Genomic DNA, 57,671 nt, shown 5'->3' with positions numbered 1-57,671 from the left:
GGTTAAGAAATGAACAGTGACACGGTTTGGGTAAATTTTTTTTACCCACTTTGGGTAGTGATTTGGCGAGATTTGACACGGTTTGGGTATAAACGCTACCTAAACCATGTCAACTTTTACCTAACTTGGGTTTTTTTAAAAAAGCGATTGACACGGTTTAGGTAGAAAATTCTACCCACTTTGGGTAGGGTTCCTGCCTTAGGCAGGATGTATCTTTGCCCGCTTGGGTTTTTGACATGGTTTGGGTAAAATTTTTTTACCCACTTTGGGACGAACTTTTTACCCACTTTGGGTATAATTCCTGCCTTGGGCAGGTATAAAATTAGACATGGTTTAGGTAAATTCACATCACCACGCTTAAATGCGCATTTTAAGTAGTGCATTTATTGACCGTTTTTACCTAGCTTGGGTAAAAATTGACACGGTTTAGGTATGAAATTTAAGGTATTTGACACGGTTTAGGTAGAATCCTGCCTTGGGCAGGTAAAAACCTTGTGCCTACCTTGGGTATAAAATTCTACCTAGTTTGGGCAAAAGTTGACATGGTTTAGGTATAAAATTCTACCTAGTTTGGGTGTAAAGTTCCCAATCTAGGTAAAAAGTTGACACGGTTTAGGTATAAAAAAAGCAAGAATTTAGGGCGTGAATTACCCCAAATATCTTGCTTAGACGGTGGTTTTTGTGAAGTTTAACTAGCTATTCTTTTGAGTTAAGTGCTCTCAATGTGCTCGGAAAGAACGTTTAGTTTGTCGTGAATATCGTTCACAGTATTGTAAGGTCGAGATGCAATGCGAGGTGCGTATTCGCTGCGAATTTTCATCATTAATACTTCATCTGGTCGTAGCGTGTTTGACGAGTTGGCATTTTCCAATTCAACCATCGTTCGGATACCCGTTTGCGTTCTCATAGCGATATCAGTACGAGTCACTACAGAGTGATTGTAGCGTTCAGGCATGTGCAAAATAGAACGGAAAGCTTTTGCAGCTTGGTGCTTGTAAAGGCTATTCGTTTTGTAGTTAATGATTGCATTTGATTGAGCAAGATTACCTAATAGCCAAAGGTGATCGGTTTCTTTCACTAGCCACAATAAACTCATTATAATGCTGTGCCGAAATTGAGGTTCTAACGTCACCACGTAATCATTTTTTACGTACTGAACAGCAGCGTTATGGAACTTAAACGTTGCTTCCATTTGCATCTCTAGGTTTCTTGATTGAGGTCGAATTTCTTCGGCTAAAGACTTGGTTCTTTCTTGGATATCAAGTCGCACAGAATCAGCAAAAGGTTGTCGTTTTTGATCGCATTAAACAAGCGATCAATAGTGCGGTCAAAGCCCTCTAAAACCTTCTGATAATTCATTGCATCTTTGTTGTTTTTGTTCTTACTTTCACGTCGAATATCGGGCAGTAATTTTGCCGCTTCAACGGTGTAAAAATCAACTAACAATTGAGACCGTTTTGGACGAACTTTTTGGTCATATTTCGGATAACATCAAGCAATAAATATCCATGTCTTCATTGATGCCTGCTTGTGTTTCACCAATGACTTTTTCTTCACCTTTGGTTTCAACTTTTGCCTCTGCAGCTTTAGTGATTGGCTCTGTAATGAATGTAATTTTCACACAGAAAAAAAGAGGTGTATTGATCTATTACTTTCTTGTCGTTCACTGTATCTATATCAGAAAATTCAGCTCGCATAGTTTCATCTTAGGGAGCATAAATTGGAAGGTCGCTATAATCAAAACGTTTAAATGGAGTACGAATATTCTGTTAATTGTACCTTCATTAATAGTTGTCTCATAGTTACCAAGATGGATGCAAATCGATGTGTAGTGAATTAGAAAATTTGGCCACATAAATGTCTACTATGTACTCTTCTGATAGTGATAGAATCCCCGCATCAGAATAACCGAGACACTCTTATGTTTATCCATCATGTTAACGGCATCGACTGGCTGGTGATTACAGCTTTTGAAGAACTGAAACCTATGTTTATCGAAGAAGCCGGTGCGATCCCCTCTTGCTTCTCTATCGTCAGCGAATTGAGCCTGATAGATCAAGCCAAGTGCACTTATGGATATTTGCCTCCACTTAGCGGCGTAATCACTGATACCGGTACATTTCAACGTCAGGGTAACGAAGAATATTTGAACCCACAGCTTGCCTGCCTAGTCGAAGGGGGTGGTCGGGTGTTTATCTATCACGGCGGTTTTGTGGCTTTTGTTGATGACGAGCAAACTTTTATTACCCAAGTAGGCTGAAAAATTTTAGTAAGTTGAAATCGGCTATTTGGCATTACGAGCAAGAGATGGGGCAAAGGTATATTACCAATGCCCAGTCAAAAAGCCCTTCATATTATAGAGATACCATTAATTCAAATCAGTTAGCTCAAACGCGCTAAATTTAGCAAAGTTGGGCGCTGTGATTCTACCGCTAAAGGTGTAAAGCATGACACCTTGTTCGCCTCCAGATAGTACTGCAGTGCTTATAATCGGTAGCCATGCGGCATTCGCTCGCGTTCGGTAATAAGCGCGAACTTCCATGTCGCTTCTCTCCAGCTTGAACGATACTGTCGACTCATCAAATAGAATACGATGTTTAATATCAGGTTGACCATTTTGCTCTACAACAAACACCAGCGATCGCTCACCCATAAACATCTCTTTACTGATTTTAATATAGTTATTATTGTTCCAGTAAATACCTAGTCCAGCCTGCTCGAAACTGAGGTTCGGATCTAGATTAATCGTCACCTCCGCGCTGTATTGTGGCTTGTCTACCGGATAAATAAAGATGTTATCTACATCCGTGGCCCCAGCTCCAAAAATATTCCCCTCTTGAACTTGCATCGTAAGTACTTCATTTTTTAACGACCAGTGCTCTGGGTTTTCATTTTGAATCGTCCAATTATCTAGATTGTTCATCATTGCGCTGTTCCTTACTATTAGATCATACGTTGGCGAAGTTGATAGAAAATATCGTCGAGATTGCCAAGATTTTGCTGCTTAATTCGGTCTAGTTCTTTTTGTACGCTGTCATACATAAGCTGATTACGCATATCACCCAGTGTGGCGTAATAGTGCGTGCGGCGACCTAAAATAAAGTTATTCTGATCGTTTTCATTCATCATCATAAACTGGTCAATCGTGCGCAAAAATGTCGCTTTATCTTGGGGGAATTGCCCATTGAGTTCCGTCAACACATTGATGCCATGGAAGTTGCCATAATTAGCCGTTATGCCGTCTAGCTTGCTGATAAGCTGATATTGTTCTTCGATCATCTCTCGTTCTGTTAGAGGTGTAAATTGGCCGTTTTGTACTAACTCATCCAACTCAGTTTCCGGTTTAACTGCCAATGAGAGTATACGAATTTCATCGGGGTTGATTTGATTCAGTAGCTCAGCCGTTCCTGCAATATGCTGCTCTGACAGCTCTTTTCCGCCTAATCCAAGGATAATGAAAGTCATCATTTTCATGCCCGCTTGCTTGGCATATTCGGCTGACTTCAAGATTGATTTAGGGGTAATTCCTTTTTTCATCAGTTTGAGCACATCAATCGATCCCGACTCCATACCGCAATAGAGCATATTTAGCCCAGCATCGCAGATTGCTTTTATCTCCGCGGGTGTTTTTTTGGTCATGGTTTGCGCTCGTCCATAAGAGCTGATCTGTTTAAGATCCGGAAAAGCCTCTTTCAGTGTATTGAGCACCTCAAGTAAGTCTTGAGTTTCCATAGCGAATGAGTCGCCATCTTGCAAAAAACAACTATCAAATGTTCTGTGTTTATAAAATGCCTTCGCAGCCCAGATGTCACGCTTAATATCTTCAACTGGGCGAATAGAGAACTCCATCCCTTCAAATAGGGTACAAAACTTACATTTATTCCACGGGCAACCCTGCGTTGTTCTGATAAGCAGGCTGTCTGCCTCTGAAGGTGGGCGTATTGGCCCCTGTTGAAAACGTATCTGTGACATAGCTATTTATCCAATGAAATTGAAATTGAGCTGGCATAGTACTGCAAATATTACACAGTAAAAACGCCGTTCCTTTTGAATTATTATCAAAAATAAATAGATAATTGTGAATATGTCACCACGTATCGTAATTTGATTTTCTCTCAATATTGAAACTTAAAAATTATCAAATTTGATTTGATAATAAATCAATTTATAGGCTGTTTTTAGTTTTAAATATTCGCCTTATTCTAGTTCCATATCTATAGCGCGGCACACCATCAGCTGCTTTAACATCCGACTTATTTGGTTTACACATCATGATCACAGATTTTTGGTTTTATGTTGCAGCAATACCCGCTGTTTTTTTCTATGGCATGGGCAAGGGAGGTATTGGCGGTATTTTAGGGATGCTATCGGTCCCCTTGATGGCGATGAGCGTATCGCCAGTTCAAGCCGCAGCAATTTTATTACCATTATTATGTGGTATGGATTTAATGGCGCTGTTTTACCACCGTAAAAATTGCAATTACACAGAGCTAAAAAGCATGATGCCTTTTGCTATTTTGGGGGTAATGACTGCGGCCTATTTTATGGGTAGTTTGCCGACACAGGTTGTTGAATTGATCATTGGAGGGTTGGCGTTGGTCTTTTTAGCACAAAAGTTTTTGTTAAAGCAGGTTCAATTTAGCCACCCGATAAAAGGCTATGTCTTGAGCATGCTGTCTGGGTTTTCCAGTACGATTGCCCATGCCGGAGGACCGCCTGCAAGTATGCATCTACTGCCAAAAAACCTGCCGAAAGAACAATTAATCGGCACCAGCGTGGTATTTTTCACTGTGCTTAATTTTATTAAGCTTATCCCTTACAGCTATATGGGGCAGTTAGATATGCAAAACCTGAAGACCTCATTGGTTTTAGTACCAATTGCGTATTTAGGGGTTAGAGCGGGTGTGTGGATGGTTAATATCATCTCTCAAGAGTTGATTTACAAGATAAGCTATAGCGTTCTGTTTTTTACCGGAACAAAAATGCTTTATTCCGGCCTCACTGCATTTTAAATGCGATTTTAAAACCTACTTTACTTTTATTATAAGGCGACATTATGTCTAACATTATCAATCTCGGTGTTACCGATTTATCTTTTCATCGCGTTACAGCATCCATAATCAGTCATGTCTTAACTGACATGGGTTTTCAGGTGGAGCGCTTTTACGCACCACATCAAGAAAATTTCCAAAATCTAAAATCGGGTCGAATCGATATGCTCTCTTCGGCCTGGCTACCGTCAAGCCATGGTATCTATAAATCCGATGTTGAAACGGTAGAGCCTTTGTTAGAGTTAGGTCTGCACTATAAGCCTTACGCTCTATGGGGGGTACCCGATTATGTCCCTGAAGAGGCTGTTTCACAAATCAGTGACCTATTAAAACCAGAGGTCGTTGAGCGCACCAACAAACACATTCAAGGTATTAATCCAGGTGCTGGCATTACCCGATTCTCAATTGAGATGATGGATCAGTATGGATTAAATGATGTGGGTTATCATTTTCACTCTGGTACAGAAGAGGATTGCTTTAGTGCCTATGAACGTGCGGTGGAAAATAATGAATGGGTTATCGTACCATTGTGGAAACCACAGTTCTTACACCATCAATTCACTATCCGTGAATTAAAAGATCCGAAAGGATTATTGGGTATTGTTGATCGCGCTGTATTATTACTTCGACAAGACAGATCAATTGCATTTACCCAAGCACAATTGGCACAACTTGATCAATTGCGGTTTTCAAATGAAATCATCGCAGAGTTGGATTATAAGGTTTGCCGAGCAGGATTAGCGGTTGATGATGTGACCCGTGAGTGGTTGAACAACCATCAGTAATTAGGGCCAGCATCGCTTGCATGAGGGCAAGGCATCTGCCACGCCCTCACAAGCTCAATAACTAAGCTAATAAAATCCCTTGCTGCTTCATTTGGATAAGAACCTGTTCGGTCTTTTGTCTGAACATATCCCTTAATAAGCGGACAGTCGGTGTAATAGATTGTCGGCTTGGGCAGATTAACCAAAGCTCTGTGGATGTTGGCTGATAGCCTGGCATTAGGTTGACCACTTTCCCTGTTAGCAAGTCATCGGCCATATCAAGACAAGATTTAATCGCTATTCCTTTTCCTGCGACACACCAGCGCCGAACAAGATCGCCATCATTAGATGCTCTGTTACCTTTCAGTTTTACCTTAATGTCTTCTTTTCCATCATTAAACAACCACTCATTTTGCAAAATATCATGTAACTGGTAAAACAGTGCATTATGTTCAAGCAGATCATTTGGCTCGGATGGCGTGCCGTACTTTGCTAAATACTCAGGACTGGCACATAGCAGCCTTGGTACATCACAAATCTTAAAACCGTACATACTCGCATCGGTTGGTGAGCCATAGCGCAGCGCCACATCAACAGAATCGCGATAAAAATCGATGTTGCTGTCACTGATACTAGAGCGAAGTGAAACGTCTGGGTAGTCTAACAAAAACTCATCAAGCCAAGATGTGACCACATTTCGACCCAAATCAGACGAAAGGGCGATGCGGATCTCTCCATCAATAATCCCTAGCTCTTCACGCATGTTCATCTTGGCTTTTTCAAGCATCTGCAATGCCTCTTCACACTGGGGCAAATAACGCTCTCCTGCAGAAGATAAGCGTAAATGACGAGTCGTACGTACAAACAACTCAGCCCCTAATGATGCCTCAACACGTTTCACTGCCGCACTTGCCGTTGCCGTGCGCATATCAAGGTTTGTCGCGGCCGCAGTAATACTGCGAAACTCTGCGACTTTCAAAATGACCTGCAAATCTTCTAAGAGCATAACGGTTACCTTTAAATGTGTGTGTTGCCGATACCGATGATAGCGGCTCTATTTTATATCAGAGCATATCGCAGCAAGTGGAGTATCGAAAGTTAATTGTCAATTAAAATTTGATAATTATTCAAATAATGGCCTGTTTTTCGTTAGCAATATAAACACTATTATACATCCATACCAACAACGCAGCTTACAACGCACTGCACTGACTCAACACAAAGGATACTCTAATGACTACATTAACTATCGTTGCAAACATCATGGCCAATGACGACAAAATTGAACTGGTGAAAGCCGAGCTACTCAAGCTTATCGACATTACTCGCGCTGAAGACGGTTGCATCAACTATGACCTTCATCAAGATAACGAAAACTTAGCGCATTTTACTTTTTATGAAAACTGGGTATCACGTGAACTTTGGCAGGCTCATATGGGCAATCAGCATCTTGCGGATTACATGACTGCAACGGAAGGCGCTGTCGCAAGCTTCACGGTCAACGAAATGACTAAAATCGCTTAATTCAAAACTAAAGCATTCAAATAATCAATTATCAAATTAAATTTGAAAACCTTTCAAATATTATTCAGTAATTGATTGTAGTAGCTGAACTACATTTAGTAGGCAACTAGCCTGGCACTGTGGGCAAGCGTGGCATGACAGGTTGCTTTAAAACTAAACCATTACAGACATTTTAAATATCGACGATTTCGGTATCAAACTTTTAAAGGAACATCACATGACTACATTAACTATCGTTGCAAACATTATGGCCAATGACGACAAAATCGAATTAGTGAAGGCCGAGCTACTCAAGCTTATCGACATTACTCGCGCTGAAGAAGGTTGTATTAACTATGACCTTCATCAAGACAACGAAAACCCAGCGCATTTTACTTTTTATGAAAACTGGGTATCACGTGAACTTTGGCAGGCTCATATGGGCAACCAGCATCTTGCAGACTACATGACTGCAACGGAAGGCTCTGTCGCAAGCTTCACGGTCAACGAAATGAATAAAATCGCGTAACGACAAAATAAAACCAGCTTGTTATAGCACTATGTCCTGACTACAACAGTTAGGGCATCAAGAATACCAATGAGGCTCGACATGAAAAATATCAAAATCTTACTAACACTTGCGACTGCGATGATAGTTAACACAGCGCAAGCCGCTGATATCGAAGTGGTTGCCAAGCTCGATGGCACACGACCAGGCAACATTACAGTAACGAAGCAGGGGCGTACTTTTCTTTCGATGCAACCTCTTGATGCACCTGAACTTCGTGTTGTTGAATTGATGAAGGATGGTTCAACCAAAGCATTTCCAACCCAAGACTGGGCTGATGGTCCAGATAAAGGCGAAGTTGGTTTGGCTTCAGTAATTGGTATTGATAGTACCGATGATGGTGTTGTTTGGGTGTTAGATATGGGCAGTGAAACGTCACCAACCCAAATTCTTGCATGGGATACCGTTAACGATAAGCTATTTAAACGTATTGAAATTGGAAAAGACGTACAGGTCGGTAACTCTTTTTTACAGGATTTTGCATTAGATACACAGCGTAACCAGATGTACATTGCCGATACGAGTTTAGGTAATCTATATGGTGAACCTGCGCCTGCCTTTGTTGTTGTCGATTTAAATACCGGTAAATCTCGCCGCGTATTGCAATCAAATAAAGCACTGCTTTCACCTGCGCATGAAGTTGTGATTGATAACTCACGTATGGCGACAAAGCGTGAAGATGGTAGCGTTGATGCGCTTTATCTTGGCCTGAATCCAATCACCATTGATGCCAAAAATGAATGGCTATATTTTGGCACAGTGAATGGTAGTGCTATCTACCGTATTCCTGCCGCTGCTCTTGCTAACACAGCGTTGAGTGAAGATGCATTGGCCCAGCAGATTGAATTTTTCAGTGAAAAACGCCCAAGTGATGGCATGATTATCGCTGATAACGGTGATATCTATGTCGGTGATATTGAGAAAAATGCTGTTGGTGTGGTGAATAAAGACGGCTACAAAATCTTTGCACAAGATGACAAGTTATTGTCATGGGCTGATGGTTTCTCTATCCAGGGCGATTACTTATACGTCACACAGAATTCTCTGCACTTTCACCCAGCTTTCAACGAAGGCGAAGAAGGGTCAACTAAGCCATATCATGTGCTTCGAATCAAACTTAATTAATGATCTTGATGGCAGGGGGTATTTTCCCCTGTCCATCATTTTGAGCCATGAGTGAGGTTCACTACTTTGTGTTAAACATTTTTTGACCTTTCGCTCGTTTCTCTAACCACCTTGGGATTGCGCTACAAATAAAAGATGCGTGTTGCAGAATATGCCGCAATGGGCGAATTGAATGATTATCCTGCAGCTTTAAATAATGTGCCGCATTACAGCAATGTTGGAATTCTTCCTGACAGAGCTCCGCTGATCGATTCTCGAGAAACAACTGGTACATAAATAAACCTCTCACTAAATTTGATTTTGAATGCTTCAATATTATTTGAATAGCGTTGCTCTGCATGAGTGCGAGTTGCATTCACTAGAACAATTTTCTCAATGATTACTCGGTCTATTACAGTTTTTATGCCAAGATTATTATCACTTTAGTTACAGTTGCTTATGTTTTTGTTTGGGTTGAGTTTTATCTAATTGATAAACTATTTTTATATCTTTCTGATAAGTGGATTATCATTAAGATAAAGAAATATTCAATTAAGGAGCTTACTTTGATACTCCCTCACAACCCATGGTTACAAGTGGCCTTAGACATGACGTCTGGCATTTCAGAGCAAGATCGTTTTGAACGGCTACTTTCTACGATAAGATCGATGCTCAAATGTGATGCATCAGCACTATTACTTTATAAAGAACAGAATTTCATTCCACTTGCTATCAATGGTCTGAGCGAAGATGTATTGGGTCGCCGCTTTGCGATTGAACAACACCCAAGGTTTGAAGCTATTGCACGAGCAGGGGATGTGGTGCGTTTTCCTACCACCAGTGACTTGGCGGATCCCTACGATGGGTTAATCCCAAATCATGAAGGAAATCTTGAAGTGCATGCCTGCATTGGTTTGCCTTTACTGTATGACGAGCGACTGATTGGTGCTATCACGATCGATGCCTTTGACCCTGAGCAATTCGACCACTTTGATGATGACAACTTAAGGTTAATATCAGCGATAGCAGCCAGTAGTCTGCATACCGCTTTACTGATGGAGAAGCTTGAGAAAGGCAGTGAAGTGAACAATCAAGGTGTGCAACCTAAACGTCTTTCTAGTGATAAGCATGAAATTATCGGTAACTCACCTAGCATGTTAGAACTGAAACAGCATATTCAAGCGGTGGCGCAAACCGATCTCTCGGTACTGGTAACGGGTGAAACTGGAGTAGGTAAAGAGTTAGTGGCGCAGAGTATTTATCTTCAGTCACATCGAAATCAAGAACCATTTGTTTACCTTAACTGTGCTGCACTACCTGAGTCAGTCGCTGAAAGTGAGCTATTTGGTCACGTTAAAGGTGCATTTACTGGTGCAATCAGCAATCGCAAGGGCAAATTTGAAATGGCAAATAAGGGCACGCTATTTCTAGATGAAGTTGGTGAATTGTCACTGGCCTTGCAAGCCAAGTTGTTGCGGGCCTTACAATATGGTGATATTCAACGCGTGGGTGATGATCGCAATATAAAAGTTGACGTTCGTATTGTTGCCGCTACCAACCGGATTTTGCACGAAGAGGTTAAAGCTGAACGATTCAGAACCGATCTGTACCATCGTTTGAGTGTCTTTCCGATTTTTGTCCCTCCACTCAGAGAGCGTGAAAAGGATGTGGTTTTGTTGGCCGGCTTTTTTTTAGAACGTTGCCAGCACAAACTCAACGTTGCTAGTATCCAGTTAAGTCGTGAGGTTCACCCGTTACTGATTGGGCATCAATGGGAGGGGAATGTACGAGAACTTGAACATGCTATTAATCGAGCGGCGGTGATTGCAAAAGCAGAAAGCAATCAGGTTCACTTGACTCTACAACCACGTCACTTTCACTTCACTGTATCCACTGAAGACATTGCGGAACTTAGACCTCATTCAGCATTGCCTGAGTTTATTTCTAACCAAGGGCATATTAAGACCCTGACTCTTAAAGAGGCGACGGAAGAGTTTAAGCTTCAGTTTGTAGAGAAAGCGTACCAAGAGAATGGTGAGAAGTTATCTACGACTGCAAAACAACTCGGTATTTTTCCAGCGAACTTGCACCGGCTTCTGAAGCGTTTGGCATTAAAATAGCATTATCATTAAGATAACAATTATCCTATTGATAACGAATTCATTATTATCATTAGGATAAGTAATCTGTTTCATCTGAAATAAGTCATTGTTTTATAATAAATATATTTTCTGGCACGCTATGTGCTCTTACTAAGCCAGAATTTATATATTTTTTAAGGTAAGACAAATGACTATTCTTGTTAAAAACAACATTCATTGGGTTGGCCAACGTGATTGGGAAGTGCAAGACTTCCATGGCACAGAATACAAAATGACTAAGGGTACGAGTTATAACAGTTACCTAATACGTGAAGAAAAAACCGTCTTGATTGATACTGTCGATCATCGTTTCAGTTATCAATTCCTTCAAAACCTAGAGATGGAAATTGATTTAAACCAAATTGATTTCATCGTTATCAACCATGCTGAAGAAGACCATTCAGGTGCGCTTTCTGCATTGATGGAAAAAATTCCAAACACACCAATCTATTGTACTGAAGCGGCGATTGATTCGATTGTCGGTCATCATCATCACCCTGAATGGAACTTCCAAACAGTCAAAACAGGCGATACGATGGATATTGGTAACGGCAAACAGTTGATCTTTATTGAAGCGCCAATGCTGCACTGGCCAGACAGCATGATGACTTACCTTACTGGTGACGCGGTGCTGTTCAGTAACGATGCTTTTGGTCAGCACTACTGTGACGAACGCCTGTTTAATGATGAAGTCGATCAAACTGAATTGATGGATCAGTGTTTACGTTACTACTCAAACATCCTGACGCCATTCAGCAGTTTGGTTACCGCAAAGATTAAAGAAGTGCTGAGTTTCAACGTTCCCGTGGATATGATTGCTACGTCACATGGCATTGTATGGCGTGATAATCCGGCTCAAATTATCCATCAATATTTAGAGTGGGCAGACAATTACCAAGAAGACCGCATTACTATTTTCTATGACACTATGTCTAACAACACTCGAATGATGGCGGATGCGATTGCTCAAGGTATTCACGATGTTGATCCGAAAGTTGCAGTAAAAGTGTTCAACGTTTCAAAGCAAGACAAGAATGACATCCTGTCTAGTGTGTTTCGTTCAAAAGGGGTTTTCGTCGGTTCATCAACCATGAATAACGTGATGATGCCTAAAATAGCGGGCATGCTTGAAGAGATCACCGGTCTTCGTTTTAAACACAAAAAAGCGGCGGCATTTGGTAGTTATGGTTGGAACGGTGGCGCGGTAGACCGTATTCATGCGCGTTTAACGGATGCAGGTTTTGAAACAGCAGTGAGTCTAAAAACTAAGTGGCGTCCAGATGGTAAAGCGATGCGCGAGTGCCGAGAGCACGGACGACAAATTGCCAAACAGTGGGCACTAGCGAGTAACAGTACTACTCCTGAAATCGCGTTCGCAGAGCCAAAACCAGTCACCACTGAATCTGTTGCAACGGTTACGCCAGTGGACACTCACACCGACACTAAAAGCCACTCAGCAGATTGCCAATGCATGATATGCACCGTGTGTAACTGGGTGTATGACCCTGAAGTTGGTGAGCCAAATCAAGGCGTTGATCCAGGTACTGCGTGGAGTGATGTTCCAGATTACTTCCTTTGTCCAGATTGTCACTTAGGCAAAGATGTGTTCGTCGAGTACAAGAAAGATGACTCGGAGGTCGCATAATGAACGCTCCACTTATCATTGTAGGTAGTGGGTTTGCTGCCTATCAGTTGGTCAAAGCGCTGCGTCGTAAAAAGAGTGATCTGCCTATCGCTCTCTTTACCACAGGCTGCGGCGATGAATACAATAAACCTGACATTAGTCATGTATTCACTCGTCAACAAAACGCTGATGAGTTGATCTCTCAAAGTGCTGCGGATTTTGCTAGCCAGCACCAGGTTGAGTTGTTTACGCATACTCGAGTTGAGAATATTGATGCACAAGCTAAGAAAATTACCGCCAATGGCGTTGAATACCCGTACTCAAGCTTAGTGATAGCAACCGGGGCCAATACTTTTGTACCTGAGCTAAAGGGTGATGGTGCGCAAGAGATTATCACTCTTAATAGTCTTGATGAGTATCGACAATCTCAACAGCGCATTGCCGAGGCCAGTTCGCTGCTTATTATGGGAGGAGGACTGATTGGAACTGAGCTAGCGTTGGATTTGGCGACCAGCGGTAAGCGAGTTTATATCCTTGAGCCAGGAAGCCGATTAATGGAAAGTATTCTGCCTGATTTTGTATCGACTCAACTTGAAAAGCAGTTACGCCAAGAAGGCGTCAGCGTCGAATGCTTGAGTTATGCCACTGAGCTTAACCATGCCAATGGCGCTTTAGAAGTGATCTCCAATAAAGGTCTGAGCTACCAAGTGGATGGCGTGATTTCTGCTGCGGGCTTAAGACCTAATATTCAGTTAGCAGCTCAAGCGGGTCTTAGTGTAAATCGAGGTATTGTGGTGGACAGCCAATTAAGAACATCAGCACCAGATGTCTATGCACTGGGTGACTGCGCTGAAATTAATGGCAAAGTGATGGCGTATCTACAGCCTATCGTCCTTAGCGCGAATGCACTTGCCAGTACCCTATTAGGTCAAGAGTCGTCACTGACGATGCCAGCTATGATGGTGAAGGTAAAAACGCCCCAGTATCCAATTCAAATTGGGGGCTCTCATGATGTAAATTCAAAATGGCAAATAGATCTATCTCAAGAAGGTATTGTAGCAAAAGCCTATGATGAGCATTCATGCTTGACGGGTTTTGTGGTGACAAAAGAAAAGGTCAATCAAGCTTTCCCACTGTTACGTGAGATTCAGATGGCATAGTCAGTGTGGAAGTCTCATCGCCAGGTCTTTGAAGGTTTGAGGCTTGGCATATTTGAGGTTTTTTAGCTTCTATATTCGCACATCAATAGGGTGTAAATATAGAAGCCAACAGCTGGTCGTTAATATTAGTGGGTAAATCGTGTTGCTTGAAAGCTATTTAGGATTCGATGCACTAGGTAGCAAAGCAGTAACGTAGCAAGAATGGCAACAAAGATACTACTCACCCGATAAAGCGCACTGAACACTAGGTCATTACCTGGACTAAGGTATTGTCCAAATAGTATCCCCAACGTGGTCATTGCCCCAAAGCCTACCCCTGATCCTTTATTCTCTTTGACATGTAGTTGGCTAAACAACATCAAACCTATCCATAATAAAGGTACAACAAGAATCAGTAGCCCCGACCAATCGTAAAGAAATAGCTGTGCAGATATACCAAATAATACCCCAAGCACGGTGCCAATTGCCCGTTTGCGTGCATAATCAAGTGAGCCATTCCAATTCATCGGATAAAGTAGCAGAATCGTGGTGGCTTGAGCGGACATGGAGTCGCGTAGATCAAACACTTGAAAGACCATAAAAGAAATCGTCGCGATCGTTGCGCCCATTAGCGTCTCATGGCGTATTCTGTTAGGCGCTTTAGGTAGTGGTTTTTGTTTAGGTCTAGGTTCAATATCAGGCCAAATTAGCATCATTAAGCCGGCGATAGCAACCGCAAGCAGCGTGGCCCAAAAGTTAGCGAAGATTAACTCATTAACGTTAGTGTCAGGGTAACTCGCGAAATGCAGCATGACACTGAGATTAAGCACACCATTAGCGCCAAACAGAAATAGATGACCGCGTGCCATTGCTGCAAAGCGGTAGAGAAACATTACGAATACAATGGGGATCATTAAACCTGGGTGACCGCCAAAAAGCCCTGCAATAAGGCCAACCTCAATACCCGACATTACTGCAGCAGCAACCGCTTGGCGCACCGTATGGCCGGTCAGTACGGGTGATAAGCCGAGGAGTAACATTGGTGTGACAGTGAAAAAAACACCATTGCTCAGAGCGAATATTTTACATATTGTAAAGCCAATAGCACCACCCGTGGCGATGCGCAGACATTGGCGTAAATCATTTGCGCTCAATGGTGTATGCCGAAATAACATGCCTAATGCCTTGTTTTAGTTTAATTAATCGATACGTTGAGTGCATAGGAGCACTATATTTACAGCTAATAAATGTAGTGCAGTAGACTGATCACTTTGATTTGCATATGAGCCAGCAAAGCAAGTACACGGCTTTCTGGAATAAGTTGTACTGTTGCGCGCCCCCCCGTAGCTAAGCTATTTACAGCATCTGTATTCAATGCTAGGTGTACTCGTAAACGCTGTGCGTCACGTACCCAGCGGTCAGACTCTTGCGGTGTTGCCAATTGACCATTGGCATTAAATTGACCAGCACTCACACCTGCATCAACGCTGCTTACTTGTGCGCTATATAAACGACCGGGATCACCATCAAAGGCGATTAGTGCTTTTGTAGATAGATCAATGCCCTGTATCGTTTTTTCACGAAAATCAGCAATAATATCGACTTTATCCGATACCTGTGCCAGTAGTGGTTGGCCAGCGTTAGCGAAGCTTCCTACCTCAAGTTGTAAATTAGTTATAATTCCATCTTGGTCTGCATGGATTTGGGTATAGGAAAGGTTTAATTCTGCCTGTGCTAAATGATTTTGAGCTTGGCGGATATTTAGGTTGTTATCACCGTAAATACCACGACTTACCTTCAGTTTTTCTAGCTGTGCTTTATTTGCTGATAGATTTGCTTTAGCGCTATCTGCATCGCTATCGGCTTGATCGCGCTGTTGTAGTGATACCCCATTAATTGTATATAAGGTATCAAGGCGTTTAGCTTCCTTACGTTTTTGTTGTGCAGTTGTTCTGCTTGCCTCTACATTCGCTTTCGCTGCTAATAGTGAAGCATCTAATTCCGCATTGTTTTGTTGCACTTGCTCTAGCGCGAGTTGTGCTTCTGTTAGCGCGAGTTGATAGGGGGTTGAATCGAGTTCAAAAAGTAGATCACCTTTACTTACCAGTTGGTTATTTGTTACGGCAATAGTATTTATTTTCCCACTAATTTGCGGCGTTATTTTTGTGACCGTGCGTGTTGCCATCGCTTGAGGTGTTAATGGTAGAGCCGTGTCTGCAAATATAAAATAGCCAAATAACAGTATAAATCCGAGTATTGCTATTTTGATTATGCGTGCAAATTCTTGATCTGATGTCATCTTACTTCTCATTGATATTTAAGATTTTTTGTTGTGCTAGTTTGTCTGTCGCATTATTACTAATTAAAGTGACGATACGTTCTAATTGATTCAATTCAGCATGATTAATACCTGCAAGTAACTCTTTACGAATATCGATAACTCGTCGCTCAACTTGCTTTAATAGCGTTTTCCCCTCTGCGGTCATGCAAACAATTCTGGCGCGTTTATCTTCGCTGCAACAATGGCGTTCAATTAATCCTTGCTGTTCTAGTTGACCTAAGGTGCGCATTAAGGATGGCAGTTCAATTTCTAGGGCATTAGCCAGCACTTTTTGACTCACCTTGTCGCCCAGGCGAAATAATTTCCACAGTGCGCTCCAGCGTGGGTAGGTTAATCCTAAGGGTGATAGCTCATGGTCTACGGCTGTTCGCCATAATCGGTGTGAGCGACCTAATTTCTCTGCGAGTGATATTTCACTTAATTGCTCAATGCTTTGGCACATATTGTTCTTCACTTATTGCTGACTTTGTTTGGGGGCTACTATCATGTTTGCTGAGTAAAATAGCTAGTATGCTAACCATTTTACTTGCTTAGCGCGCTAAGTAAATAGAGTTTGTTGTGTTACCTACTCATTTCCCTTTATATTCTTCATAAGACTTTGAAAATGAAAACGATAAAATATTAATTTTTTTCTTTATGCGTAGTGGATGATTTTGTGTCTAAACTGTGCTTTTGTGCACTGCAAAAGAGAATGATTATTGCAACAATTCATCACACCACTATTTATCGGATGATATAAAAAATACTTGTATACCTGTTAGCATTGCAGGTATTGGGGAATGTTTTAATACAGTAGGGATATTTATAAAAAATGGACAATAATTTATCGAAAACCACAATACTGTTGCATTGGTTAACAGGGCTTACTTTTATCTTAGCTTTATGTTTGGGTTTGTATTTTGATTACTTACCTAAAGGTCCAGAGAAAGGCGAGATAATTGGATTACACAAATCTTTTGGCTCGCTTGTTTTTGTTGTAGCGTTAATTAGATTATTTTGGCGATTCAAAGAGGGCAGCATTACTAGTATTGCTACATTAACTCGGATTCAATCAATCTTAGCAACATCAATTCATCACCTATTGTTACTAGCAACGCTTGCGATGCCAATATCTGGAATCGTGATGAGTATAAGTGGTGGACATGGTCTTGCTGTGTTTGGCCAAGTGATAGTAGCGAGAGGTGGCGATGAAATTGAGTGGCTTGGTTCTATTGCTCATACTATCCATACCGGCGCGGTTAATGCGATTCTACTTATCTTATTTTTGCATGTTGCCGGTGCTGTTAAGCATCAATTTATTGATAAAGACGGCACAATGAGCCGTATGCTAGGCAACTTTCATAAGTAGTTTTTACTCATTAATGAGAGTAATCAAGATATAAAAAAACACCCTCAGCTTAGCTTTGGGTGTTTTTGTTTTAAGCCATTCTACTCACTCTTTTTTGTTTGTATCTGGCTTGATAAACGTGCCATAAATGTCAGTACGGCGGTGTTTTAAGTTGGTAACAGAACCTTCAGTGTTTAACTGCTTAAGTTTAGTTAAATCAACATCCGCAAATATGATCATCTCAGTATTGGCATTGGCTTCAGTGAGTGTTGCATCATGTGGGAAGTAGATATCAGAAGGGGAGAATACTGCCGATTGTGCGTATTGAATATCAACATTATCCACTCTAGGTAGGTTACCAACACTACCACCAATCGCGACGTAACATTCGTTTTCAATGGCTCTGGCTTGTGAGCAAATTCTTACACGTTGATAACCATTTTTTGTGTCTGTCCAGAAAGGTACAAAGATGATCTGTACATCTTGTTCAGCCATCATGCGACCAAGCTCAGGAAACTCACTGTCATAGCATATTAAGATCCCAACCCGGCCAGCATCCGTATCAAATACTTTAACTTTGTCTCCACCGTCGATAACCCAATCTTTCTCTTCATGCGGAGTGATGTGTACTTTGTATTGCTCATCGATTTGTCCATCTCGATGCAATAAGTAAGAGACATTATAGAGCTTGTCACCTTCAAATACTGGCACACTACCAGCTATGATGTTGATGTTGTAGGTTACTGCCATCTGGGAAAAACGGAGTTTAATCTCTTCACTAAAACTGGCTAAGAAACGGATGGCTTCAACGGAGTTTTGACCTGATTGTAATCCCATCAATGGTGCGTTGAAAAACTCGGGGAAGAGAGCGAAATCGGCTTTGTAACTTGATAATGATGTGACGAAGAATTCAGCTTGATCCATTAAATCATTAAGATCACGCATCGCACGCATTTGCCATTGAATAACACCGATTCTAACCAGAGTTTTCTCAATATCATGCACTGACTCAATATCTTCTTCATAGAAAAAATTATCCCATTCAAGCAATGTTGCATAGCCTTTAGATGATTCATCTTCTGGTAAATAGTTGCGCATTAAACGCTTTACATCGAAATCATTGGCGAGCTGAAAAGACAAAATAGGATCATGCAGTTTTCGGCGTTTTATTTGATCTATATATTCTGGAACCGACATCTTATCAGCGTATTTATGGTAATTGGGAATACGCCCGCCAGCTAATATTGCTTTGAAATTTTTGTTTTTACACAGATCTTTACGTGCATCATAGAGTCGGCGACCTAAGCGTAAACCACGATAATCCGGGTGAACAAAAACATCCAAACCATACATGGCATCACCAGAGCGTTGGTTTTGGATGACATTTTGTTCAGAGATGATATCGGTATAGAAGTGGGGTAGTGAAAAGCGATTATAATCGACCTTAATAGTGAGTGCTGCACCGATAATTTTCTCATTGTCGACGATGCATATTTGCCCATCTGGAAATTGATGGATAAGGTCAATAATGGTACTTCGAGGCCAGGCACCACCTACATCTGGAAAAATCATGTCCATCAGCTCTGCCAACTGCGGATAATCCTTTGCTTCAATTGTCCTTAACGAGAGTTTTGGAGTATTACTGTCCATGCGCTTACCTCTACACCTTTATTTTGATATGCACGTTTCTTGTGCGTTATCTTCAGAATGGCACAAGTAAACAATAAGTTAAACCTGTCAGTTAATTGTTGTGCTTAAGGTCTTTGGTTGACTAATTAATGGATCATCATATACCCTTATAAAACCACTGTATAAACGTACAGATTGAAAGTTAAGGATAGAGGCGTATTAAATGCATGTTTTACCATTATCACCATCTAGTATTAGTTGCTCATTAACGTCTTGGGAGAGCCCTGCGGTTGAATATACGGATCTTGCTATATCGTTAGACAGCGTTTTGGTTAATAACCCCAACAGCACATATTTAGCTTATGGTAGTGGTGATTCTATGCAAGGGGTGGGTATTTTTGATGGGGCTGTGGTTGCGGCGAATCGCTTAGCCAAAGAAGCAGGAGTTAAGAAGTTTGCTCCGTTTTTTAAGCAGAAAGCCTTAGTAGAACAGCAAGGTGTGACGGTATTTTCATCAAACTATGCGCTTTATGCCGATCGGTTCCTGATATAAAAAAGCCATAAGTCATCCTATATGAAGACTTATGGCATAATGGTGAACAATGTTTATTCACTAACAACGTCAGTTGGTTAAATGAACCTCGGCTTAAGAAGGTTCGTGAAAATTTTAACAGAATCGTAGACTGTAACAAGTTGTATTAAGCACATTTATTGATCTAGCACTCATATTTATTCACAATGCTCATTTCTTGTACACTATTAGCTTGTGCACACGATATATAAATTTTGCATTAGGTTAAACATCAGATGTTTTACTTATCTTCAGAAGATTCTCTGAAACAATCAAGTGCATAAATATGTTCTGGATGGATGCCACAGCAACCTCCAATGATAGAAGCGCCAGAGTTTATCCACTGTTTTACAAATGCGGTGTATTGAGTCGGGGACAGGTCATCTCGAATAGCAGATAACCCATCATTGGCGAGATGGTCATCTTGTATGGGTGTAAAGCCATTTGCATAAACGCCAATTTTTATTTCTTTGTTTTGTTTGCTGAAGATATTTTTAGATGTTGATACCGCATCGTTCATCACTTCAGGGCGAGAGCAATTGAAGAGTATGGCGCGAGCATTAGATTGACATACGATCTTTGCTAGAGAGCTAATCTCTTCACCAGAGCGCAGTTTCGGTGTTGAGGAGAGTTCATCTTTCAGAGTAAAAGCATAGTAAACCGGCAACTTCGATTGTGCGAGCATTTCACGAACAAGTTCAAATTCTGCAATTGAGCTTATTGTTTCGACTATCCATAAATCAATAAAAGGTGCTTGAGCGCAAATCAGATCATCAATAATTGGTCTTGCTTGCTCAGCATTGAACAAGTCTGGTCGATATGACCCTAATGCTGGAGGTAATGCCCCTGCTACTTTCACATTACCATTTTTATCTGCAACCTCACGAGCTAACTTAGCCGCTTTGGTCGCGAGTGCTTTGCCATCGCTCTTATAAAGTTCATGACCTAGATGGAAAGGCACACAAGCGTAGCTATTTACAGTGACAACGTCACACCCAGCATCAATAAAGCTTTGATGTGCCTGTTGAACAAATTGTGGGGACTCAATAAGCGACTGAGCGCTCCACAAAGGTTGAGAGAATGGCGCTCCCATACGCTTTAATTCACGGCCCATACCGCCGTCTAATAGGGTAAACATCGAACATTCCTTTGGTCTACATATTACGCAACACTACTCTCTAATATTAATCCTGTATATATCTGCTAACAGAGTTATTGTGTATTTTAACGAAAAGACTCAAGCGACAATGGCAATTGTTCACTTGAGTCTATGTTATTAACTTAATTCACTTGAAGTGTCATTACTGCGAGTTGTTTACTTCTTTATTTCAGTGTATTCTAGCTTGTTAAAGTGCGCTTCACTTTCGCCATTAGTGAACTGGTTGTAGACACCAACTTTGTAGAAGCTTAATAGGTGGCGCCAGTAATCAATGTCTTTCTCAAGTTTACGTTCACCGTTAACATCGATCGCTAAGATTTTGTTACCTGCTGTGATATCAATGTCAGTGAATTCACCAGTTGGTGCTTTGCCTAAATCAAACTGAGAATAAGCGACATTTGAGCGACACATTTCTTTGTCTTTAGTCTTTTGACCGAATAAGCCCTTACAGATTACTGCGTTGTTTTTCACGATTGCCCAGTAGTGACCTTGTACACCATTGTTATCTCGTTTCCATACAATGCGTAATAATGGATGAGGAACGTTATGAGTTCCTTGGTCATCTAAGCCTTTGTTATGTAGCTGTAAGAACGTGATTTCATCTTGCTTAGAGTCAGAGTTTTTCATAGACAGTTCTGGGTTGATGATTTCAACGCTTGAACTTAACTTGTAAAACTCATTTGGCAAATCAGTACGGAAGTTCTTTTGTACACGTAACTCATTGCGAAGGTGGTCATTTTTCATTTTGAAAACAAGTGCTTCTGTCGATTTGTCGACGTAGAAGTTTTCATTAACGATGTCAGCATAATTGTTATCAAGTCCAAAGTAATCTTTGTTGCCTTTTTTACCTTCAGGATCTGAAATTTGTAGCTCAGAAGCAGCAAGAATATTGTCATATTGCTGATAGTTTGCTGGCTCGCCCAATTTGTTACCTGGGTTAGAAAACTGCACACCGGCACTTACCATTGAGGATGCAGACATAAGTAGAGCTGCTGTGATAAGTTGTTTTTTCATTGAAATTGCCTTTTGTATTATTGTCATTCAAAACAAGCGGTAATAAATAACATTCTTTATTGATAAGAGGAATAGTAGCAAGCTAAAAGTGTGGTTCAGGGCGTATTTTTTATGATTGATAAAGAACGTAATTATAGGAACGAGTCAGTAAAACTTAATGCGTAATTTAGTTGTTTTATATAATGTCCAATTTAGGGCATGGAGTGCACTGAATTGGTGAAAACAGTTTTGTGTTTATCGCGTTGATTATTATAAGTGACTGTTATTAAATGTTAATTTATTCTGGCATACCAATTGCTTAATTATGGGAAAGTTATAGCGTAAGAGCATGGCTCGGTATCTGACCGATTATTGCTTGCACAAAAATAGACATCTAGGGTTCCGGTTGCGTAGGCAATGTCTGGACCGAGAGTTGTCAACCTCATCTGAGGTCACACGGAGGGATAAAAGCCCGGGAGATCAACCAATGATATTTGGTTATGTCTCTTGTGCTAACTCAAATTGTGATCCATGGATGAGGATATTCCAATGAAACACTCCTTAAAGAAACAACTCATAACTCTTGCAGCGTCGATTGGTGTTGTGGCTACCCCTTTTATTTCCTCTACTGCTTTGGCAGACGATAAACAACAATTTACTCTTGCTTGGTCAATCTATGTAGGTTGGATGCCATGGGACTATGCAGATTATGCAGGCATCGTTGATAAATGGGCAGAAAAGTACGATATCGACATCAATATAATTCAAGTTAATGATTATATTGAATCAATAAATCAGTACACCGTAGGTCAGTTTGATGCAACCGTTATGACCAATATGGATGTATTAACAATCCCTGCTGCGAGCGGTGTCGACTCAACCGCACTCATTGTCGGTGATTTTTCAAACGGCAATGATGGTATCGTTCTGAAAGGTTTCTCTGATTTAAGTGATTTAAAAGGTCACAATATTAACCTTGTTGAATTAAGCGTCTCTCATTATTTAATGGCGCGCGGTTTGGAAAGTGTCGGCCTTTCTGAGCGTGATGTACGTGTTGTGAATACTTCTGATGCTGATCTTGTTTCTGCCTTTACTACTCCAGATGTCACTTCTGTTGTGACTTGGAATCCTCTTTTAAGTGAAATAAAAAAACAACCAGATAGTGCTTTAGTCTTTAGCTCTGCGGATATTCCAGGTGAAATTATCGATCTCCTTGTCGTTAATACCGACACGCTTCAAGCGAACCCGAATTTAGGTAAGGCATTAACTGGGGCATGGTATGAAATTATGTCAATCATGCAATCAGAAGAGCAAGGGGATGAAGCTAAGTCTTATATGGCACAAAGCTCAGGAACAGATCTTGCTGGTTACAATGCACAATTAGCAGCAACCAACCTATTCTATCAAGCTATTGATGCTGTTGAATTTACCCAAAGTCCAAAACTCACGACCACAATGCAAAAAGTCAGTGAATTCTCATTTGAGCATGGGCTATTAGGTGAAGGAGCACCAGATGCAACGTTTATAGGCATTGAAACGCCTGCGGGTGTATATGGCGATTCCAATAACATCAAATTACGTTTTACTGCGGAATATATGTCAATGGCTGCTGAAGGCAAGTTGTAGACACATTTGTAAATGTCATTGTTGTTGGAGTTAGTATGACAAAAATAATTAATAAGCATCCGTCGCGATATGGGCGATTAATGCTTGGTGTATTGCCATTTATCATTTTGATTGCAGCTTACGTTGTAGCATCAGATGCTAGGTTAGCAATTAACCCTGCCGATAAGCTATTACCAGCATTTAGTAGTTTTTTTGATGCAATAGACCGAATGGCTTTTACTCCAAGTCGCCGCACTGGTGAATACTTACTATGGGTTGATACGCTAGCAAGTTTGACTCGTTTGTTTATTGGCGTTGGGGTTAGCGCTTTATTTGGCTTAACTATCGGAATTGCAACCGGCATGATACCTATGGTGCGATCAACACTATCTCCTGTCGTTACAGCGATGTCATTAATTCCTCCTATGGCAATTTTACCTATTTTGTTCATTACCTTTGGCCTTGGTGAACTGTCAAAAGTCGTACTTATCGTTATTGGTATATGCCCAATGATTATTCGTGATATTCAGTTACGCGTAAGAAGCTTACCAGATGAGCAATTAATTAAAGCGCAGACCTTAGGTGGTAATAGCTGGCAAATAATTGTTCGCGTGATCTTGCCACAAATTTTACCACGACTCATTGAAGCCGTTCGTCTCACTCTTGGTAGTGCATGGTTATTCTTAATCGCCGCTGAAGCTATTGTTGCGACAGAAGGATTAGGTTATCGAATCTTTTTGGTACGTCGTTATCTATCAATGGATGTGATTTTGCCGTACGTTTTTTGGATCACGATCTTGGCATATAGCATGGATTGGTTATTAAAAGTCCTATCACAAAAGTTAAGCCCTTGGTATCACCAAGCACAAGGAGAGGGAAATGGATAACCCACCGATCATTCAGGTTAAGCAATTGTGGAAAGAGTATGGCAACAATATCGTTTTAGAGAAGATTAACCAAACGGTACAAGAAGGGGACTTCGTTAGTATTGTTGGCGCTTCTGGATGTGGTAAAACGACTTTCTTAAATATGTTGTTGGGAACGGAAACAGCATCACGTGGTGAGATCCTGCTTGATGGAAAACCTCTTGATGGTGAGCCAAGCTCTGAACGCGGAATTGTGTTCCAGAAATATTCGGTTTTCCCTCATTTGACAGCACTTCAGAACGTTATGCTTGGTTACGAATTCGAAGCAGGGGGCATGGCTAGTGCTTTGTTGGGGAGGCAATTTGGTGAACACAAGGTCAAAGCAAAACAAGCAGCAATGTTAATGCTTCAGCAAGTTGGCTTAGAGTCAGCGATGCATAAGTACCCCCATGAGCTATCGGGTGGTATGCGTCAGAGGCTTTCAATCGCACAATCTTTGATTAAAAAACCACGAATTCTTCTTCTTGATGAGCCATTCGGTGCGCTTGATCCTGGTATCCGTAAAGATATGCATCAGCTAATTCAAACATTATGGAAAGAGCAGAAGTTGACGGTATTTATGATCACTCATGATTTGAGTGAAGGTTTTTACCTCGGAAATAGGTTATGGGTATTTGATCATGTCCGTATTGATGAGCAAGCTCCAGAACGATATGGCGCTCAGATTACCTTTGATATTGATATAGACAAGTCGACCAATTCAGAATTTTTTCCGGAATTATTACAAAAGAAAACTGCATAAGGAATATATATGCTTTCACATAAAGAACCGCTTATGACCGATGTATTGCCAGGTGCAGCTCATTGGTCAATGAAAGTGCCAAAAGGGCATGTTGTACGATTTATCGATATTGAAGGTGGTGCGAACCTAAGTGCACTATTTTATAACCCAGATAATTTGCTCGAACGTTATAACGCGCCAGATACCTTAAAGTGCCAGCACACATTTAAGCTATCACATGGTCACTGCTTATATTCAGATATGGGGAGAGTATTTGCCTCGATTACGCGTGATGATACAGATTGGATTGACACTGTGTGTGGTGTAACTAATAAGGCAAAAGTTGCGGCAAAATGGGGAGAGCGTGACTATCAGAGTGATCGAAATGCGTGGAAACAAAATGGTCACGATGCATTATTAGTAGAAATCGCGAAATACGGATTAGGAAAGCGCGATCTTGCAGCGAATATAAACTTGTTTAGTAAAGTAGCTACTGATCAAGATGGCAATCTAGCTTATCAAACTGATCACAGCAAGGCTGGCGATATCATAGAACTTCGCTTTGAAATGGACACGTTAGTTGTTATGTCAACTTGCCCACACCCGATGAACCCAGCAAAAGCTTACCCATTTAAGCCAGTAGGGGTTAGCGTTTTCACCTCTGAGCCATTAGGCAGTGATGATACTTGTCTAAATTCACGACCAGAAAATCAACGTGGATTTGAAAATAATCGTCGCTACTTAGCGGAAAACGGTTCGTATACAGGTTAAGGAGAGAATGATGATTGTAGAAAGTGCATTAAAAGAAGAATTGGCTGTACGCCGCGATACTGTCCTTGCTGGCGATTACTACATGAAGGTGATTAAAAAAGGCCAAACGATGCGTATTCTTGATACTGAAGGTAACCAAGCTGCTGATACCTTGTTCTATAGCGCAGAAGATCCAACTGAGCGTTATAGTGCAATTGATACTATTCGTGAGCAAGGTAATGTGTACTTAACGAGTGGCACACAAATCCTATCAAATCAAGGTAATGTGATGTTAGAGATCGTTGCTGATACCTGTGGCCGCCATGACACATTAGGTGGGGCTTGTGCGACGGAAAGTAATACAGTGCGCTATGCCATTGATAAAAAGTGTATGCACTCTTGCCGAGATAGCTGGTTACTTGCCGTTGCTGAAAATGAGCAGTTTGGTATGTCTAAGCGTGATATTACTCATAACATCAATTTCTTTATGAATGTCCCAGTAACACAAGAAGGTGGATTGACCTTTGAAGATGGGATTAGTGCTCCTGGTAAATATGTTGAATTAAAAGCTCATATGGATGTCATTGCTTTAGTTTCAAACTGCCCTCAATTAAATAACCCATGTAATGCGTATAACCCAACACCTGTTGATATCTTAGTCTGGAACTAAATTGCGCCTATCACTGAACTAAGAGCCAGGGACGACCCTGATAGTGCTCAATTTTCCACCGGGACGACCCGGATCCACGGATAGAACTATGTCGACTCGAACAACAAAAGAAAAAACACCAACAGAACAAAAAGGGTTTAGTAAAGTACTGATTGCTAACCGTGGCGCGATTGCATGCCGCGTGATCAGAACGTTAAATAAAATGAACATTCTTAGCGTAGCTGTTTATAGTGATGCTGATTCAGATAGCCTGCATGTTTCACAAGCAAGCGAAGCCTACTCATTAGGTGCTGGCGGAGCAAAAGATACCTACCTTGATATTGATAAAGTCATTGCGATTGCCTTGCAAACAGGTGCTCAAGCCGTTCACCCAGGCTACGGATTTTTAAGTGAGAACCCTGACTTTGTAAAACGCTGTGAACAAGCAGGCTTAGTCTTTTTAGGTCCAACACCAGAGCAAATGAATACATTTGGTCTTAAACATTCAGCAAGAGAAATCGCAGAAAATGCCAATGTTCCTCTACTTCCAGGCACCAAACTACTGACAGATAAAGCAGAAGCATTAGATCAGGCAGAGCAAATAGGGTACCCGGTTATGCTGAAGAGTACCGCCGGTGGTGGTGGTATTGGTATGGAGTGTTGCCATAGTCCAAAAGAGCTAAATGATGCTTTTGACTCAGTTAAAAGGTTGAGTGAAAACAACTTTAGTAACAGTGGTGTGTTTTTAGAGAAATTTATTCAACAAGCACGTCATATTGAAGTGCAAATTTTTGGTAATGGTGAAGGTTACGTTACCGCTCTTGGTGAGCGCGATTGCTCAGCTCAGCGCCGTAATCAAAAAGTAATTGAAGAAACACCTGCACCAAACCTGTCACAAGAGACACGATCGGCATTACAGAAAACAGCCATTGATTTGGCGAAGCAGGTGAATTATCGCAATGCTGGTACCGTTGAATTTGTTTTAGATAATCAAACAGAGCAATTTTACTTTTTAGAAGTTAACACACGCCTTCAAGTTGAACACGGTGTAACAGAAGAAATATTTGATGTCGATCTGGTTGAATGGATGATTAAGCTAGGGGAAGACACCTTAGACTTACATGAAGTTAGTGCGAATTTATCACCTAATGGTCATGCTATTCAGGTACGTTTGTATGCAGAAGATGCGAATAAAAATTTCCAGCCATGCGCGGGTTTACTTAGCCATGTGGAGTGGGCGAATGTTAAAGGTTTAAGAGTCGAACATTGGATAGAGTCTGGTGTTGAAGTATCCCCATTTTTTGATCCTATGCTGGCAAAAATTATTGTCCATGGTGATGATAGAGAAAAAGCAATAAGCGGCTTACTAGAGGCATTAGAGAAAACATCAATTTATGGCATAGAGCATAATCAAAGCTATTTAAAGCAACTGCTTGTTAGTCCACTGGTTCAGAGTGGAGAGGTGTTAACTCGCTCCCTGAATGACTTTATTTATCAACCAACAACAATTGATGTTCTGAGTGGTGGCATACAAACGACCATTCAAGATTATCCTGGTCGCAAGGGCTATTGGAATATTGGTGTCCCACCTTCTGGACCAATGGATCCTTTAAACTTCCAATTAGCTAATCAACTTCTCAATAACAGCTCTGATTGTGCAGGCTTAGAGATTATCGTATCAGGACCAACGTTAAAGTTTAATGTTGATAAGAATATTGTTATTACTGGTGCTACGATTGACGCAAACCTAGATGGTAAACCCCTTATTGTTGGTCAGATTGTTAAAGTCACAAAAGGACAAATCCTTAAATTAGGCAAGATCACTGGCGCTGGTGCACGTAGTTACCTTGCCATTGAAGGCGGTATTGATTGTCCAGATTACCTAGGAAGTAAATCAACATTTACATTAGGGCAATTTGGTGGTCATGCTGGGAGAACATTAGTGGCAGGTGATGTTCTACACCTAATCAAAGGTCATGATAGCAATGTGCAAATTCCTCAAGCTTTATCTCTTCCTGATTTAAAAGATGAATGGCAAATTCGAGTCATATATGGTCCCCATGGCGCACCGGACTTTTTTACGGATAATGATATAAGTGCATTTTTTGACGCTGAATGGAAAGTACATTTTAACTCTAGCCGAACGGGTGTGCGTTTAATTGGACCAAAACCAGACTGGGCGAGAACTGATGGTGGTGAAGCTGGCCTACATCCTTCTAATATTCATGATAATGCCTATGCTGTTGGTACGATAGATTTTACAGGGGATATGCCAGTTATCTTAGGACCTGATGGACCTAGCCTTGGCGGTTTTGTTTGCCCTGCAACGATCATTAAAGCCGATTTATGGAAAATGGGTCAATTGAAAGCTGGTGATAAAGTCAATTTTGTTCCGGTATCAATAGAAAGTGCAGAACTTGCTGAGCGAGAGCAATTAAATCAAATTCAAGCAGTTGCTATAGCCCCTATGGATCTTGAATCAGCACCGATAACTTCGCCAATTATTAAAAGCCTTCCAGCAGATAAGTTTGGTGAACAAGTAGTTTATCGACCTAGCGGTGAAGATTACTTATTAGTTGAGTATGGTCCTCAGGTACTTGATATCCGACTTCGCTTTAGAGCCCATGCATTAATGCTCAAACTTGAAAGCTTAGCGGTTGAAGGCATTGAAGAATTAACGCCTGGCATTCGCTCTCTTCAAATTCATTATGACAACCTTAAGTTACCGCGTCACGATCTGCTTGATTTATTAGAGTCACTGGAAGCAGATTTAGGAAGTATTGATGAGTTAACCGTACCTGCACGAGTTGTTCATTTACCACTCTCTTGGGATGATGAGGCGACACGCTTAGCCATCAAAAAATATAATGAAGTAGTACGAAAAGATGCGCCGTGGTGCCCAGATAATATAGAGTTTATCCGCCGTATTAATGGCCTTGATTCTGTTGATGATGTTAAGAAAATTGTTTTTGATGCAAGCTATCTTGTAATGGGGCTAGGTGATGTTTATCTTGGTGCTCCAGTTGCAACACCGATGGATCCCCGTCATAGACTAGTCACGACAAAGTACAATCCTGCTCGTACGTGGACACCAGAAAATGCCGTTGGTATTGGTGGCGCGTATATGTGCGTATATGGAATGGAAGGTCCTGGTGGTTATCAGTTCGTTGGCCGTACGCTACAAATGTGGAATCGCTATCGCCAGACACAGGCGTTCACTAAGCCATGGCTATTACGCTTTTTTGATCAAATCAAATTTTATGAAGTTAGCGCGGATGAACTGTTGGACATTCGAGAAAAGCACCCTCGTGGTCAATACCCAGTTAAGATCGAGGAAACCACTTTTTCATTAGCGGATTATCAATCTTTAGTTGATGAGCATGCAGAAGACATTGCCATCTGTCGTCATCGCCAGCAAACGGCTTTTGAAGCTGAGCGTAAACGTTGGGAAGAATCAGGTCAGGCTAATTTCGTCGCTGAAGATATAAGTGATGAGTCCGATCAGGTACTAGAACTACAAGAGGGACAAGAAGCGATTGAAAGTCACGTCGCTGGTAATATTTGGCAAACACTGGTTGAGCCTGGTCAGAGTGTAAAAGAGGGCGATATATTGATGATCCTAGAAGCGATGAAAATGGAACTTGAAGTGGTATCGAGCGTTTCAGGCAAAGTGCATTCAATTTGTCAGCCTTCAGGGTCTCAAGTAAAAGCTGGCCAACCGCTTCTAGTTGTAGAGCAGGAGTAATAGACATGGATAAGCAAGGATTGACGACCATGAAAACATCACAAACAAAGTTTGATAGCTTGACGACACCAATGACAATTAGCCAACTGATTAAAAGCTATAAAAGTGGTGATATTGATGTTGCCACTTATCTGAAAGCTAAATGGGTTCAAGTTCAGAATGATGACCTTAATGCTTGGATAAGCACTATCTCTGAGCAGCAAATAGATATGTATATTGAAAGCCTGTTATCAAAAAATATAGAGTCACTGCCTCTGTTCGGTGTGCCGTTTGCGATCAAAGATAATATCGATTTTGAGCTATTACCGACAACTGGAGCATGTGAAGATTTTCGTTATACTCCTGAATCATCGGCATTTGTCGTTGAGCTACTTATTGCAGCTGGCGCAGTGCCGTTAGGTAAAACTAATTTAGATCAGTTTGCTACTGGACTTGTTGGCACACGTAGTAGTTTTGGTGAGACTAAAAATAGTTTTGATGCAGACTATATTTCAGGTGGTTCAAGCTCTGGTAGTGCCGTCAGTGTAGCAACCGATCAGGTTATGTTTTCCCTTGGCACTGATACAGCAGGGTCAGGACGTGTGCCTGCCGCTTTTAATAACTTATATGGTTTTAAAGCATCAAAAGGAATGCTGAGCTGTACTGGTGTCATACCAGCGTGCCGAAGCCTTGATTGTGTAAGCATCTTTACTAAATCTGCACAAGATCTCCCGCTCCTTTACTCCATTGCTGGGCAGTATGATGAGCAAGATTGTTATGCGCGAAAGAAGCCAGAACCTTGTGAGCTTGGTGCGTCAACATTTTCAGGTTTACGCATTGGTATTCCAAGTACTGAGCAGTTAGCCTTCTTTGGCAACGAGGAATATTCAGCGCTTTATCAACAGTCAGCACGTAAAATGGCGTCACTTGGGGCTGAGCTTGTTCCATTTGATTTATCTCCGTTTCTTGAAGCAGCAACACTATTGTATCAAGGTCCTTGGGTTGCAGAGCGCTACGTGGCGATTGAGGATTTCTTTAAAGCAACGCCTGAAGTATGTTTGCCAGTAATACAAGATATTATTGGTGGCGCTGAAGGCTTAACAGCGGCTGATACTTTTAAAGCGATTTATAAACTGCAAGAGTTCAAAGTTCAATGTGATAAATTAATGCAGTCTGTTGATGTCGTCTTAACTCCAACGGTAGGCACTATCTATACTATTGATGAAGTTAATGCAGAGCCAATTCGTCTTAATAGCAACTTAGGTTATTATACTAACTTTATGAACTTGTTAGATTTTAGTGCAGTAGCAGTTCCTGCAGATTTTGACTCTAAGGGGCTACCATTTGGCGTTACTCTATTTGCTCCTGCATTTTGTGATGACCAGCTGTTATCGTTAGCATCAGAGTGGGATCGTCACAGTGCATTACCCTTAGGAAGTACTGGGATTAGCTCTCAAATTAATTGTACTGATATCATGGTTTGTGGTGCCCACATGGAGGGTTTACCACTTAACTATCAGCTAGTAGAGTTGGGTGGAACATTAAAACAGGTCACTAAAACATCGAATAGCTATCGTTTATTTAAACTTGCTGGCAGCGCTCCATTTAGACCTGGTTTAATTAGGGATGAAGAAAATGGCGCTCAGATCTCTGTAGAAATCTGGTCTCTGCCAACCAATTATGTGGGGCAGTTTTTAGCTAATATCCCTCATCCATTAGGTTTAGGAAGTATTGAACTTGAAAGTGGAAAGTGGGTAAAAGGCTTTATTTGTGAACCTATTGGCATAAAAGGTGCTGAAGATGTAACGCATTACGGTGGATGGCGACAACTTATCAACCAAATTTAACCTTATTTAACCCTCAGTAACCTGCATTGCTGAGGGTTTTTTACTTACCTATATTAAGTCTACAATATCGTTTAATCTGCTCTATAAAAAAACAGCGAATGTTTAAGCGTTAGTTACTTGAGACTAGTGCTTATATCTAAAAGTATTACTATCATCAATGATCTCAATTTTTACAGGCTGTAACCCTTGTTTGATACTGGCTATTTGCTTAAAGGATTTGTGTGAGAGGTCAATGACTCGCCCTTTAACAAAGGGTCCACGGTCATTTATTTTCACATTGACAGATTTCTTATTGGCAGTGTTTGTAACCTTCACGATAGTCCCAAAGGGCAAGGTTTTATGCGCGGCAGTATAGGCATTCATATTATATCGCTCACCACTAGCAGTTAGTTTTCCATGGTATTGTTTGCCATACCAAGAAGCTTGGCCAGCAAGAGTATGCGACTTGGCATAGCTCCTTGTTTTATTGGTATCGATTGCTGAGGTTGAGGAGCAGCCCATTAGCAAAGTAAGAGTGAGAGCGGTAAAGATAAGGTTTAATTTTTTCATTATATAAAAGTACTCGATTTTCTTTGTGCCATGTTTATCTGTTTTGCCCGTATCGCTTAGAGCTAAAACATACAATTCGCTTATTTTTCCATGACCGACGCATTATTTAGTCATGGATAAGAAAACTTTAGTACTAAAAGTGTCAATTAAACAATTATCATAGTTTGTTATAGGCGAGAGTATTAAAACGGTGATTTTTCATTGTGTTGATTAATAGCGTACTTTCTAACAAAAAATGCCAAGCCAAAAAGTATCTTTAATGGCCTGGCAATGCGTTTAAAGTTTATAAATGACTTATTAGCTGGCTGATTGAACCTGATTTGACGCGAATAATTGCATCTCTTGAGTTGCCTTCTCTATAGTTGCTACAGCACCTGTTTGTAAGTATTCCATTGCTTCGAGAGCTCCTTCATGAGCTTTTAGTGAAGAGCCAGCAACACAATCTTCAACAACACGGCAGTAGTAGTCCATTTGATGGCCATCAACAAACGTATAATGAACACAGACATCGGTTAAACAACCACAAAGGAGTAAGGTATCTACCTTGAGCCCCTTCAGTAGGATTTCTAAGTCAGTGCCAAAGAAAGCAGAGTAACGGCGTTTTTTAATTAGATAGTCATCTGGGCGAAAATCAATTTCTTCAGCGCATATTTCAGTATTAGGATTGCTTTCTAGACAATGGATATCTTCGGAACCATCTAGCTCACGACCAAAATCTACTAAGTTATCACGATGGACCTCTTGAATAAATATTACGGGAATATTGCAGGCACGTGCTTGCTTAATGAGATCTCCAGCTAATGCCTTTCGCTCATCATAACGTTCCATATTAGGAATTGGACGTTCACGCTCAATAAATAGTTTACCTTGAACATCAATGACGATAAGGGCTGGATTTCCTTCAATAAATTTCTTTTTCATACTTTTCTCACTAAAACAACATGTGGGCACAAAATGCCATAAATGGGATAGAAATTAATACGCGTAATAGCCATAACACCGCAATTTTTGTGATAGATAAACCTATCTTTGCTTTAAGCATTAATACTGCTATTTCATTCATAAATACTAACTGATTAACAGCTACTCCTGCGATAACAAAGCGAGTTATTTCACTTTCAATACTGGAACCTACAATAACTGGCATTAGTATATCGATAAAGCCACTACAGATAGCTGCAGCAGCAGCGCTAGCTTCTGGAATCCCAAGTAATTTAAGGTAAGGCACGAGTGGAACAGAAACGACATCTAAAATATTAGTAAACTCGATTAATGACAGACCAAGACCACCAAAGAGCATCATTGCAGGGATAACTGTGATTGTTGTATCGATAACAAAATAAATAGCATCAGTGAGCATAGTTTTAAGAGAGCCTGCTTTTTCTGCACGCGTCATTCCATGCTCAGTGGCTGTGTGAAGTAATGAACCTTGGTAATCAATCCCATTATCCGCAGGATCTTTAAGCTCTCCGTTAATTAATGTGTTGTCTATCATGCGTAATGGTGGAAGGCGGGAAACAATCATCGCACAAACAACACCACATGCCAGAACACAGGCGTACCATGTTATAAAGTGAGCTTCTAAATGAACGAACTTTAAGATCACATAGGCGAAAGTGATTGAAACAATTGAGAAGTTAGTTGCTACAATTGCAGCTTCACGTTTGCTGTACCCACCGTTGCGGTATTGAGTCGCAGTCATTATTACCCCAACGCTGGAGGCTGATACCCAAGATGTCAAAGCATCAATAGCAGCACGACCTGGCAGGTTAAATGCTTTGTTAAAGAGTTTACTTATCATGACTCCAGTGAAGTCGGCGAGGCCAAAGTGTGTTAATAGTGGAAGTAATAAAGCGCTGATAAGGTAGCAACCAAACATTACAGGCGCAACATCGTTGAGTAATAGACCACCAGTATTGGTGTGCGAGATCCATTCTGGACCAAAGTCAAAATAGACCATTAATATAATAAGCCCACCTAATGCACGAACTAAAACCCACCTAAACTCAGGAAATAGAATTTTAGCAATAGGGTGATCATTATTGCGCACTTGCTTTGATAGCAAAGACAAAGGGTAAAGTAGGGTTGGTAAGACTGAAATAAGGACAATGAACTCCATTACTATAGGACTTAGGAGTCCATTAATTACTTCAATCAAGGTCGCTAAAAGTAGTGTATAACCGATGTCATTTTTTATTGGTGTAAGAAAAATCAGTGCGCCAAATAATGATGGAATAAAAAAGGTTAAAAAACGCGTTGATAATAAACTAGTGTATTGGTTTTGATGAACTGGATCAGGGATATTTTGTGGATCCAGTAGCTTTTCTCTCGTCATTGTAGACCTCCATTGTCAGCAATGTGTACGATTAATTGTCTAAGACAAACATTGATTACTAGGTTATCCCAGCATAGTGTTTGTGAGTAACGTTATGTTTTCACATCTGGTATGCAAAAAATGCACAGCTTCCGTTCTGTGTTTGCTTTTGCTAGAGTGAATGTTACTTAAGGTACTGAAAAACTTAATTAGTTTAATGTTAACTAATAATTAAAGAGTGAACAAGGATGTTAAAGCAGCTGCAGGATTTTCATTATTTTGATGCGATAGTAAAAGTAGGCTCAATTTTGGGGGCAGCAGAGACGCTAGCTATTAGCCCTACTGCATTGAATAGGCGAGTATTAGCTTTGGAGCAGGCTCTTGGTGTTGCATTATTTGAGCGAGAGGCTCGTGGAGTAAGGCTGTCGACAGCAGGTCAATATTTTTATAATTATGCTAAGACTCAAATTAATGAGTTTGAATGTTTTAAAAGTCAATTAGCAGACCTTTCTGGCGAGAGACGTGGGCATATAAAAATTGCTGCAAGCCAAGCATTGCTAACCACTTTTCTACCTAAGCAGATAGCTTGCTATCGGGAGCGCTATCCTGATGTTACCTTTACAGTTTATCGCCGAGATAGCCAGGATGCAGAAACGTCTTTGCATGAGTTAGATGCTGACATTGCGATTGTTTTTGAGCCATACTCAATGACAGGAATAGATACACTGCATAGTCAGCATCAAGATATATATGCACTCATGCGTGATGGGCACACATTAGCAAACTACGATAAAGTAAAAATGAGCGATTGCTTAGATTATCCTTTGGCAATGCCTGATAGGCGCACAGGGATAAGTCGAATCATGCATTTAGATGCCCATAAGTCGTTTTATAAGCTAACCCCTTATGTTTGTTCAGATAGCTTTGAGTTTCTACGCCACTATTGTGTATATGAGAATTGCATTAGTTTCCAGTTATCGATTGGGTTACCTGATAATCTAGCTGCTATGGGACTGATAGCTGTACCACTAGATAGAGGTTCTCGACAAGGAGGACACTTGCATGTTGTGCAGCTTAGAGGAAGGGTTTTGCCTGTTGCGACAACGAAGTTTTGTCAACAAGTTGTTACTGCATTGCAACCCTAATTGCCTCGTCAAAAGGCTCGATGAATAGCAATGCAGTGCGAATAAATTAGGCGGCGTTTTCACTTGCTGAAAGCGGAGTCAGTGATTTCATCATACCAAATAGATCCTTAGGGTTGTTCATATTTGGTATAAGATCTATTGTCTCTCCAATGCCTATCTCAATAGCCATATCGTAGATATAGCGTAGAACAGATAGATCTTCGAGAGCAAATCCTACAGAGTCAAATAGTGTGATTTGCTCAATATTATCACGCCCATTTTTATTGCTATTGATGACTTGCCATAATGGGTGTACTTGGTGTTCCAGCGGTAACTGTTGTATTTCACCTTCAACGCGTGTTTGCGGCTCATGCTCAACAAATATTTTAGCCTGTAACACGACTTCGATGTCTAATTCTGTTTTTCCTGGACAATCACCGCCAACAGCATTTATGTGAATGCCAGACTTTATCATATCTGAAGTTAGTATTGTCGCATAAGCTTTATCAGCTGTGACAGTAGTGATTATATCAGCATCTGCAACACAAGCTTTAGCCGAAGGAGCTTTAACCACTGTAAGATCGGGATAAGCAGCAAGGTGTTTAGCGAGTTTATCCATTGCTTTATCGTCGATATCAAAAATAGTTAATGTCTTAATCCCTAGTAAAGTGTGAAAGGCAATGGCCTGAAACTCACTTTGAGCACCACAGCCGATCATTCCCATATGGCTTGAATTTGGATTGGCTAAAGCTTTTGCTGCCATAACGGAAGTAACAGCAGTTCTAATCGCTGTAGCTATAGTCATTTCACTGATGAGGCGTGGAAAGCCAGTAGCTACATTTGATAGTGCGCCAAAGGCCATCACGGTTGATAAACCTTGTTTAGGGTTTGATGGATGACCATTTACATACTTAAAGCCAAAGTTAACATCATCGGCTACTGGCATTAACTCAATCACCCCTACCTGACTATGTGCAGCCGTACGCGGTGATTTATCAAAGCTTGTCCAGCGACAGAAATCTTGTTCCATATAGTTTAAAAGACCAGTCATAAAGGTTTCGATACCTTGAATTCGTACTAGGTTGCTTAGGGCATTAATATCTACAAATAGGGTCATGTGCAGCTCCGATTATGGTTAAGTTTGTGCGTATAAAAATAATACTGAGCTTCACTGCTAACAAAAAGTAGATATAATGTACAAATTTTCATTAAAATTTAGCATTTTGCTAGGTGTGTCTATCGTTTTGCATGGAAAGAGTGGCAGAGTGTGTATGGCGAGTAACCTATGGAGTTAAAGGTAATGGACGAATTAGACAAGAGGCTCTTAGCACAACTGAGAAGCAATGCACGTACACCTATGGTTAGTCTAGCTAAAATTTTAGGTGTATCACGAGCAACTGTGCAGAATCGAATAGAGAAGTTGGAAAAAAATAACACTATTTTAGGTTACACAGTTAAGTTGCCTCATGATAACTCAGGTGTACAGGTCATTATGAGCGTTGCTGTTGAAGCTAAGAAAGAGGCGACAGTACTTAAGAACTTGCAAGGTCTAAGTGAAGTGAAGTCTGTTTATCATACAAATGGGCAGTGGGATTTAATTGCTAATGTAGAAGCCGCACATTTGTCCCTGCTTAGTGGAGTTCTTAGTAAAATTCGCTCTATTGACGGTATAGTACAAACAGAGACGAGCTTATTATTAGATCAGGTTTTTTAGTACTTTATATTAATGAGCATCCTAAGATTGTTTTATTTATTTTGTAATCTAATAACCTTCAAAAAGCCTAATGATTGGGAAGAGCCACAAGAAAGATCGAAAATCTTAAATAGGTAGTTATAGTCGCCAATTAGGGAGGGCTTATTGAACCATTAATTGGCTATAGGACTCTTGAGATAAAGCAAAGTAAGGGATCAGAGATTGTTTGTGATGCTGTTTGATGAATATTGTTAATGTTTGCCATCACGTTAGTCACGTAACCATGGTTGACCTGCCATTTTTATCGTTGGAAACCACGGGAATAAAGCGAAATTGAGTCATTTCATTGGAAAGTGGTTCAAACTCTTTTCGATAGAGGATCTCGTTTTCTGTCGTCACACCATAAAGTAGGGTGACGCTCTGTTTTATTACGTATTACTAGGTGGTTTCTAGGCGTAAATATAGAGGGGGGCAGTTCATTATTCCTCCGAGTTAGATTTTTATATTAAAGCAGATTCATATTTGTAGCCCTGATTTTACAATAAAAATGGCACAGAAAGACGAGATACTATTGATAGATTTACCACATGATAACGCCCTAATAGTCAATGAGGGCTTTTTCTGAAAGTTTGTTAATTATTAGAGCCACTGATAGAGCGATAACATTGTTACTGAATAGTTGTGTATGCGTCAAACTGCTCTTTTTGAAGCGCTTTCAGTTTAGGGTTAAAGTAGTGGACTTCACCGCTATTTAAGTCTTTCAGGTAAGGGAATACTGATAGACGACTTTGTTTATAAATAGCTTCCCAATCTTCTGCTGTACGGTCGAAATTTTCCATTAATATCTATTATAAACTTGAATGTGACGTTACGATGTAACCTGTAGGGTGCTAGTTAAATGCGTTAACCGCTTTCGTCGCGAGTCTTGTGAGTTTTATTGATGAGCTTTCTAATACTAAATTCGATTAGGCTCAAATTGCCGCTAAATTAACGCTTTGGGTCAGGATATTTAAAATGGATTCTAGCTCATTTTTTACTTTTTGGCACAAAGTCAGGTCGCATTATGCAACCTTTAAACTCAGATAAAATAGTAATCTGATTGATTTCTGCTATTTTTATTTCACCCTTAGATTGTCTTCAGTATGGTGAGCATTTAATGTTACGGCTATATTCTCTTTGATTTTAACGCAATTGAAAGAGGGGAGTGAGGGCAGAAATTAAGATAAGAATAAGTAGGGGGCAACTTAAAGTTTAACGCTAGCTGCCCGCTAATGCGACTGTGTTTTTTCCTTAAGCGTGATGATAATACTCAAGAATAGCCGTAACTTCTGTTATTCGACGTTTAAAACTGGCTTTAGACGCGCGTTCATGCTCGGTATGATCACCATCACCAAAAGGACCAAAACCATCCAAAGTCGGAACACCAGCCCCTGCCATGATATTCGCATCACTCACCCCACCTCGTTGTTCAGTCTTTAGTGGGTAGCCTAGCAGCGTCGTTATCGTATCGAGTAGTACTTGTTGGTCTGCGGTAGGCATCATAACATCACGCTGTAACCCACCGCTGATAGTCGCGATGACGCCATCGACACCATGGCAGTGAATTAGAGATGGTATCGCATTTAAAACGCGTTCTTGTTCTTGTGGCTGAGTAAATCGTGCTTCAACCATTAACTCTGCATTAGGAGAAATGGTGTTGGTACTTATTCCACCTTTAATTTTTCCTACGTTAACCGTTGTACCTTGATCGGTGTTGGTCAACTCACTCAGTTCGATCAGTAATTTAGCTGCAGCAAGATTGGCATTTTTTCCTAGATGGTAATTGTTACCTGCATGGGCGGCGACTCCCTTTAACTCTATACAGAAAGTTGCGACGCCTTTGCGACCAACAACAACCTCATGTGTTGGCCCTGCAGCTTCAAAGTCGAGACAGGCATCATAGTGTTGAGCTAGTTGTCGGGTGACAAATTTGCTGTCATCACTGCCCGTTTCTTCATCACTGACTAATAACACATCAATATTGCGGATCTGACCATTTTTTTGAAATATATTGCGCAAAGCACTCAAAGCGACAAAATTGCCCCCTTTCATATCACAGGTCCCTGGCCCATATACCCAGTCTTTATCTTCTCTGAAACCCTCGAAAGTTCCTGGAGGAAAAACGGTATCTAAGTGACCAAGCAAAAGGATGCGAGGAGCATGCTCATCATGTTGCGAAGTAAACCACAGGTGGTTTCCAATGTTCTCGCGGTGGAAAATTTCGATATTAAAGCCCAACGATGTCAACCATTCTGACATTACCTCTCCGTTACGATCAACGCCTTCCTTATTTCCCGTCCAGGAGTTTATTGAGATCAGTGTTTGTAGGTCAGCGAAATTGATAGTTCCCATTACTTATTCCTTTCACAAATCTTTAATGTTTTTTTATCGAGATAATATATCTAAAATTCTACATAGGTCACTGCCATAACAAATATGCAACACTATGATGTTAAAGTACATTAACATTCTTGGCGTTCTAATGACAATATTGAGTCAAAATAATTAGCAAGTCACAACAAAGGGGTAACATATGGCAAGGAAGCGGGTCGGTTTATGGATGTATGAAAACTGCGGAGGTAAGGAAATAGAACAGAAGATCGTCAGTAAGCTCCGAGAGCGAGAAATTGACGCTTTAACTGGATTAAACTTAGCGCAAGCGACAGCCTTTGATGGCAGCATTATGTGTAATGGGCAGCAACTTAATGAACTTGATTTGTTCTTTTCGTATAACGCAGGTCAGCAGACACCATATCAGGTTTATATGTATCAGGTGCTAAATACGATGATGCCAATGATTAACGATTATAAATCATTTGCATTAACTGAAGATAAATTTCGTACGGCACACGTCCTAAAAACAAACGGGCTTACGGCAACAGATTATGTTATCTGCAGCAAGCATAATTTGGAACAGGTTAGAGATCATATGAAATTTTGGGGTGGAAAGGCGATTTGCAAACCAGTAGACGGCTGGGGTGGCAATGGCATTATTAAGCTTGAGAGTGAACGCGATCTTGAGTTGTTATTACCATTTATTCATCAGCAATCGGCCCCCCAGTTTTATATTGAACGTGTCATTGAAAATGATTACTCCGATTACCGTGTTGATATTGTCGATAATAAATATGTCGCTTGTTATGGTCGTAAGGCTGCACCAGGCAGTTGGAAAACAAACGTGACCAGCGGGGGCAGTGTTATTAAGCGAGAGCCTAGCCCTGAAGTGATCGAACTTGCACTAAAAGCAACCAAAGCGACCGGCTTGGCAGTAGCGGGTGTTGATATTATCTATGATGTCGAGCATCAACAATATGTGGTCATTGAAGTGAATGGTATCCCTGCCTTTGCTACGCCAGAACAAGAAGCCATTGGTCTTGATTTCAATAATACTAAGATTAACTACTTGGTTGACCTTATCGACCGCACTGTCAGCAAAGGCAGTAAAGAACCAATAAACACTTTTATCCCTTCATTACCCGAAACACTAACCACTCCTAATTTGCGTACCGAGGAAGCAGCAGTATGAACACCCTGACCCACAACCGTCCTAAAATTGGCTTATTGTACCTTGACCATGTACTGCGCTTTTTCAACCGCTCAAATTTCAAAGGGTGGCCAGATAAAATTGAACAAGTTACTTATCATTGGGGTAATGATAAAGCGCGTTTTATTGCTGAAGTAAAACGCAAAAAAATTGATGTGCTTATTGGTAACATCCCTGCCACCGCTTATGAAACATTCCGTGATATTGCCCGTGAATTACCTGAAGTGCGTTTTTTGCCATCGGTTGATAGCCAATTCAGTAATAAGTCTAAAGAAAATGTGACTCATTTTTGTGAAAAATACGATTTACCGATCCCACGTACCCGTATTTTTTATGAAGTGGAAGAGGCCCTGAACTTTCTAACTAATGCTGAATACCCGAAGATTGTTAAGCGATCTTATGGTCCATCTAACTATGGCGGTTACTTTGTCCATAAAGTGGATGACGCTGAAGAAGCACTTCGCCTATTTTCTGAAAAACGTTATTACCCAGCCTACATTCAAGACTTCGTACCAATGAAAGCTGATATCCGAGTTATGCTTATTGGTCACCAACCGGTTTGTGCTTTCTGGCGACGCCCACCTGAAGGTGAATGGCTAACTAATACTAGCCAGGGCGGTAGTATGGATTATCAGGCAGTACCTGATGCTGTGCTTGAACTTGCTGTTAAAGCCTCGAAGGCAGCCAATGCTGAATATTGGGCTTGTGATATTGCAGTAAGCATGGATGATGATTACACCATTTTAGAGTGTGCTTCGGCGTTTGCAGCTTTCCCTTATATCCGTGACTGGATTGGTCAATACTTGATGTGGTTATTAGACCCTAAAGGTTTCCGTAAACCATATTTCTCTCATCGCAACTGGGAAGAAATAGGTAAGATCCACCCATCACTCTTACGAACGATGCGCTATATTACCTTCGGCCAAGCTGATTATTCTACTGACACTGGTGAGTATGCACCAAATGATGAGCGTTACCGATTGCTGGAAACGAGCTATCTAAATGAGGAAGAGTGGCCAAGTGAAGCATGGAACTTCCAAGGAAATACACCTTATAAAGTGATTGCTACTGGTAATGAATCTGTGGTTAAAACTGAGCTTGATTTAGAGTGCATTGATACTGGTATTGAGCTAGAAGCAGAGGTTGATATTGCTCCTCTAGCCGAAAATAAAGCAAAACAACCGAGTGAAGAAGAGTTACTTGCTTTCTTTCTTGGGGTTAAAACAGTCGGTAAGGTCTTAGCGAATAACATTGTCTCGACGCTTGGTGCTGCAGAAACTTGCCGAGTATTGAATCATGAGCCTGAAGCTCTATTGCTGTTTAAAAACATTAAACATAAAAAGCTCGCTATTATCATGGATGCATGGCGCGAGTATTGTGCAAAAGTTGCATGCAGTGATGTTGAGGTTGTTGGATGAAAAAGCAATATATCTCTTACCAGGGCATGATGGAGTTGCTGGAAGAGGCGATGGCGAAATACCCAGATTTGATCCGGTTGCAAAGTATTGGGAATACCCATGAAGGTCGACCGATTATGATGGTAACGATGTCACAGGATGTAGCCTATGCCGACCTAAAACCGGCATTACTGTATACTGGAACTATTCATGCCCGAGAGTGGATAGGTATTGAACTTGCCGTTAGCTTTATCCAGTACCTGCTCGATAACTACCCATCTAATCCTGATGTAGTCGAAGCGTTGGCTCGAAATACTCTGTACATGGTTCCTTGCCTTAATCCTGATGGCTTTGAATACTCTCGAAAGCACTTTTCATTTTGGCGTAAAAATCGTCGTGATAATGGTGATGGGACATTTGGGGTCGATCTGAACCGAAATTTTGGCATTAACTTCCGCAAGTCAACACAAACTAGCGCCAATATCTATGGCGGCCCTGCAGCATTTTCTGAACCTGAAACTCAGGCCATCAAACAGTTTGTTGAAGGGCATGACAATATTTGTGTAGCTCTTGATTACCATTCGCAAGGAAATGTGTTTTTTCCTGCTCATAAGTTTAATCATGAGGCTGAAATCGAAGGTACGGATCTCAATATTCTTTGTGCGAACATGGCTAGGGAGATCCACAAGGTTACTAAGCGACAGTATGGTATTCATCGTGGTAAGCCGCCTGCTAACCTTATCCATGGTAGTGGGCGTGAGTATTATTATGACCGTGGCATCCTGTCTACTGTGGTTGAAGTGGGGAGTCGTAACATACCTGATTACCTGATCAACATGTCGCAAAGTGTTGATGAAAATATCCCTGCTCTGCTATATGCACTAAGAACAACCATTGATTATTCTAAGCTTGCTCCTGGTCGCCCTGAGGGTTTTTCTACCAAAGGAATGACAGCCAATACTGTTGAACTAGTTTGGGAGCCAGGTACGGAAGATGATGGTTGTTATTACAAAATCTACCGCAGTGAAACGCCTAAAGCGCCTTGTACCCGCGATAATTTGATTGCGATTACATCACAACTTAATTATACCGATAAGCAACTGAAATCGGGGCGACGCTATTTTTATAACCTACGTAAAGTGAATCGAGTAAACCGAATTAAGTCGGCATTTGCGCCTGAGCTAAAGATTAAAACCTTACTTGAACGTGATGAATTTTCGTTTACGCTTTTCCCTAGTACTGAAAAAATTGGTTATGTCGGGGAAAAGACCAAAACGAATAATGCTGAGCATTTTGGTAATAATTCACTCTTTATTGGTGTAAATAAAACGAAAGGGATCTGTTATGGCGTCATCGATTACGATATGAGCCGAATCCCAACGGATGCCAAGATCAAAGATGCATTGTTTTCGCTTTACCCTATGAACCGAGTAGGGGCCAAAATTGAAAACTATGGTGAGTGGTCGGTATCAATTCTTAACCCAGATGATATTCGTGATATTACGGATTTTGATCAGATCCACAACGCGATTCCAATTCAAACGCTTGGCGATGCGATCGATTCAGATCAGCTAACACAGGGAATTTGGAAAAGCTGGCACTTTAGTGGAATAGAAAAATCGCTGATTGAGCAACAACTAGAGCAAGGTCGTTTGCTATTAAGATTGCAAGGTCCAGTAGTCTTGCCAAGAGGGAATGACTCCCAAATGATGCAGTTTGATATTGGTTATGGCCGTTTTGGTGGTGGTATCCATTATCGACCAAACCTTAATCTGGTCTATCATCGTAAGCCGTTCCAAATGGCGGTTGGAGCAAGCGCTTATCATACTATCAATGCAAACGAGATAGTGGCAAGCAAGTTGCAAAGTGGCTTTGATAAGAATGGAGAGCGTATCTTTGGAGTCGTGGACTTTTCTTTTCCTAGTATCTCGGAAGAGAGCGATGTTGTGTTCACTAATGCTTACTTTGTGTTAGAGAGTGCATCCCTCAAAGGCATTAGCCAGCCAATGCGTTTCTTGGTTGAAATGGTAGATCTTGATGAGCCAACTTTTGAGCAGTTGAGTACTGAAAAGCCGCTTGAGTTTATCGGCTATGAAGTCAGCAGTGAAGATTTGGCTCAAACAGCTCGACAGACATTTATGTTTGATAGTTCAGCTCGTCAGTATCTTGAAGAGTGCTATGATAACAACCGATCGGTCAAGTTTGTTATCAAGGCTACATCGGCCTCTCGTCAACAAGATGCACTGGTTGAGTGGAAAACCGAGTCAAATGACGGCACCATTTCTACCCAGCTTGTAGTCGAGTATATAGAACGTCGTAAGCAAGCATTAGAGACACCAGATAACTTCAAGGCTGCTATTGAAGGGGGGATGGTTAAACTGATGTGGGACAACTCGAAGGACAAAGATTGGGTAGGTACTTATGTAGTACGAAATAGTTTTCACCCACCACGTTCGCCGTTTGATGGGGTGAAGTTATATGCGGGTAAAGATGGTTATACCTTTGATAAATTAGGTAATGCTAACTTGGCTAAGTACTACTCTGTATTTAATTACGACAATGTTCCTAATTATTCAGCCCCAGCAGTTCTTAGATTCAGCTCAGATGAAATAACACCTATCGAGTTTGATGAGTTTGAGGCTCAAGATGAAGTCGAACAACGTTATCGCCAAGGTGATTAATTTCAGATTTGAATAAGTTCAAAAGCCGCCTGCATGAGTTATGTTGGCGGCTTTTTTATAGAGAGTAATTTGTTTCAGAAAGCGAAATAATATGGACTGATTCATTCATATTAATTAGCTATGTGTCTAAAAAATTGGATAAATCACCTTGGATAGCAAACAATATTCTGTATGCTCCTTTGGGCTGGTTTAGTGTATCCACTCTGCCCATAAAAGTACTGCTGTTTATTTAACTTTTAATACCATTAGTTTCCCATGGCGATACCTTCACGCCTAGGGTCCGCACCACCGATCAGTTTACCTTTATTAAATACAAAACCATGTAGACCTGAATTAAGATCTCGAATGTTGACTTTAAAACCCATCGATTCTAATGGTTCTTTCAGAGTTTCTGCTGGCGTCCCTTCTTCTAATTCATAGGTACCAAAGCGGTTAACTAAATGCGGCATATTAATAGCATCTTGAATATCCATCCCCCAGTCGAAATGTGCAATTAAGGTTTTTGCAACATAACCTATAATTCGCGAGCCACCCGGTGAACCAAGTGCCATATAAGGTTTACCATCTTCCATAACAATGGTTGGTGACATTGATGAGCGTGGACGTTTCCCTGGCTCAACACGGTTAGCGATTGGATACCCATCCTTATATGAAGCAAACGAAAAGTCAGTTAGCTCATTGTTCAGGATAAAGCCGTTGCTCATTACACGCGAACCAAAGCCGTTTTCGACAGTACTGGTCATCGAGATAATGTTGCCTTCTTTATCTGTGATGACGATGTGTGTTGTTGATGGTAGTTCGATTGATTGATCGTCAGTTTGCGCGATTTGATTTCTCCATGGTGGATTTCCTGGCTCTACGGTTGTTAAGGCTTTACCCGTTGTAATCAGTGCCGCACGACTTTTTAGGTACTCTTCATCGAGCAAACCTTCTGGCATAGGAACGAAATCGGAGTCAGCCATATATCGCCCACGATCAGAAAATGCCAATCGAGACGCATCGCCTATGATTTGCCATGATTTAGGATCGTCAGCACCTAGCGCTTTAAGGTCAAAGTGACTCGAAATACCTAAAATTTGCCCAACGGTTAATGCACCAGAGCTAGGAGGCCCCATACCACATACTTCATACTGATGATAACCAGCACAAGTGGCTTCACGTTCAATAATTTTATAAGTAGCAAAGTCCTCTAAAGCTAAATATCCTGGGTTATCTTCTATACTTGTTACTTTTGTGACAATGTCACTCGCTATCTGCCCAGAATAGAATGCTTCTGCCCCTCCTTTTGCCAATATATCCAGAGTTTTAGCATATGCCTTATTTTTTAACACACTGCCTTCTTGCAATGGCTCACCATCAGCATTGAAAAAGTATCCTCGGGTGTCAGGGTAGCGGCTTAAGCGTTCTTTATCTCCAGCGATAGATGAAGCTAATCGTTCTGATACTGTAAAGCCATCCGTTGCTAAGGTACTGGCTGGAAGTAATAAATCAGACCACTCTTTATTACCGTATTTTTCATGCATAGTCGCAATGAGTTTGACCGTTCCAGGTGTACCAACTGAACGCCCTCCGACTACAGCATCAAAAAACTTAAGTGGTTCCCCATTTTCATCCTGAAACAATTCAGGTTTAGCAGCGAGTGGCGCAGTTTCACGCCCGTCAAAGGTGGTTATTCTCTTACTTTTGGCATCATAATACACAAGGAAAGCACCGCCACCGAGTCCTGATGACTGTGGTTCAACCAAACCTAAAACAGTTTGTACAGCAACTAAGGCATCGGCTGCTGTCCCACCATTATTCAAAACTTCATAACCTGCTTGTACGGCTAATGGATGTGCCGCTGCGACCATAAACTCTTTTGCTACAACACTTTGTTTATCTGTGATCTTACTGGTTAACTCAGGTGCGATATTGTCGGTAACTTGAGGCGAGGCCTGCACGGAAGTTGTGGCTAACGCTACACATAGCGCTATTAATGTTCTATTTAGCATATATTCCCTTATTAATTTATATCCCTTGAAGTAGCACGTGTTATGAGCCTACGGTACTTTTCATACAAATGTGCAGGTTTGAAGCGTGCTACTTATAGAGTAGGCAAAAAACATTCCTCTTACCTGCCGGTGAAGTGGAATAGCTTAAAAATATAAAAAACAGTGCCTTAAACCGTATTAAGCTGATCTAGCAGACGAAAAGGTTAAGATGATGATACTAACCATATTGGTTTATCACCAACAGTGTGCATCGGTGTATAGGAAGCTTAAAATTGGCACAAGATAATTCTAGCGTAGAGGGAGGGTCATCAGTAGATAAGCAATGTAAATTACGGTAGTTAGGTGCTGTTAGTAAGCACCTAGACCAGTTAGTGGTTACGATTTTTTTTGTATCGCTTTGATTGCTTTTGCAGAATCGAGTACAGACTGTGTGAACGGACGGGGACTCCAACCAAACATGTCTACTGTTTTACTATTATCGGCATGAACAGTCTTACCTAACAAACCGACCATACCTTTTGCTTCATCATCAAAAAGGGATATGACACGTAGTAATAGATCAGGGGCAGTACGAACACTCGGGCCTTGATACCCTTCATTTTTTAATGTTTTAGCTATTTCTAGTATACGGTTAGGCTCCGAATGAGAGGCAATAATGCGTTGGTTTTTTGCATCAGGATGTGTCATTGCTTGTACATGAATCTTAGCGACATCACGGACATCAACCATTGGCATAGCTATGTTAGCGATCATGGGTACTTTACCTTTGAGCATTTTATCAATCATTGTTAGTGATTGCCCTGTAATGTCACTACCTAATGGTGGTCCAAAAACACCACCAGGGCTTATGGATACAAGTTCCATAGAGTCATCATTTTGCTCATCCATAAATTGCCATGCTGCTTTTTCTGCCAGGGTTTTACTTTTGGCATAGGTGCTGATGTCCTTAGAGTTGGTGTCAGCCCAGTCATTCGGTCCAAATGTTCCACTTTTCATCGTTGCCATCATGGTTAATGTTGAACTAGTAAGTACAACTCTTTTAATACCAGCTTTCTTAGCAGCACGTAATGCACGTAATGATCCCTCAACTGCTGGCTTAATCATATCGTCAGCATTTTTTGGGTTTGCAACAGAGTAAGGAGAGGCGACATGCAGTAAATAGTCACAGCCTTCAGTGGCATTGTCCCATCCTTTATCAGAGGTTAAATCTAATTCAACAAATGAAAGCTTACTTACATCTGCCGATGAATTTTGCAGGACTTTTTTTATTTGGTCGGCTCTTTTGATGTTACGAATCGATCCTCGAACATGAAACCCTTTGTCTAAAAGGTCTTTTGCTATATGAAGGCCAATAAAGCCCGAAATACCAGTAAGTAAAACCGTTTGTGTTTCCATTATTATATCCTCAGTTGTTGCTTGTTTAATTAAGTACTGGGTGGTATCTTAAGTTCCATCACAACCTATGTCAACAATAAAATACCGAGTGGTACGTATATGAGTGTAGATAAAAAAACATCACGTGGTCGACCTAAGACGTTTGATCGTAACTCTGTCTTAGATATTGCACAGCAAAGCTATTGGGAAAATGGCATAAATCAGGTTTCGATTAATGAGTTGTGTAAGATAGCCAATGTATCTAAGCCAAGCGTTTATCGAGAGTTTGGTAATGAAGATGGTTTGATGTGTGCAGTATTAGAGCATTATGAGAACACGGTTCTTAACCCTGTTGTTGACCTCTTAAATAATGACGCCCCTTTTAATGAAACGCTTAGCCATTTAATACACTATAGCACCAGCGTTGATAACAACTTAGGTATGCCTAAAGGCTGTTTATTTACCAATATGAAAGCGTTTCAGATGCACTTAGGAGAATCTACAGTGCAGCAGATTGATCGTACATACGAACATGTCATTGACGAATTTACAGCATGGATAGAGAGATCGAGGGCAAGAAACGAGATAAATGAAACTAATTTAGACTGTCGATTTATAGCTATTTACATATACGCTCAGATAAGTTTTGCTCAATCACAAATGATGAACGGTGAAGCAACAGAAGATGTTAAAGCTATTTTACAACTTGCGCTTTCCATGTTTTAACTAAGTAGATGATAGATTTGACTCTGTGCATTTTTGTACGCAGTATGAGTACTTTAAATAGAATATTGGAATCAGATACATGGAATTAAAACAGTTTCTTAGCCAGTTAAAATCTCAACCTGAAACTATCGGCTTTAACGATACAATGGCTATTATTGATGGCTACTATAGCTTTATGCCAACAGCATTTATTAATGGTTCAGTGAATAACGAAGCGAATACGAATAATGGCTCATGTAAGATTTTTGCTTTTGGTCAGCTTCACAACTTGAGTACAGACGAGACATTAGCGTGCTTTGGTGATTTCTATCGTGTGGATGTTCTTCAGAATGCTGAAGGTCAAGATCATGGTAACATTAGAAATTTCATTCAATCTGGTTGGTCTGGGATTAAGTTTGATAGTGCACCTTTGGCAGAGAGGTAATCCACTCTAATTATATTGTCCTGCATCGATGCGGGACATTTTATTGACAAGACTAGCAATTAGACTAAGCTTTAAGTACTGATAGAACATCATCAGTAGTAAAACGAACAAGTTTCAACATAAATCGTAACACTGTAAAAGAAAGAAATAGTATGTACATTGTAAAAAAATAAAAAAGCCACTTTTTTCATTAAGTGGCTTTTTTTTATTCAACTTAGATTGCTAGTGTTTGAATGCTCGATACCCGATTGGGTAAGCAGGGAATCTTGGCGATAAAGCGGCATCGCGTATTGCTATTTACCAAGATAGCTTTACTTGATTATGAAGCAACGTAGTGATTTCAGAATGAAGCCAAGCAACCAGGGCGTTATTTCTATTTTTTACATGGAAGTGGCTAAATAGTGGTAACTCTTTTTCCTCTTTATTTATTTCAACATCTATCGCCCGCAAATTTGGGTAAAGTTCCAACGGAAACAAATTTGAATGAGGCATGATCATGTCCGTGTGTAATATTACATCAATTAATGCCATTACCATCTCTGATCGAAAAGCTACATTGACCTTATAACCATGCGATTGCATAATATTTGCTGCATAACTAAAACGGTCATTCCATCCTGGATTAATGAAAGAAGCTATATCGTATCCCTCAAAATCTGAAGGTTTAGCTAATTCTCTATGTATAGGGTGATCTTTTCTAACAATAACCCTTCCTTCTAAATTGATAATATGCTTTGTATAAACCTCTTTTTGATTAGATAAATCATAATTTATACCAAGTAAGACATCATTATTTTTAATATCATCACACGTTGATTTATTCCAGTTAATCAGTTCAATCTTAGCTCTAGGTGCCAGTTCTCTGAGTCTTCTGTAAAGCGATCCAGATAAGCAAGTAAGTACTACAGGTGATAACGCTATAGTGATAGTCGATTCAATTTGAATCGGGTCAAATACTTTAGATGAATTTAAAGCACTAGAAAGGCCATCTAAGTGAGGAGTAATAGCTGCTTGCAGATCCATCGCAAATAGTGTCGGTTCAAGCCCCGTGGGTACTTTAACAAACAGTTCATCCTCAAAATGGTGCCGAAGCTTTTGTAGAGCTTGGCTTAGAGCTGGTTGTGAGACTGATAACCTCTTTGATGCTTTACGCATATTTTTTTCTTGTGATAATACAAGGAATGTTCTCAGTAGATTTAAATCTAATCTATAAAAAAGGTCTCTCATTACTCTCTCTCTGAGCACATCAGGGCATATTTGGTACATACTAAACTTAGTAAGATTATAATAATAGCTTATCAGGGAGATAAGGGCTTACGATTAGACCTAGAAATTATTAATGCCTAGTATGCGCCTACCCAGTTGGGGTAACTGAATTATAGAGAGCATAATGAGCATTAAATATATTACCTTTGTAGCTTTATCGTTTATACCAATTTTTTCATTTGCAAATGATTTTCATGGTCAGCATCGTATAGGTATTGGCTACTCTAATACTGAAAACCCTGATTGGTTGAGTAACTCAGATTCAGGCTGGGGGGATGGGGTTCGATTAGAGTACGGTTATGATTTTAACCATGTCTTTGGCATCAACCTATCTTATTCAACGAATAAAAGTAATCGAAGAATCGAAAATACAGAGTCAAAAATAGATGGGTACAATTTTAAAATTGATACTGATATTGGTCAGAAATTCGATCTTGATGGTTATGCAATAAAACCATATGGGATTCTAGGGTTAGCACGACAAAGTGAAAAAAACGTATATTCAATCAATAGCGACACTCGTCATGAATCTTTTAAGGATATGAGCTTTATTTTAGGAGTAGGTGTTCGAGCTGATATTGGTAACCACATATACTCTGATTTTCGATTGGATTTTTCAAACTATGAAAACACCGACTACAGTACAATATCTTGGTCTATTGGTTATCGTTTATAGTTATAATTAAAAATAATAAAATCATCACCTTACATTCCTTGGTGCGAGTGTGCTGAATATGCTCCTCGAACTGGCGAAGACTTTGGAATTTAAGAGTCCAGCAATTAGGAGGTGTGCTGGGCGTAAAACTGTTCCATCGCTCAACAAGAACCATTACATTGACTCATGATGGTGAGATTTTTACCCCATGCTAGACGCGTTGTTGACAATGTTGAAGAGGTGGCAAATGTCTTTAAAGGTAGCAAAGGCAATGTTCAGACCGATTAACTGAATACTTGTAACCAAGAGCTGTTACACAGAATTATTTACAGGGTCGCAAAAAGAGCCAAAATCGATTATGTTGATGCAGTACGCTGACTGAGTTTATCTTTATGCAGCTTTGGTTATATGAGTTTAGGAGGTATAGATATGCCAAGTAGCAGCCAGCTATTGCTCTTTTTAGATGTTGTTCAACAAGGCTCATTTACCAAAGCGGCCGCATTGCACGACATGGACAACTCTTCTTTGTCTAAACAGATAAAGAAACTGGAACATGAACTTGGCGTACAACTGCTTAATCGCTCGACGCGTTCGTTCTCGCTGACGTCGGCAGGAGAAGAGATATATGAGCAAGCCCTTCAGGTGAAAAATAGCTTGGATACTATTAAGCTTATCGCAGATGCTTATCAGTTTGAACCTAAAGGCATTCTACGCATTACTTCACCTATCTACTTTGGCTCTGAATACCTGCAACCAGTGATTACTCAGTTTATGCGCATGTATCCCGAAATACAGGTTGTGCATGTGTTAAATGATAAGAAATCAGACATAATCTCGGACAATTTTGACTTGGCTTTTCGTATTGGAAAGTTGTTAGATTCGAACCTTATAGCTAAAAAAATAGCCGATACTCGCTTTATTTTAATAGCCTCTAAAGCGTTCATTCGACAGCACGGCGATCCGACATCTCCAGAAGAGTTAATTAGGATGCCTGCCGTTGTGTATGGTAATGATGACATCACACTGGATCAGCTTAGAATCAATCACGCAGTAGGGAGCGATCAATACACAACTCATAGAATGAGGCCTAGGTATAAGGTGAGTGATGTAAAAACCTTAATTCATGCTGTGACAGATGGGTTAGGGTATGCGCTGGTTGACTTATCGAATCTAAATCAGTCATTGGATGAGTCAAACTTGATTCCCTTACTACCTGATCACCATATTTCAACCATGGATACGGCGATCTATGCAATATATCCTCATCGAAAGCACACCAAGTTGGCAAGAATGTTTATTGAGGCTGTTCAAGAGCATATTGGTGACCCCGCTCGTTGGGAAGCCTATCTGCCGAGTCGGTAGTGCCTTCAGGCATCGCATTCACTGTGGTGATAGCCATTTAACTCTTTACTAAAGATCTCTCCGATCAGCGTAGAATCAACGCCTTCCATTGGAGTCGATGCGATGTATGTTTGTGCCTTTGTCCAGTGAGCTATTTAAAAAAGTCTGTGTGGTCTTAAAATAATCAATTATGCTTATTTTGAGACTACACGCCCCAGCAATCCTGTTAGTTCAAGGTAGGGCTCAGTTGTAGTTTTCGGTGACTCAATAGGGGCAAAGTAAGCACAAAGTTTTTTACTTGCCAATTGCTCTAATTGAAAGTTATCCCGGGCTAAATAAACATTCTGGGAGCAATGTGAACAAAACCTCATAGTCTCATTGCCAGTTTCAATTAAATCTTCCCACTTACGGTTACATACAAACTCAAATTCGCATTTCATTTACTATCAACCCCTCTTTATTACCAAGGTTAACACTTTACGAACTTCATTTTTTGCCACTGAATCAAATTTATCCGATTCGGTGGCTGAAACTTCACGTCACTGATTGAATCTGACGTCGCTATTGTAATGATCACGCTTTGGTTATCGGCTTTATCACAGTTTGTGGTTGCATGGGCAGTATTCATCCATTATTTTTTATTCCTCGCCCTGAGTGTGATATAATTAATGTTATATCACACTTGAACTCTAAGGCTCGGGATATGAAAACCAAAAACACCCCGATGGTAAAAACCAATCAAGTGACATTGTCACATTTGAAATCTCAGGATGAAACAGAGCAATTATGGGATGAAAATAAACAAAGCCTAAAACGCTTCAAACTCAATTTCCCAGACTTAAGTGACAGCTTTGCCCCTGATTGGCTATTACTCCCTACAGCACTGGCTAACCTGCAACAATTTGAAGATAACCGTGGCGGACTCAGTGCAAACACGCTTAAAATGCTTGCCTTTGTGATCCGTAAGTGGGATGCCTTCTGCAAAAATGAATCGCTATACAGTTTTCCTATTCAACCGACATTTTTAGCGAATTGGTTCAAAGCATTACGCCTTGAAGGGCTGAGCATTAATAGTGTGAAACAATATCGTGCTCAATTAAGCTTATTTCATAAACTAATGGGCATTGAGGATTTAACCAAAGACCCAATTATTGCCACATTTTTTAAATCATTAGCTAAAGATGAAATGGAACTCACTGGTAGTCAGATCATTGAACTGCAAGCGAAACCCTTTCGAAAACATCATCTTAATAAGCTCATGCAGTTATGGGGAAATGAGGGCTATGCGATAGCTTTTCGTGATTTGACGCTCCTCACTGTAGCTTATGGTACGTTGCTACGAGAAGGTGAAATAGGTAATATCCGCAAAAAACACGTTAAAATCCTCGATAATGGTGATATAAACATCGAACGTGTAACATCTAAAACCAGCGTTAGCCCAGAGCCTAAGCGCTTAACTGGACGGTTTTCATCGATAGTTCGTACTTATTTATCCCGGTATTGTTCCGGATTAGATGACAACGATTTTATATTTTGTTGGTTAACTACACTCGGTCAACGGCCCGCTGCTTATCGACAAACTCCAATGTCTGGCATGACTGTAGATCGTATCTATCAGCGTGCACATACCTTACTAGAAAAACAAGGTGACGTTGTCACTAGCTCGCATGCTCATCGAGATATTTGGAGCGGCCACTCAAGTCGTGTCGGTGCTTTGCAAGATGGCTATGCCGCTGGATTGAGTTTGACACAGTTAATACAATTGGGTGACTGGAAAAGTAACACTATGGTTCTGCGTTATTTACGTGGCTTAGATAACCAAAATAGCCCGAACTTATTACTTCAGGACTAATTTATTTAATATTGTATATTATATAACCACATAGCATTGTTATAGTGTATATTTCGTTGATATTTGAAAAGTATATAAGCATAATAAAAAATGTGAGTGCCGATGTCCCTTAATCTTCGGCATTTTCAAACAGGTATAGCACCCCACAAACCTAACTAATTTGTCGGCCTGTTTAAAGGTGCCATCTACTATATAATATCTATTGTCAATTAAGAGCGAGTAGTATATTACTTAGGTTTTGTTAATTGGTCACATAATTGTTGATTACAATCTGAACATATCTCCTGGCGAATAAGTGAATACAATGCGTAACCATTCTCATCGTAATCAACGTCCATAAACTCATAAATTTCATGATCTGTATCCTTTTTACAGTTTGAGCAATATATATTTGAAATTTCCATCACTTCTTCTTTATTAATTAGAATCTTATATTTTTTTAATTATATCATTTTACGTTATAACCTTCAGTATATAACGTAAAATGACCTGCCACATAGACAGATTTTGTCTATGTGGCAGGTTATATTATAAGGGTATTTAAAAATAAGCTATTATCAATAGAGTTTTGTTTATAAAACCTCTAATTTAACCTCTTTTTTAAAAGGAAAATATTAATGCCTAGTAAATCTGATTCAGCTGGTAAGCTTCACCAATACTTTACAGCTTTAACTCTCAAACAGGTATACCCTGAATCACAACTTCAATCTCCATTATTAGATGAAATTGAAAGAAATTCTCATTTGTCACTTTTTAGTGATGACAATATTGCTTCGCTAAAACACATTGGTGATTTAAGTGCTAATGAAATTAAAAAGCATATTGGTGAAGATAATGTAATTAACATTGAAGATATTGGTATTGCCTCTGGAGCATCTGGTTTTAGAAATACCGATGACTTAGAAATTACTACAGATTCAAATAAAGTGATCGCATATTCACTAAAATGCGCAACAAGTATTAGCCAAATTTTATCTAAAAATATGGGTGCAAAAAGCCTAATTTCATCTTACTTTAGTTCACCAAAACATCAAGAAGAGTTTAACTCTTATTTTGAAGAAGCAAGGCTGTGTTTTCTAAATAAATTTTTCGATGGTAATGAAAAAAGTATCAATTTATTATCTAAACATATTAATTCCCATGCAAATAAAAATGGAGTGTCTAAAGCTCGATTCACAGATTTTCCACATATGGATGACTATCGAGATGTTTTTTTGAGAACGCTAAGGGATTGTCTAATGGATAAAATTAATGATATTGAAAAAAGTAAACTGTCTGATGCTGTTAATTTAATTCTTGATACAAATAAAAACCATATTATTGCTGTTTATGGTAGGAAAAATAGTGCTAAGTACTCACGAGTTAAAGATAAAAATCAGCATGATATTGTAAGTGTATACAGTCGTGGAAATGATTCCGTAGTGATTAACACTGGAGATTACGAAGTTGGGTTTAGGTATAAATTTGAAAGTGGAATTACCAGCTCTATTAAGTTAGTTGGAGACTATAAAAAACTAATGGTTTAATATAAGATTCAACATATGTGACGAGGCGAGAGAGACTGTCCTAAATTCTGTGTAATTGCCTACACTAAGCCTTAAAAGCTAAGGATAGGCAATATTAACAAGAAAGCGCTTAAGAAGATGAAGTTCTACTCGAACTGGAGCGTTTTAGTGGCGTCTGGGATAGGTCAATATCCGCAAATATCTAAGTCCTGGCGCAATCACTGGCAGAATATCAATACGCTGTTCAACTATCCAGAAGATATCCGTAACCAATGCTATTGAGTCTCTCAACAGCGTGATACGTAAAGCACTAAAAAAAGCGGAAGCTCATCCCAACGATGAGGTCACTACCAAAATGGTGTACCTAGCAATCAAAGATGACAGCAAGAAATGGACGATGCCCATTCAAAACTGGCGTCAAGCTATGAGTCGGTTTATTATCGAGTTCGAGTAACGTCTCGAAATAATTTCAAGAATGACCGCCCACGAAGGATACACTACAATACGAATACACGCTCTCTACCGTTAGATAAACGTTCTACTAATACTCGACTTCCTATCTTCTTTCTATTCTTTTTTGTTTCGAGAATAAAACGCTCACCATCGCTCATTAAAACAAGATATTCAAAATTGATCTCTTGTTTTTCTGTCACTTTTCGAGCACTAGTCCCTCCGATGACTGCACCACCTATCGTAGCTAGTACTTTACCAGTACCACCCCCAATTTGATTACCTATAAGGCCTCCTGCTGTAGCACCTCCAATAGTCGCCAAACCGCTCTTTGTATTAACATGGAGTTTCTTTTCTTGCTTGATTACTCCATACCTTTTATCTATTACCGTCACTGGATTACTTGCACATCCTAACATCATTAAACAAATAACCAAGATTGAAATGTTTCTAATATTATTTACCATACTTTTCTCCTATTTAATTTCTTACTTTTACACCTGGAGTGTGTTAAAAAATGATTAAATTACCACTGTTACGGTATATACCTATAAGCTAATTGATAAACAGAGAACGGAGAGCAACTGAGTGCATATTTCGGAGCATTGCG

At 40.3% G+C, this 57,671-nt stretch carries 50 protein-coding genes, 3 pseudogenes and 1 riboswitch; of the genes and pseudogenes, 31 read left to right on the top strand and 22 right to left on the bottom strand.

The genetic code is table 11. The annotated features are described in order from the left end of the window. Positions 1 to 709: 709 nt before the first annotated feature. From BCU68_RS06110 to BCU68_RS16920, 3 genes are read right to left on the bottom strand one after another with little or no spacing between them, the layout of a single operon-like run. Positions 710 to 1,270, bottom strand: coding sequence for an AcaB family transcriptional regulator (locus BCU68_RS06110; protein ID WP_102563904.1), 561 nt, complete (start codon positions 1,268 to 1,270; stop codon positions 710 to 712). Then, on the bottom strand, positions 1,234 to 1,446 hold the full coding sequence (locus BCU68_RS16870; RefSeq protein ID WP_133126129.1) for a hypothetical protein: 213 nt from the start codon (positions 1,444 to 1,446) through the stop codon (positions 1,234 to 1,236). Before BCU68_RS16870 ends, BCU68_RS06110 begins: the two co-directional genes overlap by 37 nt. A 28-nt stretch (positions 1,447 to 1,474) precedes the next feature. After that, positions 1,475 to 1,621, bottom strand: a complete 147-nt coding sequence (locus BCU68_RS16920; protein ID WP_157935169.1) for a hypothetical protein — start codon at positions 1,619 to 1,621, stop codon at positions 1,475 to 1,477. Between the two features lie 300 nt (positions 1,622 to 1,921). On the opposite strand from BCU68_RS16920, the gene BCU68_RS06105 reads away from it, so the two are divergent. Beyond that, positions 1,922 to 2,260, top strand: a complete 339-nt coding sequence (locus tag BCU68_RS06105; protein WP_102563903.1) for a cytosolic protein — start codon at positions 1,922 to 1,924, stop codon at positions 2,258 to 2,260. A gap of 108 nt (positions 2,261 to 2,368) precedes the next feature. Here the strand turns inward: BCU68_RS06105 and BCU68_RS06100 are convergent, their stop codons facing one another. After that, positions 2,369 to 2,926 carry a DUF1349 domain-containing protein gene (locus BCU68_RS06100; RefSeq protein ID WP_241901284.1) on the bottom strand — a complete coding sequence of 186 codons (558 nt, stop codon included), beginning with the start codon at positions 2,924 to 2,926 and terminating at the stop codon, positions 2,369 to 2,371. A 17-nt stretch (positions 2,927 to 2,943) separates the two neighbouring features. Continuing rightward, a complete protein-coding gene (locus BCU68_RS06095) occupies positions 2,944 to 3,972 on the bottom strand; it encodes a radical SAM protein (RefSeq protein ID WP_102563902.1) in 1,029 nt (342 codons plus the stop codon). 299 nt (positions 3,973 to 4,271) lie between these two features. On the opposite strand from BCU68_RS06095, the gene BCU68_RS06090 reads away from it, so the two are divergent. Both BCU68_RS06090 and BCU68_RS06085 read left to right on the top strand, forming a co-directional pair. Further along, positions 4,272 to 5,012 carry a sulfite exporter TauE/SafE family protein gene (locus BCU68_RS06090; protein WP_102563901.1) on the top strand — a complete coding sequence of 247 codons (741 nt, stop codon included), beginning with the start codon at positions 4,272 to 4,274 and terminating at the stop codon, positions 5,010 to 5,012. A gap of 44 nt (positions 5,013 to 5,056) precedes the next feature. Further along, positions 5,057 to 5,836, top strand: a complete 780-nt coding sequence (locus BCU68_RS06085; protein WP_102563900.1) for a glycine betaine ABC transporter substrate-binding protein — start codon at positions 5,057 to 5,059, stop codon at positions 5,834 to 5,836. Positions 5,837 to 5,897: 61 nt separating this feature from the next. Here the strand turns inward: BCU68_RS06085 and BCU68_RS06080 are convergent, their stop codons facing one another. Continuing rightward, on the bottom strand, positions 5,898 to 6,821 hold the full coding sequence (locus BCU68_RS06080; RefSeq protein WP_102563899.1) for a LysR family transcriptional regulator: 924 nt from the start codon (positions 6,819 to 6,821) through the stop codon (positions 5,898 to 5,900). Between the two features lie 227 nt (positions 6,822 to 7,048). On the opposite strand from BCU68_RS06080, the gene BCU68_RS06075 reads away from it, so the two are divergent. The 6 genes from BCU68_RS06075 (at position 7,049) to norW (ending at position 13,915) form a co-directional block, all read left to right on the top strand. After that, positions 7,049 to 7,339, top strand: a complete 291-nt coding sequence (locus BCU68_RS06075; protein WP_102563898.1) for a putative quinol monooxygenase — start codon at positions 7,049 to 7,051, stop codon at positions 7,337 to 7,339. A 217-nt stretch (positions 7,340 to 7,556) separates the two neighbouring features. Continuing rightward, complete coding sequence (locus BCU68_RS06070; protein WP_102563897.1) at positions 7,557 to 7,847, top strand: putative quinol monooxygenase; 291 nt, start codon at positions 7,557 to 7,559, stop codon at positions 7,845 to 7,847. Between the two features lie 81 nt (positions 7,848 to 7,928). After that, positions 7,929 to 9,011: an L-dopachrome tautomerase-related protein gene (locus BCU68_RS06065; RefSeq protein ID WP_102563896.1), complete on the top strand. Its 1,083-nt coding sequence runs from the start codon at positions 7,929 to 7,931 to the stop codon at positions 9,009 to 9,011. 545 nt (positions 9,012 to 9,556) lie between these two features. Next, positions 9,557 to 11,110 (top strand): nitric oxide reductase transcriptional regulator NorR, encoded by a 1,554-nt coding sequence (gene norR, locus BCU68_RS06055; RefSeq protein ID WP_198591693.1) that lies wholly within the window; start codon positions 9,557 to 9,559, stop codon positions 11,108 to 11,110. Between the two features lie 169 nt (positions 11,111 to 11,279). Beyond that, entirely contained in the window at positions 11,280 to 12,776 is a 1,497-nt protein-coding gene (gene norV / locus BCU68_RS06050; RefSeq protein WP_102563895.1) for an anaerobic nitric oxide reductase flavorubredoxin, read from the top strand. Continuing rightward, a complete protein-coding gene (gene norW, locus BCU68_RS06045) occupies positions 12,776 to 13,915 on the top strand; it encodes an NADH:flavorubredoxin reductase NorW (protein ID WP_102563894.1) in 1,140 nt (379 codons plus the stop codon). Before norV ends, norW begins: the two co-directional genes overlap by 1 nt. 125 nt (positions 13,916 to 14,040) lie before the next feature. Here the strand turns inward: norW and BCU68_RS06040 are convergent, their stop codons facing one another. The 3 genes from BCU68_RS06040 to slyA form a co-directional block, all read right to left on the bottom strand. Further along, the gene (locus tag BCU68_RS06040; protein WP_102563893.1) at positions 14,041 to 15,069 is read right to left on the bottom strand and encodes a DUF2955 domain-containing protein; all 1,029 of its coding nucleotides are present in this window, start codon (positions 15,067 to 15,069) and stop codon (positions 14,041 to 14,043) included. 65 nt (positions 15,070 to 15,134) lie between these two features. Next, positions 15,135 to 16,193 carry an HlyD family secretion protein gene (locus BCU68_RS06035; RefSeq protein WP_102563892.1) on the bottom strand — a complete coding sequence of 353 codons (1,059 nt, stop codon included), beginning with the start codon at positions 16,191 to 16,193 and terminating at the stop codon, positions 15,135 to 15,137. Between the two features lies 1 nt (position 16,194). Then, positions 16,195 to 16,677 (bottom strand): transcriptional regulator SlyA, encoded by a 483-nt coding sequence (slyA, locus tag BCU68_RS06030; protein ID WP_102563891.1) that lies wholly within the window; start codon positions 16,675 to 16,677, stop codon positions 16,195 to 16,197. 369 nt (positions 16,678 to 17,046) lie between these two features. On the opposite strand from slyA, the gene BCU68_RS06025 reads away from it, so the two are divergent. Then, complete coding sequence (locus BCU68_RS06025) at positions 17,047 to 17,583, top strand: cytochrome b (RefSeq protein ID WP_102563890.1); 537 nt, start codon at positions 17,047 to 17,049, stop codon at positions 17,581 to 17,583. 84 nt (positions 17,584 to 17,667) lie between these two features. Here the strand turns inward: BCU68_RS06025 and BCU68_RS06020 are convergent, their stop codons facing one another. Next, positions 17,668 to 19,212 (bottom strand): bifunctional GNAT family N-acetyltransferase/carbon-nitrogen hydrolase family protein, encoded by a 1,545-nt coding sequence (locus tag BCU68_RS06020; protein ID WP_102563889.1) that lies wholly within the window; start codon positions 19,210 to 19,212, stop codon positions 17,668 to 17,670. A 379-nt stretch (positions 19,213 to 19,591) separates the two neighbouring features. Between BCU68_RS06020 and BCU68_RS17030 the strand changes: the two are divergent. Next, a pseudogene (locus BCU68_RS17030) lies at positions 19,592 to 19,729 on the top strand (DNA polymerase V subunit UmuC); the annotation flags it as partial. A gap of 274 nt (positions 19,730 to 20,003) precedes the next feature. On the opposite strand, the gene BCU68_RS06010 reads toward BCU68_RS17030, so the two are convergent. Beyond that, complete coding sequence (locus BCU68_RS06010) at positions 20,004 to 20,900, bottom strand: homocysteine S-methyltransferase family protein (protein ID WP_102563888.1); 897 nt, start codon at positions 20,898 to 20,900, stop codon at positions 20,004 to 20,006. 177 nt (positions 20,901 to 21,077) lie between these two features. Next, a complete protein-coding gene (locus tag BCU68_RS06005; protein ID WP_102563887.1) occupies positions 21,078 to 21,935 on the bottom strand; it encodes a polysaccharide lyase family 7 protein in 858 nt (285 codons plus the stop codon). A 362-nt stretch (positions 21,936 to 22,297) separates the two neighbouring features. Then, a riboswitch (guanidine-I (ykkC/yxkD leader) is annotated at positions 22,298 to 22,395 on the top strand. A 68-nt stretch (positions 22,396 to 22,463) separates the two neighbouring features. Between BCU68_RS06005 and BCU68_RS06000 the strand changes: the two genes are divergently transcribed. From BCU68_RS06000 to atzF, 7 genes are all read left to right on the top strand, one after another. Further along, on the top strand, positions 22,464 to 23,540 hold the full coding sequence (locus tag BCU68_RS06000; protein WP_102563976.1) for a putative urea ABC transporter substrate-binding protein: 1,077 nt from the start codon (positions 22,464 to 22,466) through the stop codon (positions 23,538 to 23,540). A 35-nt stretch (positions 23,541 to 23,575) separates the two neighbouring features. Further along, the gene (locus BCU68_RS05995; protein WP_102563886.1) at positions 23,576 to 24,406 is read left to right on the top strand and encodes an ABC transporter permease; all 831 of its coding nucleotides are present in this window, start codon (positions 23,576 to 23,578) and stop codon (positions 24,404 to 24,406) included. Further along, positions 24,399 to 25,187: an ABC transporter ATP-binding protein gene (locus BCU68_RS05990; protein WP_102563885.1), complete on the top strand. Its 789-nt coding sequence runs from the start codon at positions 24,399 to 24,401 to the stop codon at positions 25,185 to 25,187. Before BCU68_RS05995 ends, BCU68_RS05990 begins: the two co-directional genes overlap by 8 nt. 9 nt (positions 25,188 to 25,196) lie before the next feature. Next, a complete protein-coding gene (locus BCU68_RS05985) occupies positions 25,197 to 25,937 on the top strand; it encodes an urea amidolyase associated protein UAAP1 (protein WP_102563884.1) in 741 nt (246 codons plus the stop codon). 7 nt (positions 25,938 to 25,944) lie between these two features. Beyond that, on the top strand, positions 25,945 to 26,586 hold the full coding sequence (locus BCU68_RS05980; protein ID WP_241901283.1) for an urea amidolyase associated protein UAAP2: 642 nt from the start codon (positions 25,945 to 25,947) through the stop codon (positions 26,584 to 26,586). 88 nt (positions 26,587 to 26,674) lie between these two features. Then, a complete protein-coding gene (gene uca, locus BCU68_RS05975) occupies positions 26,675 to 30,310 on the top strand; it encodes an urea carboxylase (RefSeq protein ID WP_102563882.1) in 3,636 nt (1,211 codons plus the stop codon). Positions 30,311 to 30,315: 5 nt separating this feature from the next. Continuing rightward, entirely contained in the window at positions 30,316 to 32,136 is a 1,821-nt protein-coding gene (gene atzF / locus BCU68_RS05970) for an allophanate hydrolase (RefSeq protein ID WP_241901282.1), read from the top strand. Between the two features lie 123 nt (positions 32,137 to 32,259). Here atzF and BCU68_RS05965 read toward each other — a convergent pair whose 3' ends face one another. From BCU68_RS05965 to BCU68_RS05955, 3 genes are all read right to left on the bottom strand, one after another. Further along, the gene (locus BCU68_RS05965) at positions 32,260 to 32,685 is read right to left on the bottom strand and encodes a septal ring lytic transglycosylase RlpA family protein (RefSeq protein WP_102563974.1); all 426 of its coding nucleotides are present in this window, start codon (positions 32,683 to 32,685) and stop codon (positions 32,260 to 32,262) included. Between the two features lie 297 nt (positions 32,686 to 32,982). Beyond that, on the bottom strand, positions 32,983 to 33,606 hold the full coding sequence (locus BCU68_RS05960) for an isochorismatase family cysteine hydrolase (protein ID WP_102563881.1): 624 nt from the start codon (positions 33,604 to 33,606) through the stop codon (positions 32,983 to 32,985). A gap of 10 nt (positions 33,607 to 33,616) precedes the next feature. Beyond that, the gene (locus BCU68_RS05955; protein ID WP_102563880.1) at positions 33,617 to 35,020 is read right to left on the bottom strand and encodes a nucleoside recognition domain-containing protein; all 1,404 of its coding nucleotides are present in this window, start codon (positions 35,018 to 35,020) and stop codon (positions 33,617 to 33,619) included. A gap of 227 nt (positions 35,021 to 35,247) precedes the next feature. Here BCU68_RS05955 and BCU68_RS05950 point away from each other — a divergent pair, with 227 nt between their 5' ends. Then, positions 35,248 to 36,144, top strand: coding sequence for a LysR family transcriptional regulator (locus BCU68_RS05950; protein WP_102563879.1), 897 nt, complete (start codon positions 35,248 to 35,250; stop codon positions 36,142 to 36,144). Positions 36,145 to 36,190: 46 nt separating this feature from the next. Here the strand turns inward: BCU68_RS05950 and BCU68_RS05945 are convergent, their stop codons facing one another. Next, positions 36,191 to 37,240, bottom strand: a complete 1,050-nt coding sequence (locus tag BCU68_RS05945) for an ornithine cyclodeaminase (protein ID WP_102563878.1) — start codon at positions 37,238 to 37,240, stop codon at positions 36,191 to 36,193. A gap of 183 nt (positions 37,241 to 37,423) precedes the next feature. Here BCU68_RS05945 and BCU68_RS05940 point away from each other — a divergent pair, with 183 nt between their 5' ends. Then, on the top strand, positions 37,424 to 37,837 hold the full coding sequence (locus tag BCU68_RS05940; RefSeq protein ID WP_102563973.1) for an Lrp/AsnC family transcriptional regulator: 414 nt from the start codon (positions 37,424 to 37,426) through the stop codon (positions 37,835 to 37,837). 647 nt (positions 37,838 to 38,484) lie between these two features. Here BCU68_RS05940 and BCU68_RS16915 read toward each other — a convergent pair. Further along, positions 38,485 to 38,655, bottom strand: coding sequence for a hypothetical protein (locus BCU68_RS16915; RefSeq protein WP_157935167.1), 171 nt, complete (start codon positions 38,653 to 38,655; stop codon positions 38,485 to 38,487). A gap of 451 nt (positions 38,656 to 39,106) precedes the next feature. Then, on the bottom strand, positions 39,107 to 40,207 hold the full coding sequence (locus tag BCU68_RS05930) for a M20 family metallopeptidase (RefSeq protein WP_102563876.1): 1,101 nt from the start codon (positions 40,205 to 40,207) through the stop codon (positions 39,107 to 39,109). Between the two features lie 181 nt (positions 40,208 to 40,388). Between BCU68_RS05930 and BCU68_RS05925 the strand changes: the two genes are divergently transcribed. Genes BCU68_RS05925 through BCU68_RS05915 form a run of 3 tightly spaced genes read left to right on the top strand, consistent with a single transcriptional unit; the run spans position 40,389 to position 45,477 of the window. Continuing rightward, positions 40,389 to 41,381, top strand: coding sequence for an ATP-grasp domain-containing protein (locus BCU68_RS05925; protein WP_102563875.1), 993 nt, complete (start codon positions 40,389 to 40,391; stop codon positions 41,379 to 41,381). Beyond that, the gene (locus BCU68_RS05920; protein WP_102563874.1) at positions 41,378 to 42,817 is read left to right on the top strand and encodes a hypothetical protein; all 1,440 of its coding nucleotides are present in this window, start codon (positions 41,378 to 41,380) and stop codon (positions 42,815 to 42,817) included. Before BCU68_RS05925 ends, BCU68_RS05920 begins: the two co-directional genes overlap by 4 nt. Then, positions 42,814 to 45,477, top strand: coding sequence for a M14 family metallopeptidase (locus BCU68_RS05915; RefSeq protein WP_102563873.1), 2,664 nt, complete (start codon positions 42,814 to 42,816; stop codon positions 45,475 to 45,477). The genes BCU68_RS05920 and BCU68_RS05915 overlap by 4 nt, the downstream gene beginning before the upstream one ends. Positions 45,478 to 45,722: 245 nt before the next feature. Here BCU68_RS05915 and ggt read toward each other — a convergent pair whose 3' ends face one another. Together ggt and BCU68_RS05905 are read right to left on the bottom strand one after the other, a co-directional pair. Beyond that, a complete protein-coding gene (gene ggt / locus BCU68_RS05910; protein ID WP_102563872.1) occupies positions 45,723 to 47,468 on the bottom strand; it encodes a gamma-glutamyltransferase in 1,746 nt (581 codons plus the stop codon). A gap of 375 nt (positions 47,469 to 47,843) precedes the next feature. Next, positions 47,844 to 48,863, bottom strand: coding sequence for an NAD-dependent epimerase/dehydratase family protein (locus BCU68_RS05905; protein WP_102563871.1), 1,020 nt, complete (start codon positions 48,861 to 48,863; stop codon positions 47,844 to 47,846). A gap of 99 nt (positions 48,864 to 48,962) precedes the next feature. Here BCU68_RS05905 and BCU68_RS05900 point away from each other — a divergent pair, with 99 nt between their 5' ends. After that, positions 48,963 to 49,568 (top strand): TetR/AcrR family transcriptional regulator, encoded by a 606-nt coding sequence (locus BCU68_RS05900; RefSeq protein ID WP_102563870.1) that lies wholly within the window; start codon positions 48,963 to 48,965, stop codon positions 49,566 to 49,568. Between the two features lie 79 nt (positions 49,569 to 49,647). Then, positions 49,648 to 49,992 (top strand): HopJ type III effector protein, encoded by a 345-nt coding sequence (locus BCU68_RS05895; RefSeq protein WP_102563869.1) that lies wholly within the window; start codon positions 49,648 to 49,650, stop codon positions 49,990 to 49,992. A gap of 297 nt (positions 49,993 to 50,289) precedes the next feature. On the opposite strand, the gene BCU68_RS05890 is transcribed toward BCU68_RS05895, so the two are convergent. Further along, a complete protein-coding gene (locus BCU68_RS05890; RefSeq protein ID WP_241901281.1) occupies positions 50,290 to 51,219 on the bottom strand; it encodes a LysR family transcriptional regulator in 930 nt (309 codons plus the stop codon). 163 nt (positions 51,220 to 51,382) lie between these two features. Here BCU68_RS05890 and BCU68_RS05885 point away from each other — a divergent pair, with 163 nt between their 5' ends. The 6 genes and pseudogenes from BCU68_RS05885 to BCU68_RS05850 all read left to right on the top strand — a co-directional run. Next, the gene (locus BCU68_RS05885; protein ID WP_102563867.1) at positions 51,383 to 51,934 is read left to right on the top strand and encodes a porin family protein; all 552 of its coding nucleotides are present in this window, start codon (positions 51,383 to 51,385) and stop codon (positions 51,932 to 51,934) included. Between the two features lie 92 nt (positions 51,935 to 52,026). Beyond that, positions 52,027 to 52,192, top strand: a pseudogene (locus BCU68_RS17155) (LysR family transcriptional regulator); the annotation flags it as partial. Between the two features lie 150 nt (positions 52,193 to 52,342). Then, positions 52,343 to 53,275, top strand: coding sequence for a LysR family transcriptional regulator (locus tag BCU68_RS05875; RefSeq protein ID WP_102563866.1), 933 nt, complete (start codon positions 52,343 to 52,345; stop codon positions 53,273 to 53,275). Positions 53,276 to 53,957: 682 nt separating this feature from the next. Continuing rightward, positions 53,958 to 55,106: a tyrosine-type recombinase/integrase gene (locus BCU68_RS05860; RefSeq protein ID WP_102563864.1), complete on the top strand. Its 1,149-nt coding sequence runs from the start codon at positions 53,958 to 53,960 to the stop codon at positions 55,104 to 55,106. A 617-nt stretch (positions 55,107 to 55,723) separates the two neighbouring features. After that, complete coding sequence (locus BCU68_RS05855) at positions 55,724 to 56,632, top strand: hypothetical protein (RefSeq protein ID WP_102563863.1); 909 nt, start codon at positions 55,724 to 55,726, stop codon at positions 56,630 to 56,632. A gap of 134 nt (positions 56,633 to 56,766) precedes the next feature. Beyond that, positions 56,767 to 57,065 (top strand): annotated as a pseudogene (locus tag BCU68_RS05850) (transposase); the annotation flags it as partial. Between the two features lie 43 nt (positions 57,066 to 57,108). Here the strand turns inward: BCU68_RS05850 and BCU68_RS05845 are convergent. Continuing rightward, positions 57,109 to 57,528, bottom strand: a complete 420-nt coding sequence (locus BCU68_RS05845; RefSeq protein WP_102563862.1) for a glycine zipper 2TM domain-containing protein — start codon at positions 57,526 to 57,528, stop codon at positions 57,109 to 57,111. Positions 57,529 to 57,671: the final 143 nt, after the last annotated feature.

Origin of the sequence: Vibrio sp. 10N.286.49.B3 (assembly GCF_002873395.1) — a bacterium.
Classification (GTDB): Bacteria; Pseudomonadota; Gammaproteobacteria; order Enterobacterales; family Vibrionaceae; genus Vibrio.
This window is presented reverse-complemented; position numbering and strand designations above follow the sequence as displayed.

What these genes read in the sequence shown, in the direction of transcription:
- BCU68_RS05995 (WP_102563886.1), top strand. Translation starts at nt 23,576, where the DNA reads ATGACAAAAATAATTAATAAGCATCCGTCGCGATATGGGCGATTAATG.
- BCU68_RS05990 (WP_102563885.1), top strand. Translation starts at nt 24,399, where the DNA reads ATGGATAACCCACCGATCATTCAGGTTAAGCAATTGTGGAAAGAGTAT.
- BCU68_RS06065 (WP_102563896.1), top strand. Translation starts at nt 7,929, where the DNA reads ATGAAAAATATCAAAATCTTACTAACACTTGCGACTGCGATGATAGTT.
- BCU68_RS06000 (WP_102563976.1), top strand. Translation starts at nt 22,464, where the DNA reads ATGAAACACTCCTTAAAGAAACAACTCATAACTCTTGCAGCGTCGATT.
- BCU68_RS05915 (WP_102563873.1), top strand. Translation starts at nt 42,814, where the DNA reads ATGAAAAAGCAATATATCTCTTACCAGGGCATGATGGAGTTGCTGGAA.
- BCU68_RS05875 (WP_102563866.1), top strand. Translation starts at nt 52,343, where the DNA reads ATGCCAAGTAGCAGCCAGCTATTGCTCTTTTTAGATGTTGTTCAACAA.
- slyA (WP_102563891.1), bottom strand. Translation starts at nt 16,677, where the DNA reads ATGTGCCAAAGCATTGAGCAATTAAGTGAAATATCACTCGCAGAGAAA.
- uca (WP_102563882.1), top strand. Translation starts at nt 26,675, where the DNA reads ATGTCGACTCGAACAACAAAAGAAAAAACACCAACAGAACAAAAAGGG.
- BCU68_RS05980 (WP_241901283.1), top strand. Translation starts at nt 25,945, where the DNA reads ATGATGATTGTAGAAAGTGCATTAAAAGAAGAATTGGCTGTACGCCGC.
- BCU68_RS06005 (WP_102563887.1), bottom strand. Translation starts at nt 21,935, where the DNA reads ATGAAAAAACAACTTATCACAGCAGCTCTACTTATGTCTGCATCCTCA.
- BCU68_RS05950 (WP_102563879.1), top strand. Translation starts at nt 35,248, where the DNA reads ATGTTAAAGCAGCTGCAGGATTTTCATTATTTTGATGCGATAGTAAAA.
- BCU68_RS05930 (WP_102563876.1), bottom strand. Translation starts at nt 40,207, where the DNA reads ATGGGAACTATCAATTTCGCTGACCTACAAACACTGATCTCAATAAAC.
- BCU68_RS05925 (WP_102563875.1), top strand. Translation starts at nt 40,389, where the DNA reads ATGGCAAGGAAGCGGGTCGGTTTATGGATGTATGAAAACTGCGGAGGT.
- BCU68_RS05895 (WP_102563869.1), top strand. Translation starts at nt 49,648, where the DNA reads ATGGAATTAAAACAGTTTCTTAGCCAGTTAAAATCTCAACCTGAAACT.
- BCU68_RS05985 (WP_102563884.1), top strand. Translation starts at nt 25,197, where the DNA reads ATGCTTTCACATAAAGAACCGCTTATGACCGATGTATTGCCAGGTGCA.
- norV (WP_102563895.1), top strand. Translation starts at nt 11,280, where the DNA reads ATGACTATTCTTGTTAAAAACAACATTCATTGGGTTGGCCAACGTGAT.
- BCU68_RS05960 (WP_102563881.1), bottom strand. Translation starts at nt 33,606, where the DNA reads ATGAAAAAGAAATTTATTGAAGGAAATCCAGCCCTTATCGTCATTGAT.
- BCU68_RS05945 (WP_102563878.1), bottom strand. Translation starts at nt 37,240, where the DNA reads ATGACCCTATTTGTAGATATTAATGCCCTAAGCAACCTAGTACGAATT.
- BCU68_RS05905 (WP_102563871.1), bottom strand. Translation starts at nt 48,863, where the DNA reads ATGGAAACACAAACGGTTTTACTTACTGGTATTTCGGGCTTTATTGGC.
- BCU68_RS06010 (WP_102563888.1), bottom strand. Translation starts at nt 20,900, where the DNA reads ATGTTTACCCTATTAGACGGCGGTATGGGCCGTGAATTAAAGCGTATG.
- BCU68_RS06085 (WP_102563900.1), top strand. Translation starts at nt 5,057, where the DNA reads ATGTCTAACATTATCAATCTCGGTGTTACCGATTTATCTTTTCATCGC.
- BCU68_RS06025 (WP_102563890.1), top strand. Translation starts at nt 17,047, where the DNA reads ATGGACAATAATTTATCGAAAACCACAATACTGTTGCATTGGTTAACA.
- BCU68_RS06070 (WP_102563897.1), top strand. Translation starts at nt 7,557, where the DNA reads ATGACTACATTAACTATCGTTGCAAACATTATGGCCAATGACGACAAA.
- BCU68_RS06100 (WP_241901284.1), bottom strand. Translation starts at nt 2,926, where the DNA reads ATGATGAACAATCTAGATAATTGGACGATTCAAAATGAAAACCCAGAG.
- BCU68_RS06080 (WP_102563899.1), bottom strand. Translation starts at nt 6,821, where the DNA reads ATGCTCTTAGAAGATTTGCAGGTCATTTTGAAAGTCGCAGAGTTTCGC.
- BCU68_RS05845 (WP_102563862.1), bottom strand. Translation starts at nt 57,528, where the DNA reads ATGGTAAATAATATTAGAAACATTTCAATCTTGGTTATTTGTTTAATG.
- BCU68_RS06090 (WP_102563901.1), top strand. Translation starts at nt 4,272, where the DNA reads ATGATCACAGATTTTTGGTTTTATGTTGCAGCAATACCCGCTGTTTTT.
- BCU68_RS05920 (WP_102563874.1), top strand. Translation starts at nt 41,378, where the DNA reads ATGAACACCCTGACCCACAACCGTCCTAAAATTGGCTTATTGTACCTT.
- BCU68_RS06035 (WP_102563892.1), bottom strand. Translation starts at nt 16,193, where the DNA reads ATGACATCAGATCAAGAATTTGCACGCATAATCAAAATAGCAATACTC.
- atzF (WP_241901282.1), top strand. Translation starts at nt 30,316, where the DNA reads ATGGATAAGCAAGGATTGACGACCATGAAAACATCACAAACAAAGTTT.
- BCU68_RS06020 (WP_102563889.1), bottom strand. Translation starts at nt 19,212, where the DNA reads ATGGACAGTAATACTCCAAAACTCTCGTTAAGGACAATTGAAGCAAAG.
- BCU68_RS05965 (WP_102563974.1), bottom strand. Translation starts at nt 32,685, where the DNA reads ATGAAAAAATTAAACCTTATCTTTACCGCTCTCACTCTTACTTTGCTA.
- BCU68_RS05890 (WP_241901281.1), bottom strand. Translation starts at nt 51,219, where the DNA reads ATGAGAGACCTTTTTTATAGATTAGATTTAAATCTACTGAGAACATTC.
- BCU68_RS05860 (WP_102563864.1), top strand. Translation starts at nt 53,958, where the DNA reads ATGAAAACCAAAAACACCCCGATGGTAAAAACCAATCAAGTGACATTG.
- BCU68_RS05855 (WP_102563863.1), top strand. Translation starts at nt 55,724, where the DNA reads ATGCCTAGTAAATCTGATTCAGCTGGTAAGCTTCACCAATACTTTACA.
- BCU68_RS06105 (WP_102563903.1), top strand. Translation starts at nt 1,922, where the DNA reads ATGTTTATCCATCATGTTAACGGCATCGACTGGCTGGTGATTACAGCT.
- ggt (WP_102563872.1), bottom strand. Translation starts at nt 47,468, where the DNA reads ATGCTAAATAGAACATTAATAGCGCTATGTGTAGCGTTAGCCACAACT.
- BCU68_RS06095 (WP_102563902.1), bottom strand. Translation starts at nt 3,972, where the DNA reads ATGTCACAGATACGTTTTCAACAGGGGCCAATACGCCCACCTTCAGAG.
- BCU68_RS06075 (WP_102563898.1), top strand. Translation starts at nt 7,049, where the DNA reads ATGACTACATTAACTATCGTTGCAAACATCATGGCCAATGACGACAAA.
- norW (WP_102563894.1), top strand. Translation starts at nt 12,776, where the DNA reads ATGAACGCTCCACTTATCATTGTAGGTAGTGGGTTTGCTGCCTATCAG.
- BCU68_RS05955 (WP_102563880.1), bottom strand. Translation starts at nt 35,020, where the DNA reads ATGACGAGAGAAAAGCTACTGGATCCACAAAATATCCCTGATCCAGTT.
- BCU68_RS05940 (WP_102563973.1), top strand. Translation starts at nt 37,424, where the DNA reads ATGGACGAATTAGACAAGAGGCTCTTAGCACAACTGAGAAGCAATGCA.
- BCU68_RS16915 (WP_157935167.1), bottom strand. Translation starts at nt 38,655, where the DNA reads ATGGAAAATTTCGACCGTACAGCAGAAGATTGGGAAGCTATTTATAAA.
- BCU68_RS05900 (WP_102563870.1), top strand. Translation starts at nt 48,963, where the DNA reads ATGAGTGTAGATAAAAAAACATCACGTGGTCGACCTAAGACGTTTGAT.
- BCU68_RS05885 (WP_102563867.1), top strand. Translation starts at nt 51,383, where the DNA reads ATGAGCATTAAATATATTACCTTTGTAGCTTTATCGTTTATACCAATT.
- BCU68_RS06040 (WP_102563893.1), bottom strand. Translation starts at nt 15,069, where the DNA reads ATGTTATTTCGGCATACACCATTGAGCGCAAATGATTTACGCCAATGT.